This window comes from Pseudomonas sp. VEM90 (genome assembly GCF_054611535.1).
The window spans coordinates 1-56632 of sequence record NZ_JBTRAR010000027.1 but is presented as its reverse complement, the minus strand read 5'-3'; the positions used below and the strand labels follow the sequence as shown (position 1 = coordinate 56632).

Annotated in this window: 50 protein-coding genes, 7 tRNA genes and 1 pseudogene (1 of these 58 cut by a window edge); 48 read left to right on the top strand and 10 right to left on the bottom strand. The window is 62.8% G+C overall.

The features are described 5' to 3' along the window. On the bottom strand, nucleotides 1-1095 hold the start of the coding sequence (locus ACYCCG_RS22370; protein WP_209964394.1) for an acyl-CoA dehydrogenase. Its footprint begins 1353 nt before the window's first position; only the first 1095 of its 2448 coding nucleotides appear in the window; its start codon is at nucleotides 1093-1095; its stop codon lies beyond the left edge, outside the window. Between the two features lie 649 nt (nucleotides 1096-1744). Here ACYCCG_RS22370 and ACYCCG_RS22365 point away from each other — a divergent pair. From ACYCCG_RS22365 to ACYCCG_RS22355, 3 genes are all read left to right on the top strand, one after another. Beyond that, entirely contained in the window at nucleotides 1745-2368 is a 624-nt protein-coding gene (locus ACYCCG_RS22365; protein ID WP_459671794.1) for a glutathione S-transferase, read from the top strand. A 133-nt stretch (nucleotides 2369-2501) separates the two neighbouring features. Continuing rightward, complete coding sequence (locus ACYCCG_RS22360) at nucleotides 2502-3434, top strand: ABC transporter ATP-binding protein (RefSeq protein WP_176685446.1); 933 nt, start codon at nucleotides 2502-2504, stop codon at nucleotides 3432-3434. Then, on the top strand, nucleotides 3431-4210 hold the full coding sequence (locus ACYCCG_RS22355; protein ID WP_003247128.1) for an ABC transporter permease: 780 nt from the start codon (nucleotides 3431-3433) through the stop codon (nucleotides 4208-4210). The genes ACYCCG_RS22360 and ACYCCG_RS22355 overlap by 4 nt, the downstream gene beginning before the upstream one ends. A gap of 9 nt (nucleotides 4211-4219) precedes the next feature. On the opposite strand, the pseudogene ACYCCG_RS22350 reads toward ACYCCG_RS22355, so the two are convergent. After that, nucleotides 4220-4726: pseudogene (locus ACYCCG_RS22350) on the bottom strand (DUF2062 domain-containing protein); the annotation flags it as partial. 142 nt (nucleotides 4727-4868) lie between these two features. Between ACYCCG_RS22350 and ACYCCG_RS22345 the strand changes: the two are divergent. The 8 genes from ACYCCG_RS22345 to murB all read left to right on the top strand — a co-directional run bounded on the left by ACYCCG_RS22345 (nucleotide 4869) and on the right by murB (nucleotide 11779). Beyond that, on the top strand, nucleotides 4869-7085 hold the full coding sequence (locus ACYCCG_RS22345) for a DNA internalization-related competence protein ComEC/Rec2 (RefSeq protein WP_209964402.1): 2217 nt from the start codon (nucleotides 4869-4871) through the stop codon (nucleotides 7083-7085). A 155-nt stretch (nucleotides 7086-7240) separates the two neighbouring features. After that, nucleotides 7241-7876 (top strand): MotA/TolQ/ExbB proton channel family protein, encoded by a 636-nt coding sequence (locus tag ACYCCG_RS22340; RefSeq protein ID WP_176685449.1) that lies wholly within the window; start codon nucleotides 7241-7243, stop codon nucleotides 7874-7876. Beyond that, nucleotides 7873-8307, top strand: a complete 435-nt coding sequence (locus tag ACYCCG_RS22335) for an ExbD/TolR family protein (RefSeq protein WP_176685450.1) — start codon at nucleotides 7873-7875, stop codon at nucleotides 8305-8307. Before ACYCCG_RS22340 ends, ACYCCG_RS22335 begins: the two co-directional genes overlap by 4 nt. Next, nucleotides 8307-9308, top strand: coding sequence for a tetraacyldisaccharide 4'-kinase (lpxK, locus tag ACYCCG_RS22330; RefSeq protein WP_459671791.1), 1002 nt, complete (start codon nucleotides 8307-8309; stop codon nucleotides 9306-9308). Before ACYCCG_RS22335 ends, lpxK begins: the two co-directional genes overlap by 1 nt. 44 nt (nucleotides 9309-9352) lie before the next feature. Next, nucleotides 9353-9538, top strand: a complete 186-nt coding sequence (locus ACYCCG_RS22325) for a Trm112 family protein (protein WP_003247142.1) — start codon at nucleotides 9353-9355, stop codon at nucleotides 9536-9538. Then, nucleotides 9535-10299, top strand: a complete 765-nt coding sequence (kdsB, locus tag ACYCCG_RS22320; protein WP_339535555.1) for a 3-deoxy-manno-octulosonate cytidylyltransferase — start codon at nucleotides 9535-9537, stop codon at nucleotides 10297-10299. Before ACYCCG_RS22325 ends, kdsB begins: the two co-directional genes overlap by 4 nt. After that, a complete protein-coding gene (locus tag ACYCCG_RS22315) occupies nucleotides 10299-10763 on the top strand; it encodes a low molecular weight protein-tyrosine-phosphatase (RefSeq protein WP_004575950.1) in 465 nt (154 codons plus the stop codon). Before kdsB ends, ACYCCG_RS22315 begins: the two co-directional genes overlap by 1 nt. Beyond that, nucleotides 10760-11779: a UDP-N-acetylmuramate dehydrogenase gene (gene murB / locus ACYCCG_RS22310; protein WP_459671789.1), complete on the top strand. Its 1020-nt coding sequence runs from the start codon at nucleotides 10760-10762 to the stop codon at nucleotides 11777-11779. The genes ACYCCG_RS22315 and murB overlap by 4 nt, the downstream gene beginning before the upstream one ends. 268 nt (nucleotides 11780-12047) lie before the next feature. On the opposite strand, the gene rne is transcribed toward murB, so the two are convergent. Further along, the gene (rne, locus tag ACYCCG_RS22305; RefSeq protein ID WP_176685455.1) at nucleotides 12048-15320 is read right to left on the bottom strand and encodes a ribonuclease E; all 3273 of its coding nucleotides are present in this window, start codon (nucleotides 15318-15320) and stop codon (nucleotides 12048-12050) included. A 797-nt stretch (nucleotides 15321-16117) separates the two neighbouring features. Between rne and rluC the strand changes: the two genes are divergently transcribed. Genes rluC through ACYCCG_RS22290 form a run of 3 tightly spaced genes read left to right on the top strand, consistent with a single transcriptional unit; the run spans nucleotide 16118 to nucleotide 18748 of the window. Further along, nucleotides 16118-17074, top strand: coding sequence for a 23S rRNA pseudouridine(955/2504/2580) synthase RluC (gene rluC / locus ACYCCG_RS22300; protein ID WP_176685456.1), 957 nt, complete (start codon nucleotides 16118-16120; stop codon nucleotides 17072-17074). A 3-nt stretch (nucleotides 17075-17077) separates the two neighbouring features. Then, on the top strand, nucleotides 17078-17752 hold the full coding sequence (locus ACYCCG_RS22295; protein ID WP_176685457.1) for an HAD family hydrolase: 675 nt from the start codon (nucleotides 17078-17080) through the stop codon (nucleotides 17750-17752). Between the two features lie 6 nt (nucleotides 17753-17758). Then, nucleotides 17759-18748, top strand: a complete 990-nt coding sequence (locus tag ACYCCG_RS22290; protein WP_209964418.1) for a S49 family peptidase — start codon at nucleotides 17759-17761, stop codon at nucleotides 18746-18748. A 225-nt stretch (nucleotides 18749-18973) separates the two neighbouring features. On the opposite strand, the gene ACYCCG_RS22285 is transcribed toward ACYCCG_RS22290, so the two are convergent. After that, nucleotides 18974-19552, bottom strand: a complete 579-nt coding sequence (locus ACYCCG_RS22285) for a Maf family protein (RefSeq protein WP_209964421.1) — start codon at nucleotides 19550-19552, stop codon at nucleotides 18974-18976. A gap of 96 nt (nucleotides 19553-19648) precedes the next feature. Between ACYCCG_RS22285 and ACYCCG_RS22280 the strand changes: the two genes are divergently transcribed. The 16 genes from ACYCCG_RS22280 (at nucleotide 19649) to ACYCCG_RS22205 (ending at nucleotide 33111) form a co-directional block, all read left to right on the top strand. Then, on the top strand, nucleotides 19649-20176 hold the full coding sequence (locus ACYCCG_RS22280; protein WP_010952934.1) for a YceD family protein: 528 nt from the start codon (nucleotides 19649-19651) through the stop codon (nucleotides 20174-20176). 13 nt (nucleotides 20177-20189) lie between these two features. Beyond that, nucleotides 20190-20372 carry a 50S ribosomal protein L32 gene (gene rpmF / locus ACYCCG_RS22275; protein WP_003247154.1) on the top strand — a complete coding sequence of 61 codons (183 nt, stop codon included), beginning with the start codon at nucleotides 20190-20192 and terminating at the stop codon, nucleotides 20370-20372. Nucleotides 20373-20375: 3 nt separating this feature from the next. Further along, complete coding sequence (gene plsX / locus ACYCCG_RS22270) at nucleotides 20376-21386, top strand: phosphate acyltransferase PlsX (RefSeq protein ID WP_339535561.1); 1011 nt, start codon at nucleotides 20376-20378, stop codon at nucleotides 21384-21386. 127 nt (nucleotides 21387-21513) lie between these two features. After that, entirely contained in the window at nucleotides 21514-22452 is a 939-nt protein-coding gene (gene fabD / locus ACYCCG_RS22265; protein ID WP_459671786.1) for an ACP S-malonyltransferase, read from the top strand. A 15-nt stretch (nucleotides 22453-22467) separates the two neighbouring features. After that, on the top strand, nucleotides 22468-23208 hold the full coding sequence (gene fabG, locus ACYCCG_RS22260; RefSeq protein WP_003247160.1) for a 3-oxoacyl-ACP reductase FabG: 741 nt from the start codon (nucleotides 22468-22470) through the stop codon (nucleotides 23206-23208). A gap of 203 nt (nucleotides 23209-23411) precedes the next feature. Beyond that, the gene (gene acpP / locus ACYCCG_RS22255; protein WP_021784983.1) at nucleotides 23412-23648 is read left to right on the top strand and encodes an acyl carrier protein; all 237 of its coding nucleotides are present in this window, start codon (nucleotides 23412-23414) and stop codon (nucleotides 23646-23648) included. Nucleotides 23649-23835: 187 nt separating this feature from the next. Next, nucleotides 23836-25080 carry a beta-ketoacyl-ACP synthase II gene (fabF, locus tag ACYCCG_RS22250; protein WP_010952938.1) on the top strand — a complete coding sequence of 415 codons (1245 nt, stop codon included), beginning with the start codon at nucleotides 23836-23838 and terminating at the stop codon, nucleotides 25078-25080. Continuing rightward, nucleotides 25080-25895 (top strand): aminodeoxychorismate lyase, encoded by an 816-nt coding sequence (gene pabC, locus ACYCCG_RS22245; protein ID WP_209964427.1) that lies wholly within the window; start codon nucleotides 25080-25082, stop codon nucleotides 25893-25895. The genes fabF and pabC overlap by 1 nt, the downstream gene beginning before the upstream one ends. A 4-nt stretch (nucleotides 25896-25899) precedes the next feature. Next, on the top strand, nucleotides 25900-27090 hold the full coding sequence (gene mltG / locus ACYCCG_RS22240) for an endolytic transglycosylase MltG (protein WP_176685462.1): 1191 nt from the start codon (nucleotides 25900-25902) through the stop codon (nucleotides 27088-27090). Between the two features lie 9 nt (nucleotides 27091-27099). Continuing rightward, a complete protein-coding gene (gene tmk, locus ACYCCG_RS22235) occupies nucleotides 27100-27732 on the top strand; it encodes a dTMP kinase (protein ID WP_209964433.1) in 633 nt (210 codons plus the stop codon). Continuing rightward, the gene (locus tag ACYCCG_RS22230; RefSeq protein WP_209964436.1) at nucleotides 27725-28711 is read left to right on the top strand and encodes a DNA polymerase III subunit delta'; all 987 of its coding nucleotides are present in this window, start codon (nucleotides 27725-27727) and stop codon (nucleotides 28709-28711) included. Before tmk ends, ACYCCG_RS22230 begins: the two co-directional genes overlap by 8 nt. Nucleotides 28712-28741: 30 nt before the next feature. Continuing rightward, on the top strand, nucleotides 28742-29524 hold the full coding sequence (locus tag ACYCCG_RS22225) for a TatD family hydrolase (RefSeq protein WP_459671783.1): 783 nt from the start codon (nucleotides 28742-28744) through the stop codon (nucleotides 29522-29524). Nucleotides 29525-30006: 482 nt separating this feature from the next. Further along, nucleotides 30007-30642, top strand: a complete 636-nt coding sequence (locus ACYCCG_RS22220) for a TetR/AcrR family transcriptional regulator (protein WP_021784990.1) — start codon at nucleotides 30007-30009, stop codon at nucleotides 30640-30642. A gap of 257 nt (nucleotides 30643-30899) precedes the next feature. Then, entirely contained in the window at nucleotides 30900-31868 is a 969-nt protein-coding gene (locus ACYCCG_RS22215) for a GTP 3',8-cyclase MoaA (protein ID WP_339444541.1), read from the top strand. Nucleotides 31869-31934: 66 nt separating this feature from the next. Next, nucleotides 31935-32540, top strand: a complete 606-nt coding sequence (locus ACYCCG_RS22210; protein ID WP_209964440.1) for a DUF4823 domain-containing protein — start codon at nucleotides 31935-31937, stop codon at nucleotides 32538-32540. A 10-nt stretch (nucleotides 32541-32550) separates the two neighbouring features. Continuing rightward, nucleotides 32551-33111, top strand: coding sequence for a DUF1285 domain-containing protein (locus tag ACYCCG_RS22205; RefSeq protein WP_209964442.1), 561 nt, complete (start codon nucleotides 32551-32553; stop codon nucleotides 33109-33111). A gap of 345 nt (nucleotides 33112-33456) precedes the next feature. Here the strand turns inward: ACYCCG_RS22205 and ACYCCG_RS22200 are convergent. Both ACYCCG_RS22200 and ACYCCG_RS22195 read right to left on the bottom strand, forming a co-directional pair. After that, nucleotides 33457-33532 (bottom strand) — tRNA-Asn (locus ACYCCG_RS22200). A gap of 62 nt (nucleotides 33533-33594) precedes the next feature. Continuing rightward, nucleotides 33595-34791, bottom strand: coding sequence for an amino acid aminotransferase (locus tag ACYCCG_RS22195; RefSeq protein ID WP_176685752.1), 1197 nt, complete (start codon nucleotides 34789-34791; stop codon nucleotides 33595-33597). 284 nt (nucleotides 34792-35075) lie between these two features. Between ACYCCG_RS22195 and uvrB the strand changes: the two genes are divergently transcribed. Continuing rightward, nucleotides 35076-37091: an excinuclease ABC subunit UvrB gene (gene uvrB, locus ACYCCG_RS22190; RefSeq protein WP_459671779.1), complete on the top strand. Its 2016-nt coding sequence runs from the start codon at nucleotides 35076-35078 to the stop codon at nucleotides 37089-37091. 127 nt (nucleotides 37092-37218) lie between these two features. On the opposite strand, the gene ACYCCG_RS22185 is transcribed toward uvrB, so the two are convergent. Together ACYCCG_RS22185 and ACYCCG_RS22180 are read right to left on the bottom strand one after the other, a co-directional pair. Further along, nucleotides 37219-38769 (bottom strand): MDR family MFS transporter, encoded by a 1551-nt coding sequence (locus ACYCCG_RS22185; protein ID WP_218115715.1) that lies wholly within the window; start codon nucleotides 38767-38769, stop codon nucleotides 37219-37221. Further along, nucleotides 38759-39814 (bottom strand): HlyD family secretion protein, encoded by a 1056-nt coding sequence (locus ACYCCG_RS22180; protein WP_209964444.1) that lies wholly within the window; start codon nucleotides 39812-39814, stop codon nucleotides 38759-38761. The genes ACYCCG_RS22185 and ACYCCG_RS22180 overlap by 11 nt, the downstream gene beginning before the upstream one ends. 143 nt (nucleotides 39815-39957) lie before the next feature. On the opposite strand from ACYCCG_RS22180, the gene gltX reads away from it, so the two are divergent. From gltX to ACYCCG_RS22120, 12 genes are all read left to right on the top strand, one after another. Continuing rightward, a complete protein-coding gene (gene gltX / locus ACYCCG_RS22175; RefSeq protein ID WP_010952995.1) occupies nucleotides 39958-41439 on the top strand; it encodes a glutamate--tRNA ligase in 1482 nt (493 codons plus the stop codon). 280 nt (nucleotides 41440-41719) lie between these two features. Next, a tRNA-Ala gene (locus ACYCCG_RS22170) sits at nucleotides 41720-41795 on the top strand. Nucleotides 41796-41867: 72 nt separating this feature from the next. After that, a tRNA-Glu gene (locus ACYCCG_RS22165) sits at nucleotides 41868-41943 on the top strand. Nucleotides 41944-41994: 51 nt separating this feature from the next. Further along, nucleotides 41995-42070 (top strand) — tRNA-Ala (locus tag ACYCCG_RS22160). Between the two features lie 42 nt (nucleotides 42071-42112). Continuing rightward, nucleotides 42113-42188: transfer RNA gene (locus ACYCCG_RS22155), tRNA-Glu, on the top strand. 61 nt (nucleotides 42189-42249) lie between these two features. After that, a tRNA-Ala gene (locus ACYCCG_RS22150) sits at nucleotides 42250-42325 on the top strand. Between the two features lie 42 nt (nucleotides 42326-42367). Then, nucleotides 42368-42443, top strand: a tRNA-Glu gene (locus tag ACYCCG_RS22145). A 171-nt stretch (nucleotides 42444-42614) separates the two neighbouring features. Next, complete coding sequence (locus tag ACYCCG_RS22140; protein ID WP_176685749.1) at nucleotides 42615-43154, top strand: TetR/AcrR family transcriptional regulator; 540 nt, start codon at nucleotides 42615-42617, stop codon at nucleotides 43152-43154. Nucleotides 43155-43169: 15 nt separating this feature from the next. After that, on the top strand, nucleotides 43170-44051 hold the full coding sequence (locus tag ACYCCG_RS22135; RefSeq protein WP_176685748.1) for an alpha/beta fold hydrolase: 882 nt from the start codon (nucleotides 43170-43172) through the stop codon (nucleotides 44049-44051). Nucleotides 44052-44155: 104 nt separating this feature from the next. Then, a complete protein-coding gene (locus tag ACYCCG_RS22130; protein WP_003247186.1) occupies nucleotides 44156-44590 on the top strand; it encodes an acyl-CoA thioesterase in 435 nt (144 codons plus the stop codon). A 51-nt stretch (nucleotides 44591-44641) separates the two neighbouring features. After that, nucleotides 44642-45613 (top strand): tRNA dihydrouridine synthase, encoded by a 972-nt coding sequence (locus ACYCCG_RS22125; protein WP_209964446.1) that lies wholly within the window; start codon nucleotides 44642-44644, stop codon nucleotides 45611-45613. 489 nt (nucleotides 45614-46102) lie between these two features. Beyond that, nucleotides 46103-46546, top strand: a complete 444-nt coding sequence (locus ACYCCG_RS22120; protein WP_019437397.1) for an Hsp20 family protein — start codon at nucleotides 46103-46105, stop codon at nucleotides 46544-46546. An 86-nt stretch (nucleotides 46547-46632) separates the two neighbouring features. On the opposite strand, the gene ACYCCG_RS22115 is transcribed toward ACYCCG_RS22120, so the two are convergent. Together ACYCCG_RS22115 and ACYCCG_RS22110 are read right to left on the bottom strand one after the other, a co-directional pair. Next, nucleotides 46633-49929, bottom strand: coding sequence for a PAS domain S-box protein (locus tag ACYCCG_RS22115; protein WP_209964449.1), 3297 nt, complete (start codon nucleotides 49927-49929; stop codon nucleotides 46633-46635). Nucleotides 49930-49990: 61 nt separating this feature from the next. Then, a complete protein-coding gene (locus ACYCCG_RS22110; RefSeq protein WP_339444494.1) occupies nucleotides 49991-50869 on the bottom strand; it encodes a LysR family transcriptional regulator in 879 nt (292 codons plus the stop codon). 131 nt (nucleotides 50870-51000) lie between these two features. Between ACYCCG_RS22110 and leuC the strand changes: the two genes are divergently transcribed. The 5 genes from leuC to asd all read left to right on the top strand — a co-directional run bounded on the left by leuC (nucleotide 51001) and on the right by asd (nucleotide 56271). Then, the gene (gene leuC, locus ACYCCG_RS22105; protein ID WP_003247191.1) at nucleotides 51001-52434 is read left to right on the top strand and encodes a 3-isopropylmalate dehydratase large subunit; all 1434 of its coding nucleotides are present in this window, start codon (nucleotides 51001-51003) and stop codon (nucleotides 52432-52434) included. Further along, nucleotides 52431-53075 (top strand): 3-isopropylmalate dehydratase small subunit, encoded by a 645-nt coding sequence (leuD, locus tag ACYCCG_RS22100; RefSeq protein ID WP_003247192.1) that lies wholly within the window; start codon nucleotides 52431-52433, stop codon nucleotides 53073-53075. The genes leuC and leuD overlap by 4 nt, the downstream gene beginning before the upstream one ends. A gap of 118 nt (nucleotides 53076-53193) precedes the next feature. Then, entirely contained in the window at nucleotides 53194-53958 is a 765-nt protein-coding gene (locus ACYCCG_RS22095; protein ID WP_209964451.1) for a class I SAM-dependent methyltransferase, read from the top strand. A 54-nt stretch (nucleotides 53959-54012) separates the two neighbouring features. Next, nucleotides 54013-55095 carry a 3-isopropylmalate dehydrogenase gene (gene leuB, locus ACYCCG_RS22090; RefSeq protein WP_003247194.1) on the top strand — a complete coding sequence of 361 codons (1083 nt, stop codon included), beginning with the start codon at nucleotides 54013-54015 and terminating at the stop codon, nucleotides 55093-55095. A 63-nt stretch (nucleotides 55096-55158) separates the two neighbouring features. Then, the gene (asd, locus tag ACYCCG_RS22085; protein WP_021784927.1) at nucleotides 55159-56271 is read left to right on the top strand and encodes an aspartate-semialdehyde dehydrogenase; all 1113 of its coding nucleotides are present in this window, start codon (nucleotides 55159-55161) and stop codon (nucleotides 56269-56271) included. Nucleotides 56272-56632: the final 361 nt, after the last annotated feature.

The following is a 56632-nucleotide window of genomic DNA, read 5'->3' as shown; positions in this document are numbered from 1 at the left end:
GCCTTTGCCGAGCATGGCTTGGCCGCCAATGAGGAAGTCCAGCGGGACGAACACGTCCTTGCCGCTGTTGGGGCCGTTCATGAAGGCGGCGCCTAGCGGCAGGTGACGTCTGCCGATTTCCACACCCGGCGTGTCGGTGGGGATCAGCGCCAGGCTGATGCCCAGTTCTTCCTCATCGCCCAGCAGATGGTCCGGGTCGTAGGCCTTGAACGCCAGGCCCAGCAGGGTGGCGACCGGGCCGAGGGTGATGTAGCGCTTTTCCCAGTTCAGGCGCAGGCCGATCACTTCTTCGCCTTGCCACTGGCCTTTGCAGATGATCCCGGTGTCAGGCATCGCGCCAGCGTCGGAGCCAGCAAGCGGCCCGGTAAGGGCGAAGCAGGGGATGTCCTCGCCACGGGCCAGGCGCGGCAGGTAGTGGTTGCGTTGTTCGTCGGTGCCGTAGTGCAGCAGCAGTTCGGCAGGGCCGAGTGAGTTAGGCACCATCACGGTGGAGGCCAGGTCGCCGCTGCGGGTGGCCAATTTCATCGCCACTTGGGAGTGGGCGTAGGCGGAGAAGCCCTTGCCGCCGTATTCCTTGGGGATGATCAGGGCGAAAAAGCCATGCTGCTTGATATGTGCCCAGGCTTCGGGCGGCAGGTCCAGGTCCTGACCGATCTGCCAGTCGCTGACCATGGCACACAGTTCTTCGGTCGGGCCATCGATGAAGGCCTGCTCTTCTTCAGTCAGCTTCGGTGCCGGGTAGGCCAGCAAGGTGCGCCAGTCGGGGCGGCCACTGAACAGTTCGCCGTCCCACCACACGGTGCCGGCGTCGATGGCTTCGCGCTCAGTCTGCGACATGGGCGGCAGGGTACGCTGGAACCAGCGGAATACCGGGGCGGTAAACACTTTGCGCCGCCACTGCGGGAGCGCGACCAGGGCGATCTTCAGGGCCAGCACCACCCAGATCAGCGCCAGCAGCCAGCCGGGTGCACTGCTGAAAATGCCCATCAACAGCACATAGGCCGCCACGATGCCGAGAATCTGCAAGGGCGCCAGGCGCCGGTGCGTGAGGTACGCCGCGCCGATCACCAGCACCACCAACCACAACAGCAACATAATCGGTCCTCCTTGGAACCAAGGGCTTGAGCCATTCCAGACAGCTTAGACGCAATGCTGTGAACAGCATGTTCAGAACAGTGACAGGGTGTGGCGGTGGGAGTTTCAGTTCATTTGTTCGCCTGTACCGTTCCATTCCCTCCTACAACGGTATGTGGCGAGCCCCCGATCGATGTAGGGCGGGCTTGCCCGCGAATGCGATGGTGCTGCGACGCTGAATGATCTGGGATATTGGCCGGCAGGTCCGGCCCTTTCGCGGGTGAACCCGCTCCTACGACGGTATGTGGCGAGCCCCCGATCGATGTAGGAGCGGGCTTGCCCGCGAATGCGATGGTGCTGCGACGCTGAATGATCTGGGACATTGGCCGGCAGGTCCGGCCCTTTCGCGGGTGAACCCGCTCCTACGACGGTACGTGGCGACCCCCCGATCGATGTAGGGCGGGCTTGCCCGCGAATGCGATGGTGCTGCGACGCTGAATGATCTGGGATATTGGCCGGCAGGTCCGGCCCTTTCGCGGGTGAACCCGCTCCTACGACGGTACGTGGCGAGATCACCGAGCGATGTAGGGGCTTGCCCGCGAAGAGGCCCGTACAGGCGGCGAAGGTCTGGAGTAGACTGTGCCACCTCCGCACTCAAAAGGATGTTGCCATGCTGAAGATCTGGGGCCGCAAGAATTCGAGCAATGTGCGCAAGGCGCTGTGGATCGCCCACGAGCTGGGCCTGGACTTCGAATCCATCGACGCCGGCGGCGCCTTCGGCGTGGTCAACGAGCCGCAATACCGCGCCCGCAACCCCAACGGGCTGGTGCCGATGCTGGAAGACGGCGACCTGACCTTGTGGGAATCCAACACCATCGTCCGCTACCTGTGCGCGGAGTACGGCACGGAGCAGGGCTGGTATCTGGCAGACCCACGCCAGCGCGCCCTGGCCGACAAGTGGATGGACTGGACCACATCGTCCTTCGCTACCCCATTCCGGCCCCTGTTCTGGGGCCTGCTGCGCACGCCGGAAGACCAACGCGACTGGGTGGCGATCAACGCCGCGCACAAGCAGTGCGCGCAATTACTGGCCATTGCCGACGAAACCCTGGCCAATCAGCCGTACTTGTCCGGTGACCAGATCGGTATGGGCGACATCCCACTGGGTAGCTTCATCTATGCCTGGTTCGAACTGCCCATCGAGCGCCCGGACATGTACCACCTTCAAGCCTGGTATGAACGCCTTAAGCAACGCCCGGCCTACCAGGCCGCAGTGATGACCGCGCTCACTTGAACCCGCTTCGATAGTCATTATCAATAGATGTGACTGTACTTGTGCAGCCTGGCCTTGCACCATGGCTGCACTCACTGCGCCAGTGACTTTACCTGGCGTGTCCTGCACCTTTTTCTTCGGTAAGTGACCCGCTATGAGTTCCGCCCTGTCCATCCGACAGCTGACCAAGACCTACGGCAATGGCTTTCAGGCCCTCAAAGGCATCGACCTCGATGTTGCCGAAGGCGACTTCTTCGCCTTGCTCGGCCCCAACGGCGCCGGTAAATCCACCACCATCGGCATTCTCTCGACCCTGGTGAACAAGACCAGCGGCACAGTGAACGTGTTCGGTCACGACCTGGACCGCGAGCCCTCCGCGCTCAAGCGTTGCCTGGGCGTGGTGCCGCAAGAGTTCAACTTCAACCAGTTCGAAAAGACCTTCGACATCGTCGTGACCCAGGCCGGGTACTACGGCATCCCGCCCAAGCTGGCCAAGGAGCGCGCCGAGCAGTACCTGACCCAGCTGGGCCTGTGGGACAAGCGTGATGTGCAGTCGCGTTCGTTGTCCGGCGGCATGAAGCGGCGCCTGATGATTGCCCGTGCATTGATCCACGAACCGCGCCTGCTGATCCTGGACGAACCCACCGCCGGGGTGGATATCGAGCTGCGCCGCTCGATGTGGAGTTTCCTCACCGAGCTGAACCAGAAGGGCATCACCATCATCCTCACCACCCACTACCTGGAAGAGGCTGAGCAACTGTGCCGTAACATCGGCATCATCGATCATGGCACCATCGTCGAGAACACCAGCATGCGCCAGTTGCTGGGCAAGCTGCATGTCGAAACCTTCGTGCTCGACCTCAAGCAGGACCTGGTCGCGGCCCCGGTACTGCAGGGCTACCCGTGCCGGCTGCTGACCCCGCATACCCTGGAAGTGCAGGTGGAGAAGGACATCGGCATCACCGCGCTGTTCGGCCAGTTGGCGCTGCAGAACATCGAAGTGCAGAGCCTGCGCAACAAGACCAACCGACTCGAGGAGCTGTTCGTGTCCCTGGTGGAAAAAAACCTGTCGAAGGTGGCCGTATGAGTGTGGAACTGCGCACCAACTGGGTCGCCCTGAACACCATCGTCTACCGCGAAGTGCGGCGCTTCCTGCGCATCTGGCCGCAAACGTTGCTGCCGCCAGCGATCACCATGGTCCTGTACTTCGTCATCTTCGGTAACCTGATTGGCCGGCAGATCGGCGACATGGGTGGCTTCACCTACATGCAGTACATCGTCCCGGGGCTGATCATGATGTCGGTGATCACCAACTCCTACGGCAACGTGGTGTCGAGCTTTTTCGGCAGCAAGTTCCAGCGTTCGATCGAGGAACTGATGGTGTCGCCGGTATCGCCGCACACCATTCTCGTGGGCTATGTGCTGGGTGGGGTGCTGCGTGGTTTGGCGGTGGGTGTGATCGTGACCATCCTGTCGATGTTCTTCACCGACCTGCAGGTACACCACCTGGGCGTGACCGTGGTGGTTGTGCTGCTGACGGCCACCATCTTTTCGCTGCTTGGCTTCGTCAACGCAGTGTTTGCACGCAACTTCGACGACATATCGATCATCCCGACCTTCGTGCTGACGCCGCTGACCTACCTGGGCGGGGTGTTCTACTCGATCAACCTGCTCCCGCCGTTCTGGCAGACCGTGTCGTTGGCCAACCCGGTGCTGCACATGGTCAACTCGTTCCGCTACGGCATTCTAGGGGTGTCGGATATCAGCATTGGCACGGCGATCACCTTCATGCTGGTGGCCACTGCGGTGCTCTACGTTGTTTGCGTTCGCTTGCTGGTCAGCGGCCGCGGCATGCGTGCCTGAAGCCTTGCACCGGCATTGGCGACGACGCCACTGCCGGCCCACCCACGAGCGCCAATAGAGCATGGTGGTGAAGTAGCCAAGGATGCCCAGCACCACGCCGCATACCACCGAACCGAGCAGGAAGGGTTGCCACAGCGTGGCCAGCTGGTCGGTGATCCACTCGAAGGTCAGCTCGTCGGGCAGGGTGCGCGGCGGGATCTGCATCAGCCAGGCACCGGCCATGTAGGTCACGAAGAACACCGGTGGCATGGTCAGCGGGTTGGTCAGCCACACCAGGCTGATGGCGATCGGCAGGTTGCCGCGCACCGGGATTGCCAGGGCTGCGGCCAGTAGCATCTGCATGGGAACGGGAATAAGCGCCGCGAACAGGCCCACACCCATGGCCCTCGCCACCGAATGGCGGTTCAGGTGCCAGAGGTTGGGATCATGCAGCAACTTGCCGAAAAAACGTAAGGACTTGTGTTCCCGAATGCTGGTCGGGTCCGGCATGTAGCGTTTGAAAAGTCGGCGCGGCATGTAGGCTCCCGGAGCGTTGACCCTGGCAGTATGCCCTTAATCCTGCTCGGCCTCGTTTAGAGTTTGTGACAATTGTTGAGCGAGCGTTGCCGGCGATTGGGCTATGCCTCAGAAGGTGATTTGCCTTCTGGAGCTCTACCTCATGCGCACAGGGATGTTTGCGCTCGCGCTCGGGCTATTGTGCCTGGGCTTTCTTCCCGCATTGCCATCGGTCGGATGGTTGATAACCCTGGCAGCCTGCGCTGTCGGCAGCCTGTTTACCCGCGTCTGGCCGTTGGGCTGGTTTCTGCTGGGCTTGTGTTGGGCGTGCGGGTCTGCTCAGCAGGCCCTTGATGATCGTCTGGCTGCCGGCCTGGAGGGGCGCACCTTGTGGCTGGAAGGGCGGGTAGTCGGCTTGCCGGCACGCACTGCACAAGGTGTGCGTTTCGAGCTGGAAGCGCCACGCTCGCGGCGGGCCGAACTGCCTCAGCGTTTGCAACTGAGCTGGTTCGACGGCCCGCCGCTGCGGGCGGGCGAGCAGTGGCGGCTGGCCGTGACCTTGCAGCGCCCGGACGGGCTGCTGAACCCGCATGGGCCTGACCGGGAAGCGCAGTTGCTGGCGCGACGGGTGGGGGCTACGGGTACTGTCAAGGCGGGACAGTTGCTGGCGCCAGTCGCCGGTGGTTGGCGCGATGCGCTGCGTCAGCGCTTGCTGATGGTCGAAGCCAATGGCCGGCAGGCAGCGCTGGTGGCACTGGTGCTTGGCGATGGTGCGGGCCTCGCCCGGGAGGACTGGCAGACGTTGCAGGCCACCGGCACGGTGCACCTGTTGGTGATCTCTGGCCAGCACATCGGTCTGGTGGCCGGTTTGCTCTATGGCCTGGTCGCCGGACTGGCGCGTTGGGGCCTGTGGCCGGCAAGGATACCGTGGTTACCTTGGGCCTGTGGCTTGGCCATGACGGCAGCGCTGGCCTACGGCTGGTTGGCCGGCGCTGGCGTACCGGTGCAGCGGGCCTGCCTGATGCTGGCCGTGGTGCTGCTCTGGCGTCTGCGCTTTCGCCACCTTGGCGCGTTTTTTCCGTTGCTGCTTGCACTGGTCGCCGTACTTGTCTTCGAGCCGCTGGCGGCGCTGTTGCCGGGGTTCTGGCTGTCGTTCGCCGCCGTGGCCACGCTCATCTACTGCTTCAGTGCCCGGTTGGGTGGTTGGCGGCCCTGGCAGGCCTGGACGCGTGCGCAATGGGTGATCGCCATTGGCTTGCTGCCGGTGTTGCTGGCCACGGGCTTGCCGGTGAGCCTGAGTGCGCCGCTGGCCAACCTTGTGGCGGTGCCGTGGGTCAGCCTGGCAGTCTTGCCGTTGGCGTTGCTGGGCACGCTGATGCTGCCGCTGGCGGGCATTGGCGAGGCGTTGCTCTGGCTGGCAGGTGGCCTGCTGGATGTGCTGTTCCGCGGGCTGGCGCTGGTGGCGCAGCAGCGCCCGGCATGGGGGGCGCCGGCCCTGCCGTTGTGGGCCTGGTTGCTGGTGTGTCTGGGCTCTCTATTGGTTTTGCTGCCTCGTGGTGTGCCGCTGCGCGGGTTGGGAGGGGTGATGCTGCTGGCGCTGTGGGTGCCCAGGGAGTCGGTACCGATCGGCCAGGCCGAGGTCTGGCAGCTGGATGTCGGCCAGGGGCTGGCGGTGCTGTTGCGTACCCGGCATCACAGCCTGCTCTACGATGCCGGACCGGCAAGGGGGGAAAGCGACTTGGGGGAACGCGTGGTGCTGCCGACCTTGCGCAAGCTGGGGGTGGGCGGCCTGGATGTGATGGTGATCAGCCATGCGCATGCCGACCATGCGGGCGGGGCCGGGGCCATTGCGCGTGGTTTGCCGATCGAGCGGACAATCGGTGGGGAAGCGCTGGTTGATGTTCCGTTGCAGCCTTGTGCCAGTGGCGAGCAATGGGACTGGGATGGCGTGCGCTTTTCACTGTGGCGCTGGGTGGACGGGCAAAGCAGCAATGATCGTTCCTGTGTGCTGTTGGTCGAGGCGCAGGGCGAGCGCTTGCTGCTGGCGGGAGATATGGAAGCTGCTGCCGAACGGGCCTGGCTGGCGGACACTGAAGTGCCGCGTATCGACTGGCTGCAGGCGCCGCATCATGGCAGCCGCAGTTCGTCCACCGAGGCGTTCGTCCGGGCTACCGCACCGCGCGGGGTATTGATTTCGCGGGGGCGCAACAACAGCTTCGGGCACCCGCACGTGCAGGTGGTCGAGCGGTATAAGCGGCATGGGGTGGTGATGCATGATACGGCAGTGGAGGGGGCATTGCGGTTGGTGTTGGGGCGGCATGGGGAGGTTGAGGGTGTGCGCCGACAGCGGCGATTCTGGCGTGATGTAGGTGGTGGCTGATCTGGCCCTTTCGCGGGTAAACCCGCTGCCACAGGTACTGCACGGCCCAGAGGGCCGACCCGGTAGCCCGACAGCCTAATTCCCTGACCTCCGGCAGATGAGCCCTCGGCGCGCCTATGGTAGAGTGGCGGCCTTTTTCCGAAGGGGCGTTTATTGTGTGGGAATTGGTCAAGTCCGGTGGTTGGATGATGCTGCCGATCATTCTGAGCTCCATCGCTGCCATGGCTATCGTCGTCGAACGCCTGTGGACCTTGCGCGCCAGTCGCGTCACCCCGCCGCACCTGCTGGGCCAGGTGTGGATTTGGATCAAGGACAAGCAACTGACCAGTGACAAGCTCAAGGCCCTGCGTGCCGATTCGCCACTGGGTGAAATCCTCGCGGCGGGCCTGGCCAATTCGCGTCACGGTCGGGAGATCATGAAAGAGTGCATCGAGGAGGCCGCCTCGCGCGTCATCCACGAACTGGAACGCTACATCAGCACCCTCGGCACCATCGCCGCCATGGCGCCTCTGCTGGGCCTGCTGGGCACCGTGCTGGGCATGATCGACATTTTCAGCGCCTTCATGGGCTCGCAGATGACCGCCAACGCCGCCGTGCTGGCCAGTGGTATCTCCAAGGCCCTTGTCACCACTGCGGCAGGCCTGATGGTCGGTATCCCGGCGGTGTTCTTCCACCGCTTCCTGCTGCGCCGCATCGATGAACTGGTGATCGGCATGGAGCAGGAGGCGATCAAGCTGGTGGAAGTGATCCAGGGTGACCGTGAAGTGGAAGTGGCCGGAGGCAAGGCGTGAAGTTCCGGCGCAATCGCCAGCGGGAGAACGTCGACATCAACCTGGCGTCGCTGATCGACGTGGTGTTCGTCCTGCTGCTGTTCTTCGTGGTTACCACCACCTTCACCCGCGAAACGCAACTCCGCGTCGAGCTGCCCGAAGCCACCAGTGCCGAGCGGGCGCCGGCTGACCCGGGCAAACTGGTGGAAATCACCATCAGCGCCGAAGGCGTGTATTCGGTGAACAACCACCTGCTGCCCAAAAGCGACCTGGCCACCCTGAGCGAGGCCATAGAGCGCGAGTCGGGCGGTGACAACAAGTTGCCGCTGGCCATCAGCGCCGACGGCAAGACCCCGCACCAGGCTGTGGTCACCGCAATGGATGCTGCCGGCAAGCTCGGTTTCAGCCAGTTGCGCATGACCACCGTCGAGGCGGCCCAGGGCACGCCTTGATGGCATTCGCCGACCGCTTGCTCGCCGCCTGGTACGCCGGGCATCCGGCGCTGGTGCTGCTGCGTCCGCTGGAGGCCCTGTATCGCCGCGTGGTCACGCGCAAGCGGGCACGTTTTCTAAGGGGTGACAGTGCCAGCTACCGGGCTCCGGTACCGGTCATTGTGGTGGGCAACATCACCGTCGGTGGCACCGGCAAGACGCCGATGATCCTCTGGCTGATCGAACACTGTCGCCAGCAGGGGCTGAAGGTGGGCGTGGTCAGCCGCGGTTATGGTGCCAGGCCGCCGCAGCTGCCCTGGCGGGTGCAGGCCGATCAGGCGGCCGATCAGGCGGGCGACGAGCCGCTGCTGATCGTGCAACGCACCGGCGTGCCACTGATGATCGACCCCGATCGCGCCCGTGCCGTGCAGGCATTGCTGGCCAGCGAACCCCTCGACCTGATCCTGTGTGACGACGGTATGCAGCATTACCGCCTGGCCCGTGACCTGGAACTGGTGCTGATCGACGCTGCCCGCGGCCTGGGCAATGGCCGCTGCCTGCCGGCGGGGCCCTTGCGTGAGCCGGCCGACCGCTTGCGTGAGGCCGACGCGGTGCTGTTCAACGGCGCCAGCGAAGACCGCACCGATGGTTTCGGTTTCCGCCTGCAGCCGTCCGCCCTGGTCAACGTGCGCAGTGGCGAGCGCCGTGCGCTCGACCATTTCCCCGCCGGCCAGCGCCTGCATGCGGTGGCCGGAATCGGCAACCCGCAACGTTTCTTCAACACCCTGCTGGGGCTAAACTGGCAGCCGGTGCCGCATCCCTTCGCCGACCATGCGCAGTTCAGTGCCCGGAGCCTGGCTTTCAGCCCGCCACTGCCGCTGGTCATGACCGAGAAGGACGCGGTGAAATGCCGGGCCTTTGCCGCTGACGACTGGTGGTACCTGGCCGTCGAAGCGCAGCCTACGCCGGCTTTCAGCGCCTGGTTCGACAGCCAGCTGCAACGCTTGTTGCGCAAACCCTGAGCCCGTTTTCAATTTCCGGCCACCTGGCCTAAAGGAAGCCTCCAATGGACACCAAACTGCTCGATATCCTGGCCTGCCCGATCACCAAGGGCCCGCTCAAGTTGAGCGCCGACAAGACCGAGCTGATCAGCAAAGGCGCTGGCCTGGCCTACCCGATTCGCGACGGTATCCCGGTCATGCTGGAAAGCGAGGCACGCACCCTGACCGACGACGAGCGTCTTGACAAATGAGCCTGGAATTTACGGTAGTAATCCCCGCCCGGCTGCGCTCCACCCGCCTGCCAGGCAAACCGCTGCTGCTGATTGCCGGCAAACCGATGGTGCAACATGTGTGGGAGCAGGCCCGCAAGAGCGGTGCCAGCCGTGTGGTCATCGCCACCGACGACACCAGCATCCTCGAAGCCTGCCAGGCCTTCGGCGCCGAAGTGCTGATGACCCGTGCCGATCATGAATCGGGCACTGACCGCCTGGCCGAAGTGGCCGCGTACCTCGGCTTGCCGGCTGACGCCATCGTGGTCAACGTGCAGGGCGACGAACCGCTGATCCCACCGGTGATCATCGACCAGGTGGCGGCCAACCTGGCTGCGCATCCGGAAGCGGGCATCGCCACCTTGGCCGAGCCGATCCATGAGCCGGAAACCGTGTTCAACCCTAACGCGGTCAAGGTAGTGAGTGACAAGAATGGCCTGGCCCTGACGTTCAGCCGAGCGCCGCTGCCCTGGGGCCGCGATACCTTTGCCAAGGGCCGCGACGTGCTGCCGGAAGGGGTGCCATATCGCCGCCATATTGGCATGTACGCCTACCGTGTCGGCTTCCTGCACGACTTCGTCAGCTGGGGCCCATGCTGGCTTGAGCAGGCTGAAGCGCTGGAGCAACTGCGTGCCCTGTGGCACGGCGTACGCATTCACATCGAGGACGCCATCGAGGCGCCTGCCGTGGGCGTAGACACCCCGGAGGATCTGGAGCGCGTACGGCGCTTGCTGGAGTCCTGATGCGCGTCCTGTTCGTGTGCCTGGGCAACATCTGCCGCTCGCCCACTGCCGAAGGCGTGCTGCGCCATCAATTGCATGCAGCCGGGCTCGCCGACAAGGTGCAGGTGGCTTCTGCCGGCACCGGCGATTGGCATGTCGGCAAGGCGCCAGACAGCCGCACCTGCAAGGCGGCGCTGGCGCGTGGTTACGACCTGTCGCAGCAACGCGCCCAACAGGTCAAGGCATCGCACTTCGCCGAATACGACCTGGTGTTGGCCATGGATGAGCACAACCTGCGCGATCTGCGGGCCCTGCGCCCGTCCACGGCAGTGGGTGAACTCGACCTGTTCCTGCGCCGCTACGGTGCAGCCCTGGATGAAGTGCCAGACCCTTACTATGGTGGCGCCGACGGCTTCGAGCAGGTGCTGGATCTGGTGGAAGCGGCTTGCCAGGCGCTGGTACTGGAAATCAAGGGGCGTCTATGACAGTGCAGTGGCAGGAGCAGGTATCGCTCAAGCCTTACAATACCTTCGGCATCGACGTGAAGGCGCGCTATTTCAGCCAGGTGCAGGACGACCAGCAGGTGCGTCAGGCGCTGGGCCAGGCACAGCAAAGGGGCCTGCCGGTACTGGTGATCGGGGGTGGCAGCAACCTGCTGCTGACCCGCGATATCGATGCACTGGTGCTGCACATGGCCAGCCGCGGTCGGCGTGTGCTCAATGACGATGGCGAGCGTATCGTGGTCGAAGCCGAGGCCGGTGAACCATGGCACGCGTTTGTGCAGTGGGCGCTGGCGCAGGGCTATTGCGGGCTGGAGAACCTCAGTCTGATCCCCGGCACCGTCGGGGCTGCGCCGATGCAGAACGTGGGCGCATACGGGGTGGAGATCAAGGACGTATTCGCCGGGCTGACAGCCCTGGACCGTGAGACGGGCGAGCTGCGGGACTTCAGTTTGGCAGAATGTGCTTTCGCCTATCGCGACAGCCTTTTCAAGCGCAACCCCGGCCGCTGGTTGATCCTGCGTGTGCGCTTTGCCTTGACCCGCACTCTGCACGCTCATCTGGATTACGGCCCGGTGCGCCAACGCCTGTCTGAGCAGGGTGTTACCGAGCTGAGCGCGCAAGCGATCAGTGATGCAATCTGCAGCATTCGCCGCGAGAAGCTGCCAGACCCGGCAGAGCTTGGCAATGCCGGGAGCTTCTTCAAGAACCCGGTGGTAACGGCTGATCGGGTCGAGCGTATTCGTGCGCAGTATCCCGGCGTCGTGGCATACCCCCAGGCTGATGGTCAGGTGAAACTGGCGGCGGGCTGGTTGATCGAGCAGGCGGGCTGGAAGGGCCATCGTGAGGGTGATGCTGGCGTGCATCGCTTGCAGTCGCTGGTGCTGGTCAACTATGGGCAGGCGAGCGGGGCGCAGATGCATGCGCTGGCGCGGAAGATTCAGGCGGATATCTTCGAGCGGTTTGGGGTTGAGCTGGAGATGGAGCCTAATCTTTACTGATTTGCCGCCTGTGAACCTCCCGTAGAAGCGGGTTTACCCGCGAAGAGGCCGGGCCTGGTGGCCAATTTCTACCTGCCGTTCACCGTTGCTGCCACCACCGTATTCGCGGGTAAACCCGCTCCTACACGCTGATCGGTGGTGGATATACATCGGGGGTTGGACACAGGCCATTGTAGGAGCGGGTTTACCCGCGAACAGGCCAGTCAGGCAAGCCAAAAAAAGCCCCGCCAGTTCGCACTGGCGGGGCTTTTTCATTCAGCTTTGGCTATCAGCCGTGATGAGGTTTGTGCTCATCGGCGGCTTCCAGGGCTGGTTCCTGGGAGGCTGCAGCAGCTTCCTGTGCGGCTTTGGCAGCAGCCTCGGCCTCACGCTTGCGGCGACGCACTTCACGTGGGTCGTTCGGTGCGCGGCCGTTGGCCAGCATGACAGTGGCAGGTTCGACCGCTGCAGGTGCAGGCTCGGCCGCCACTTCTGGCTGGGCTTCGACAACCGGGGCAGGCTGTACAGCAACCGGAGTGACTTCGACCACGGCCGGGGCCTGTTCGATTTCACCGGCTTCCACCGTTGGGGCTTCTACTGGGGTTTCAGCGGCCACGGTTTCTGCAACCACGGCCGACTCAACAGCAGGTGCGTCTTCAGCGACAGGCTGCGGGGCAGTTTCGACCACAGGCTCGGCAGTTGCCTCGGCTGCGGCCACTGGCTCGGTGACCGGCTGCTCGACCGCTGGGGCCACGGACGCTTCTTCAGCTTTGGCGACCGCTTCGACCTGCTCGACCGGCTGGGTGGCTTCGCTGTTGTCGGTTTCTGCAACGGTAGCGACTTCGGCGGTAGCACGCTCGGCCTGCTGGTTGGCCTGGGCTTCTGCGTCGGAGCTGATGTTGCTGCTGGCGACAGCAGCCGTCACGGCAAGGCCGGCAGCCAGTTCGGCACCCAGCTCGGTGGCCTGGTGCTGTTGTGGCTGCTCTTCGCTGCCTTCTTCTTCACTGCCGTCGATCAGTTCGCCATTGGCGTTGCGCTGACGCTCACGACGGTTGCTGCGACGACGCTGGCCACGGGAGCGGCGGCGCGGGCGCTCGCCATCGGTGCCTTCCTGCTCGTCTTGCTGCAGCTCTTCGCTTGGCAGTTGCTCTTCGGCCAGCTCGGCAGCCTGTTCGGCAGCTTCTTCGACAGCGCGTGGTTGGCGCTCTTCGCGTGGTGGGCGCGGGGCGCGTTCTTCACGTGGAGCACGTTCTTCACGAGGTGCGCGCTCTTCACGTGGAGCACGTTCCTCACGAGGTGCGCGCTCTTCACGTGGGGCACGTTCCTCACGAGGTGCGCGCTCTTCGCGTGGAGCACGTTCCTCACGAGGTGCGCGCTCTTCACGTTGGGCACGTTCTTCACGAGGTGCACGCTCTTCGCGTGGAGCACGCTCTTCACGCGGCTGGCGCTCTTCGCGTTCGGCTGGTGGCGTAGCGTCCAGCGGCTCGCGCAATTCGCGAACGCGCTCTTCGCCGCGGTTGCTACGGCGGTCTTCGCGTGGCTGGCGTGGAGCACGTTCTTCGCGTGGGGCGCGTTCCTCACGCGGTGCACGCTCTTCACGTGGGGCGCGTTCCTCACGCGGTGCACGCTCTTCACGTGGGGCGCGTTCTTCGCGCGGTGCACGCTCTTCACGCGGTGCGCGCTCGGCACGCTCTTCGCGCGGCTTGCGTTCTTCGTCGCGGCGGCCGTTGCGGTTGCGGCTTTGCTGGCGGCCGTTGCGGCGTTCTTCGTTGCGCGGGCTGCGCTCGGCGGCCGGTTTTTCGGCGGCGGGAACCACTGGCGCGGCGGCAGGCTCGTCCTTGCCGGCGAACAGGCTGACCAGCGACTTCACCAGGCCTTTGAACAGGCTTGGCTCTGGAGCGCTCGGGGCAGGGGCGACCGGCGCGGCAGGCTGGGGCTCTTCAGCGGCGACCGGTACCGGTGCGTTGGCGCGGGCCGGGGCCGTTTTCACTGCGGCTTCCTGGCGTACCAGGGTGCGGGTGGCGGTTGGCTGCGGCGCTTCTTCGGCTTCGGCGGCGGCGATTTCGTAGCTGGACTGGTTGTTCAGCACTTCAGGGTTGTCGTCGCGCAGGCGCTGGACTTCGAAGTGCGGGGTTTCCAGGTGGTCGTTCGGCAGGATGATGATGCGCGCACGGGTGCGCAGCTCGATTTTGGTGATCGAGTTGCGCTTTTCGTTCAGCAGGAAAGCGGCTACCGGGATCGGCACCTGAGCGCGTACTTCGGCGGTGCGGTCCTTCAGGGCTTCTTCTTCGATCAGGCGCAGGATGGCCAGCGACAGCGACTCGACGTCACGGATGATGCCGGTGCCGGAGCAACGCGGGCAAACGATGCCGCTGCTTTCGCCCAGCGATGGGCGCAGGCGCTGACGGGACATTTCCAGCAGGCCGAAGCGCGAGATGCGGCCTACCTGCACGCGGGCGCGGTCGGCTTCCAGGCATTCACGAACGCGCTCTTCAACGGCGCGTTGGTTCTTTGCCGGGGTCATGTCGATGAAGTCGATGACGATCAGGCCGCCGATGTCACGCAGGCGCAGCTGGCGGGCGATTTCCTCGGCCGCTTCCAGGTTGGTCTGCAGGGCGGTTTCTTCGATGTCGCTGCCTTTGGTGGCGCGCGCCGAGTTGATGTCGATGGACACCAGGGCTTCGGTCGGGTCGATCACGATCGAGCCACCGGACGGCAGGTCAACCACGCGCTGGAAGGCCGTCTCGATCTGGCTTTCGATCTGGAAGCGGTTGAACAGTGGCACGCTGTCTTCGTACAGCTTGACCTTGCTGGCGTACTGCGGCATCACCTGGCGGATGAAGGTCAGTGCTTCTTCCTGGGCTTCGATGCTGTCGATCAGCACTTCGCCGATGTCCTGGCGCAGGTAGTCGCGGATGGCGCGGATGATGACGTTGCTTTCCTGATAGATCAGGAATGGCGCGGCGCGGTCCAGGGACGCTTCCTTGATGGCGGTCCACAGTTGCAGCAGGTAGTCCAGGTCCCATTGCATTTCTTCGCTGCTGCGGCCAAGGCCGGCAGTGCGCACGATCAGGCCCATGTCGCCCGGCACGGTCAGGCCGTTCAGGGCTTCGCGCAGTTCGTTGCGCTCTTCGCCTTCGATGCGGCGGGAGATGCCACCGGCACGCGGGTTGTTGGGCATCAGCACCAGATAGCGGCCGGCCAGGCTGATGAAGGTGGTGAGGGCGGCGCCTTTGTTGCCGCGCTCTTCCTTCTCGACCTGAACGATGACTTCCTGGCCTTCGCTGAGCACTTCCTTGATGTTGACCCGGCCTTCTGGGGCCTTCTTGAAGTACTCGCGGGAGATTTCTTTCAGCGGCAGGAAGCCGTGACGTTCGGAACCGAAGTCGACGAAGGCGGCTTCGAGGCTGGGTTCGATGCGGGTGATCTTGCCTTTGTAGATGTTGGCCTTTTTCTGCTCGCGCGCGCCGGACTCGATGTCCAGGTCGTAGAGACGTTGGCCGTCCACCAGGGCTACACGCAACTCTTCGGGTTGAGTCGCGTTAATCAGCATTCTTTTCATGTTGTACCGTCGGTTTCCGGGCTGCCGGAAACGGCGTTCGGCACACACGACGTCTCATGGTCGGTGCCAAGGTGCGCAAAGGGTGGCCGGGCCACCCCCGTGTCGAGCGACGTTCGGCACCAGCCGGTTGCCCAGCCTGCCGTTGTCGCGACGACGCGTCCTGTTTGCTGCGGTGCCAACAAGGCCCCGGTGGCTTCGAATAGGTATCCGAATCAACCAAGCGGGCCTTGTGCACTCAGTCAGGAGGAGGAATCAACCGTCAGCCGTGGACGCCCGGAGGGCATCTGTTCAGGACCTTATCCGCTCACCAGCCGTCAGTGGGCTGGTGGCCGGACGCGGTGCTACACGGTCCGAGGGCTGTGCATCTCCACCCTGCACGTATCCCTGATAATTCGGGTGCTGCCGCGCGCTGAATCCGCAACGGGTTGCATTTTTCGCCAGCGCTGGTTCTGCGCTGGCGCCATTCATGTCCAAGGCAGGTATTTCCGAAGCATTCGCCGGGCGATGCGTGGAAGCGACTCGCGGGCAGAGGTGCAGCGAAAAGAATCGGGTAAGCAGGTGAAACACCGCACTTGTCGTTTTTTTTCGGTCTTCTCTACACGGCGCTGGTGGCGATTCCAGGCATTTCGGTAAACTGGCGAAAACCCCGTAGGACGGCCTCGCGTCCTGGAGAATTGCGAAGGTCAGGGACCGGCAAAGAGCCTGATGCCGCTGGCCTGCCGCTTTTGGCGGCGTTCGCGACTATAGCAGCAATGATTAAGTGCTTCAATTCCATAAAAAATTGTTATGATCCCGCAATGACGACCAATACCCCTCCGACTTCCGGCGTTCAGCTGATCGAAGTCGCGCCGGAGCTTGCCGGCCAACGCATCGATAATTTCCTCATCACGGCCCTCAAGGGCGTGCCCAAGACACTGGTCTACCGCATCCTGCGCAAGGGTGAGGTGAGGGTCAACAAGGGCCGCGTCAAGCCGGAGTACAAAATCCAGGCCGGCGACATCGTGCGGGTTCCGCCCGTCCGCTTGCCGGAGCGAGACGAGCCGGCGCCGGTGGCCCAAGGCCTGCTGCAGCGCCTGGAGGCCGCCATTGTTTACGAAGACAAGGCGCTTATCGTGATGAACAAGCCGGCCGGCATCGCCGTGCATGGCGGCAGTGGCCTGAGCTTCGGGGTGATCGAGGCGCTGCGCCAGTTGCGCCCGGACGCCAAGGAGCTGGAGTTGGTGCACCGCCTGGATCGCGACACGTCTGGTCTGTTGATGATCGCCAAGAAGCGCAGCATGCTGCGCCACCTGCATGCCGCCCTGCGCGGCGATGGTGTCGACAAGCGCTACATGGCGCTGGTGCGCGGCCACTGGCCAACCTCGAAAAAGCAGGTCAACGCGCCGTTGCTCAAGAGCAACCTGCGTTCCGGTGAGCGCATGGTTGAAGTGAACGAGGAAGGCAAAGAGGCGCTGACCCTGTTTCGGGTGCTGCGCCGTTTTGGCGACTTTGCCACCATTGTCGAGGCGCGCCCGATCACCGGTCGTACCCATCAGATCCGCGTGCACGCGCTGCATGCCGGGCACATGATCGCTGGCGACAGCAAGTATGGCGACGAAGATTTCAGCCGGGAAATTCGTGAGCTGGGCGGCAAGCGCCTGTTCCTGCATGCCTATGCGTTGACCGTGCCGCTGCCGGACGGCGGTGAATTGAAGCTCGAGGCGCCTGTGGATGAGGTCTGGGCGAAAACCGTTGAACGTCTGAGTGCGTCCTGACCCATGAAAAAAGGCTATGAGCTACTGATCTTCGACTGGGACGGCACCCTGGCCGATTCCATTGGGCGTATCGTCGAGGCCATGAGTGTCGCCGCCGAGCGTGCCGGCGAGGCGCAGAGCAGCGACGCTGCGGTCAAGGGTATCATCGGTCTGGCCCTGGACGAGGCGATCCACACCCTGTACCCGCACCTGGCGCCTGCAGGGGTTGCCAGCTTCCGTCAGCACTATGCCGATGTCTACGTTGCGCTGGATCAGCAGCCTTCGCCGCTGTTCGAAGGCGTGGTCGAGTCGCTGGATGCCTTTCGTGCCGAGGGTTACCGCCTGGCGGTGGCCACCGGCAAGGCCCGTCGCGGGCTGGATCGGGTGCTCAAGGCCAATGGCTGGGAGCGGTTCTTCGATATCACCCGTGCCGCTGACGAGACCCGGGGCAAGCCGCACCCGCTGATGCTCGAGGAAATCCTCGGTCATTGTGGCGTCGAACCGACGCGTGCACTGATGGTCGGAGATTCGGCATTCGACCTGCAGATGGCCAGCAATGCCGGCATGCATTCGGTGGCGGTTGGCTATGGTGCCATGTCGCTGCAGGCGCTGGCCGAGTTTGGCCCGCAGGTATGCATCGATCACTTTTCCCAGTTGCGCGAGTGGCTGGGTGGTTCCGCAACTCCACTTCCAAGGTAGGTAAGCATGGCAGACGAATGGAAAGCCCCAGAGGCCGAGCCCGGGGAGCGCGAAGAGCGCAACAGCTGGAAGCTGCTGGAAAAGACCTTGCTGGCCAGTGTGCAGGAGCAGCGACGGTCGCGGCGCTGGGGGATCTTCTTCAAGCTGCTGACCTTCGTCTACCTGTTCGGCATTCTGGCGTTGTTCTCGCCGCTGATGGACATGGACAAGGCCGCTTCGCGCGGTGCCAGCCATACCGCGCTGGTCGAGGTGCGCGGGGTGATTGCCGATCAGGAGGCTGCCAGCGCCGATAACATCGTCAAGAGCCTGCGAGCGGCGTTCAGGGATGACAAGACCAAGGCTGTGGTGATGCGCATCAACAGTCCGGGTGGCAGCCCGGTGCAGGCGGGTTACGTGTATGACGAAATTCGTCGCCTGCGTGCCGAATATCCCGCTATCAAGCTGTATGCGGTGATCGCCGACCTGGGTGCTTCCGGTGCCTATTACATCGCCAGTGCGGCGGACGAGATCTATGCCGACAAGGCCAGTCTGGTGGGTTCCATTGGTGTGACGGCGGCCGGTTATGGCTTTGTCGGCACCATGGAAAAGCTGGGGGTCGAGCGGCGTGCCTATACATCGGGTGAGCACAAGGCGTTCCTTGATCCGTTTTCGCCGGAAAAACCAGAAGAGACCCGGTTCTGGCAGGGTGTGCTGGATACCACGCACCAACAGTTCATCGCCATGGTGAAGCAGGGGCGGGGAGAGCGCCTGAAGGATAAGGAGCACCCGGAGTTGTTCAGCGGCCTGATCTGGTCGGGTGAGCAGGCCAAGGCGCTGGGGCTGGTGGATGGCTTGGGCAGTGCCAGCTATGTGGCGCGTGAAATCGTGGGCGAAAAGGAGTTGGTGGACTTCACTGTTCAGGAGTCGCCTTTCGATCGCTTCTCCAAGCGCGTGGGGGCCAGCGTGGCTGAGCACCTGGCGATGTGGATGGGGTTCCAGGGGCCGCAGTTGCGTTGAGTCCGTCGCAGTTTGTGTTGCCTGGCAGATCGAGCGCCGCCCGCGCGGCGCATTGCGCTCAGGCTCGCTCATCGATCGGGGCGCCCGGCGGTGCGGTGGAATCGCCACGCACCGTTGTAGGAGCGGGTTTACCCGCGAATAGGCCGGACCTGCCGTCCAACATCCCCGATCGTTCACTCTCCCGGGCGGCGCTCGATCCGCCGGGCGCCCAAATCCCCGGCCAGGTTACGGAACCATCACCTCTTCCCTGGTCAGCATATCCACCAGCCGAATCAGCGGCAGCCCGATCAGGCTGGTCGCATCGCACCCATGCGTGCTCTGGAACAGGCTCACCCCCAGGCCCTCTGCCTTGAAGCTCCCTGCGCAATCCAGCGGCTGTTCTGCTGTCACGTAACGCTCTACCTGTTCCCTGCTCAATTCGCGCAGTGTCACGGTAAAAGGCACGCAATCTACCTGGCAGTGCCCGGTGGCGCTGTTCAGCAGTGCCAGCCCGGTCAGGAAGTTCACCTGTTGCCCGCTGCACTCCAGTAGTTGCTCGCAGGCGCGCTCGAATGTATGTGGCTTGCCCAGCACCTGCTCACCCAATACTGCAACCTGGTCCGAGCCGATAATCAGGTGCCCGGGATGGCTGCCTGCCAATACCTCGGCCTTTTGCCTGGCCAGCCGGCGCACCAGTTCTACGGGCGGCTCGCCATCCAGGCGTTGCTCGTCTATGTCGGGGCTTGCCCAGGTGAAGGGCAGGTGCAGGCGTGCGAGCAGTTCGCGGCGATAGGCAGAGCTGGAAGCCAGTAACAAAGGAAGCATGGTAGACTCCGGGTTCGGTTGAACCAATTCTATCACGCACGATGCCGCCTAATTTCCTTTGACAGGGGCGGGGGGCATCCCTAGAATGCTGCGCCTATGTTGAATGACCCGATTCCACCTCACGTTGACCCGCGCAAATTAGCCGATCGTGGCGTAACCCTTAACGGTTCGCTGCAACTCGCTGATTTGGAAAGACTCTGCGACCCGCTTTCCGACAATGTCGGTACGGTGCAGGCGAAGTTCGATTTTGAACGAGATGAGCAGCACGTGGTGGTTATCCACAGCGAGCTGGACGTCGAAGTCAAGATGGTTTGCCAGCGTTGTCTTGAGCTGGTCACCCTGCCGATCCACAGCGAATGTACTTACGCGGTGGTGAAGGAGGGTGCGAATACCCAGTCGTTGCCGAAAGGCTATGACGTGCTGGAACTGGGCGAAGATCCTTTGGATCTGCAGGCATTGGTCGAGGAGGAGCTTTTGCTCGCCTTGCCAATCGTGCCTGCTCATCATCCGGAAGAATGCCAGCAGCCGGCGGGCGCAGACGAGCCCGAATCGAGCAAGGACGAGGTATCGCGGTCCAACCCGTTCAGTGTTTTGGCGCAGTTAAAGCGTGACCCAAACGTTTAGGAGTTAATCAATTATGGCTGTTCAGCAGAACAAAAAATCCCGCTCTGCCCGTGACATGCGCCGTTCGCACGACGCTCTGTCGGAAAACGCGCTGTCGGTAGAGAAAACCACTGGTGAAGTTCACCTGCGTCACCACGTTTCGCCAGAAGGCGTATACCGTGGTCGTAAAGTGGTTGACAAGGGCGCTGACGAGTAATCCTTGTCCGCTCAGGTCATCGCGATCGACGCAATGGGCGGGGACTTCGGTCCCCGCAGCATTGTCCAGGCTAGCATTGCCTGCCTTTCGGCTACCCCCTCGCTCCACCTGACCCTCGTCGGTCAACCCTCCCTCCTTGAAGATTTCGTCAGTGGCCTGCCAGCTGCGGATCGCGCGCGTCTGCAGATTGTTGCCGCCAGTGAGGTAATCGGTATGGACGAGCGGCCATCCCAGGCGTTACGTGGCAAGCCGGATTCGTCGATGCGCATCGCCCTCGAACTGGTGCGCGACGGAAAAGCCCAGGCCTGCGTCAGCGCCGGCAATACCGGGGCGCTGATGGCGTTGTCGCGCTTTGTGCTCAAGACTCTGCCGGGTATCGACCGGCCGGCCATGGTGGCGGCGATCCCGACCCAAACGGGTTACTGCCAACTGCTCGATCTGGGCGCCAATGTCGACTGCAGTGCCGAAAACCTCTACCAGTTCGCCGTGATGGGCTCGGTGGCCGCTCAGGCCCTGGGTGTGCACCGGCCACGCGTGGCACTGTTGAATATCGGTACCGAGGACATCAAAGGCAATCAGCAGGTCAAGCTGGCTGCCACGCTGTTGCAGAACGCCCGCGGCCTCAACTATGTCGGTTTCGTCGAAGGGGATGGCCTGTACCGGGGTGAGGCGGACGTGGTGGTGTGCGATGGTTTTGTTGGCAACATACTGCTCAAATCCAGCGAGGGTCTGGCGACGATGATCGGTGCGCGCATCGAAAAACTGTTCAAGGGCGGTGCTTTTTCCCGCATTGCCGGGGCCGTGGCCATGCCGCTGCTCAGGCGTCTGCAGGCCGACCTGGCGCCGGCGCGGCACAATGGGGCGAGCTTCCTGGGGCTGCAGGGTATCGTCATCAAGAGTCATGGCTCTGCGGGCGTGCAGGGGTTTCAGAGTGCCATCCAGCGGGCGCTGATCGAAATTCAGGAAAACCTGCCGCAGCGGCTGCACGGCCGCCTTGAAGACTTGTTGCCTTAGGCATTTCGCCGATGAAGTGCTTAAATGTGACCGCTTGGTCTGTGTTTTCATCCAAGTTTTCAGATTCCGCGCTTGGCCTCGGGCCTGGCGCACACTATCCGACGACAAGATCATAAGGGCTTGTTCAATGTCTGCATCCCTCGCATTCGTCTTTCCCGGTCAAGGTTCCCAGTCGCTGGGCATGCTCGCCGAGCTCGGCGCCGAGAAGCCAGTGATCATCGAAACCTTCAAGGAAGCGTCCGAAGCGCTCGGCTACGACCTGTGGAAGCTGGTCCAGGACGGCCCGGAAGAGCAACTTAACCAGACCGACAAGACCCAGCCGGCGATCCTCACCGCGTCCATCGCGTTGTGGCGTCTGTGGCTGGAAGAGGGCGGTGCCAAGCCTGCCTTCGTGTCCGGTCACAGCCTGGGCGAATACAGCGCCCTGGTCGCCGCAGGCAGCATCAGCCTGAAAGATGCCGTTCGCCTGGTCGAGCGCCGCGGTCAGCTGATGCAGGAAGCCGTACCGGCCGGTCATGGCGCCATGGCTGCCATTCTCGGTCTGGACGATGCTGTGGTCGTGGAGCTCTGCGCCGAAGCCGCTGAGGACGAAGTGGTCAGTGCCGTGAACTTCAACTCGCCTGGTCAGGTGGTCATCGCCGGTAACAAGGCAGCGGTAGATCGCGCCATGGAGCTGTGCAAGGCCAAAGGCGCCAAGCGCGCCCTGCCGCTGGCGGTCAGCGTTCCGTCGCACTGTGCCCTGATGAAGCCGGCCGCCGATCGCTTTGCCGATTCGGTCAATGCCATCGAATGGAAGGCCCCGCAGATTCCGGTGGTGCAGAACGTCACTGCCGCCGTCGCCGCCGACCTCGATGCCCTCAAGCACGACCTGCTGGCACAGCTGTACCAGCCGGTACGCTGGGTCGAGTGCGTGCAGACCCTGGCCGCCAACGGTGCGGTCAACCTGGTCGAGTGTGGCCCGGGCAAGGTCCTGGCTGGCCTTAACAAGCGTTGCGCCGACGGCGTGACCACCTACAACCTCAACACCCCTGACGCCGTTGCTGCCACCCGCGCGGCACTGGCCTGATTTGGAGAAGCTTGCATGAGCCTGCAAGGTAAAGTTGCACTGGTCACCGGCGCCAGCCGTGGCATTGGCCAGGCCATCGCCCTCGAACTGGGCCGCCAGGGCGCGACCGTGATCGGCACCGCCACTTCGGCGTCCGGCGCCGAGCGCATCGCTGCCACCCTGAAAGAGCACGGCATCACCGGCACCGGCATGGAGCTGAACGTGACCAGCGCCGAATCCGTTGAAGCAGTACTGGCCGCCATTGGCGAGCAGTTCGGTGCGCCGGCCATCCTGGTCAACAACGCCGGTATCACCCGCGACAACCTCATGCTGCGCATGAAAGACGACGAGTGGTTCGATGTCATCGACACCAACCTGAACAGCCTCTACCGTCTGTCCAAGGGTGTGCTGCGTGGCATGACCAAGGCACGTTGGGGTCGTATCATCAGCATCGGCTCGGTCGTCGGTGCCATGGGTAACGCTGGTCAGGCCAACTACGCGGCTGCCAAGGCCGGCCTGGAAGGTTTCAGTCGCGCCTTGGCGCGTGAAGTGGGTTCGCGTGGCATCACCGTCAACTCGGTGACCCCGGGCTTCATCGATACCGACATGACCCGCGAGCTGCCGGAAGCTCAGCGCGAAGCCCTGCAGACCCAGATTCCGCTGGGCCGCCTTGGCCAGGCTGACGAAATTGCCAAGGTGGTTTCGTTCCTGGCTTCCGACGGCGCAGCCTACGTGACCGGCGCCACCGTGCCGGTAAACGGCGGGATGTACATGTAATACTGCAACTCAATGTGACGGGTTTCGTAAAAAAAGAGTCATACTGCGAGCCTAAAATCCGTTATAAAGCTGCAACCAGATTCCAGGCAGCGGGTGTGGTGACTAGCCTGAAGGTGCGTTTCGCTTGAAAAGCGAACGTCTTTCTATAAAATTAGCCACCGGCCAGCTGCCTGACATATATCCATTAGGAGTGAAAACTAGGTATGAGCACCATCGAAGAACGCGTCAAGAAAATCGTCGCCGAGCAACTGGGCGTCAAGGAAGAAGAAGTGACTAACTCCAAGTCCTTCGTCGATGACCTGGGTGCCGATTCGCTTGACACCGTTGAACTGGTGATGGCTCTGGAAGAGGAATTCGAGACCGAAATCCCTGACGAAGAAGCCGAGAAGATCACTACCGTTCAAGCTGCTATCGACTACGTCCTGGCCCACCAGGCCTAAGACGCTACAGTCGACGCTACTTGTCGGGGAAAACCGCACTGCCTTCGCTGGCGTGCGGTTTTTTCTTTGCGAGCGCCTCGCATTCTTCAGGCCGCTTCGTTCACCGCGCACCAAGAGTCTGTTGCCATTGCATTCCTGCGCTTGAATGCAATGGCAAGAGACTCTGTTATTAGAAAAGGAGAGTACTGTGTCGCGTAGACGCGTCGTGGTCACCGGTATGGGTATGCTGTCGCCACTGGGTACCGATGTACCGAGCACCTGGCAGGGCATTCTGGCTGGCCGCAGTGGCATTGGTCCGATCGAACACACGGACCTGTCTGCCTACTCCACCCGTTTTGGCGGCTCGGTGAAAGGCTTCGAGGTTGAGCAGTACCTGTCGGCCAAAGAGGCCCGCAAACTCGATCTGTTCATCCAGTACGGCCTGGCGGCCGGTTTCCAGGCGGTGCGTAACGCCGGCCTGGAGGTCACCGACGCCAACCGTGAGCGTATTGGCGTGGCCATGGGCTCGGGCATCGGTGGCCTGACCAACATCGAAGAAACCAGCCGCACCCTGCACGATTCGGGGCCGCGCCGCATTTCGCCGTTCTTCGTGCCGGGTTCGATCATCAACATGATCTCCGGTTTCCTGTCGATCCACCTGGGCCTGCAAGGGCCGAACTACGCCATCGCCACCGCTTGCACCACCGGCACCCATTGCATCGGCATGGCCGCGCGCAATATCGCCTACGGTGAAGCTGACGTGATGATCGCTGGTGGCGCCGAAATGGCCGCTTGTGGTCTGGGCATGGGCGGTTTTGGCGCTTCGCGCGCGTTGTCCACCCGCAACGACGAACCCAGCCGGGCCAGCCGGCCGTGGGACAAGGGTCGTGACGGCTTTGTGTTGTCCGACGGTGCCGGAGCCCTGGTGCTTGAGGAGCTGGAGCACGCCAAGGCCCGCGGTGCGACTATCTATGCAGAGCTGGTTGGCTTTGGCATGAGCGGCGACGCCTACCACATGACCTCGCCACCCGACTCTGGCGAGGGCGCTGCCCGCTGCATGGCCAACGCTTTGCGCGATGCCGGTATCCAGCCGGAAGAAGTCAGCTACATCAACGCCCACGGCACTTCTACCCCGGCGGGCGATGTGGCCGAAGTGGCGGCGATCAAGCGCGTGTTCGGCGAGCATGCCTACAAGCTGGCGGTCAGCTCGACCAAGTCGATGACCGGTCACTTGCTGGGCGCCGCGGGCGCGGTGGAGGCGATCTTCAGCGTACTGGCCATCAATAGCCAGATGGCCCCGCCGACCATCAACCTGGACGAGCCGGACGAGGGGTGTGACCTCGACTTCGTTCCCCACCAGGCGCGCAGCATGCCGATCGACGTGGTGCTGTCCAACTCGTTCGGCTTTGGCGGCACCAACGGCTCGCTGGTATTCCGCCGGTTTGCCGGCTGATGCACAGCTGGATCGACGGCCAGCCGGCGACTGCACTCAACCTGCAGAACCGCGGCCTGGCCTACGGCGATGGCCTGTTCGAAACCATCGCTGTGCGAGGCGCCCGGCCCAGCTTGCTGGACGGCCACCTCGCACGCTTGGCACTGGGCTGCCAGCGCCTGGCAATCAACGCCGACCTGGCGCTGGTACGCGACGAGTTGCTGCGCTATGCCAGCCAGTTGGGCGAGGGTGTCGTCAAACTCATTCTGACCCGTGGCGATAGCCAGCGTGGCTATGCGCCCGCTGTCGATGCCGCTCCGCGGCGGATCCTGCAAGGCAGCCCATTACCCCGCTATCCTGCCGAGCATGCCGAGCATGGCGTGCGCTTGTTCCCTTGCCAGACCCGGCTTGGGGAACAACCACTGCTGGCCGGCCTCAAACACCTCAACCGCCTGGAGCAGGTGCTGGCCCGTGCCGAATGGCAGGACAGCGGCCATGCCGAAGGCCTGATGCGTGACGCGCAGGGCAGGGTGATCGAAGGGGTATACAGCAATCTGTTTCTGGTGCGTGATGGCGTGCTGCTTACTGCCGACCTTAGCCGTTGCGGTGTGGCGGGAGTGATGCGTGCCGCACTGCTGGAACAGGCCCCGCTGCTGGGTATTGCGGTACAAGTCTGCGACCTGTCATTCGACGCGCTGGAGCAAGCAGATGAAGTATTTGTTTGCAATAGCGTTTACGGCATTTGGCCTGTGTGTGGCGTAGCCGCGTTAAACTGGTCGCCAGGCCCGCTCACTCGTAAACTGCAGGCCGTTGCCCGTACGTTACTGGAAACCTGAATTCGTGAGACGTAAATTCCTGCTGTTGCTGGAAATGGGCTTGATCCTCGCCGGCCTGGCGTTTGGCTGGTCGGCCTGGAAGGTCAACTCGGTCCTGGAGCAGCCCTTGCACGTCACGCAGGAACGCCTGCTCGATGTGCCCAATGGCACCAACCCCAACCGCATGTTCTACAGCATGCAACGAGAAGGGTTGCTCGACGATGCCGTCTGGTTGCGTTTGTACTGGCGCTTCAACATGGCCGGCACCCCCCTGCACACCGGCGAGTACCGTCTTACCCCAGGCATGACCGTCGAGCAGTTGTTCGACGCCTGGCGCCGTGCCGACGTGGTGCAGTACAACCTCACTCTGGTCGAAGGCTGGACCTTCCGCCAGGTGCGCGCGGCCGTGGCCAAGCATGAAAAGATCAAGCATACCCTTGATGGCTTGTCGGATGCCGAGGTCATGGACAAGCTCGGCCATACCGGCGTATTCCCCGAAGGCCGCTTCTTCCCCGACACGTACCGCTTCGTGCGGGGTATGAGCGATGTCGAGTTGCTGCAGCAGGCCTACATGCGCCTGGACGAAGTGCTGGCCAAGGAGTGGGCCGAGCGTTCCACAGACCTGCCGTATCGTGACCCTTACCAGGCGCTGATCATGGCCTCTCTGGTCGAAAAGGAAACCGGCATTCCGCAGGAACGCGGGCAGATCGCCGGCGTCTTCGTGCGGCGCATGCGCCTGGGTATGATGCTGCAGACCGACCCGACGGTTATCTATGGCATGGGCGAACGCTACAACGGCAAGATCACCCGCGCCGACCTGCGCGAGCCTACGCCCTACAACACCTACACCATGACCGGCCTGCCGCCGACCCCGATCGCCATGGTTGGCCGCGAGGCGATTCATGCGGCGCTGAACCCGTCCAATGGCACCAGTCTTTACTTCGTCGCCCGCGGCGACGGCAGCCATGTGTTCTCCGACGACCTCGACGGCCACAACTCGGCGGTGCGCGAATTCCAGCTCAAGCGCCGGTCGGACTACCGCTCCAGCCCCGCGCCGCAGCAAGAGGCAAAGCCAAGTGCCGATGATGCCGAGCAGGCGTCGGGCGCCGATGACGCGCAGCGCCCTGAGCCCGCTCCCGAGGAAGCGCCTGCGCAGGATGCCCCTGTCGGCGGTGCGCAAGCGGCCGAGCGGCCGATGCCTGACGAACAACATTAAGGACTGCCTGTGAGCGGCTTGTTTATTACTTTGGAAGGCCCCGAAGGTGCGGGCAAGAGCACCAACCGCGACTACCTGGCCGCGCGCCTGCGCGAGCACGGCCTGGACGTGGTGCTGACCCGTGAGCCAGGCGGCACGCCGCTGGCGGAAAAGGTGCGTGAACTGTTGCTGGCCCCGAGCGACGAAGGCATGGCGGCCGACACCGAGCTGCTGCTGGTGTTCGCCGCTCGCGCCCAACACCTGGCGCAGGTGATCCGTCCGGCGCTGGCCCGCGGGTCTGTGGTGCTGTGTGACCGTTTCACGGACGCTACCTATGCCTATCAGGGCGGCGGTCGTGGCTTGTCGGTCGAGCGTATCGCTGCCCTGGAGCAGTTCGTCCAGGGCGACCTGCGCCCGGACCTGACCCTGGTCTTCGACCTGCCGGTAGAAGTCGGCCTTGCCCGAGCCGCCGCCCGTGGCCGCCTGGACCGATTCGAACAGGAAGGGCAGGCCTTCTTCGAAGCGGTGCGCCAGGCGTACCTGCAGCGCGCCCAAGGTGCGCCACAGCGCTACAGCTTGCTCGATGCAGCACAATCCCTGGAGGCTGTGCAGCGTGACATTGATGCACTGCTGCCAGGCATTCTGGAGCGTTGCCGTGGCTGAGGCCTACCCTTGGCAGCAGGCGCTGTGGCAGCAACTGGCCGGTCGCGGCCGGCACGCCCACGCTTATCTGCTGCATGGGCCGCAGGGTATTGGTAAGCGGGCCCTGGCCGAGCGTCTGATGGCGCGCCTGTTGTGCCAACAGCCGCAGGGCCTGGACGCTTGTGGGGCGTGTAAGTCGTGCCTGTTGCTCAAGGCCGGCAGCCACCCGGACAACTTCGTCCTTGAGCCTGAGGAGGCTGACAAGCCGATCAAGGTCGACCAGGTCCGTGAACTGGTGGCCTTTGTGGTACAAACCGCGCAGCTGGGCGGGCGCAAGGTGGTGTTGATCGAGCCGGTGGAGGCGATGAATGTCAACGCCTCCAACGCCCTGCTCAAAAGCCTTGAAGAACCTTCCGGCGATACCGTGTTGTTGCTGGTTACGCACCAGCCCAGCCGCCTGTTGCCGACGATCAAGAGCCGCTGCCAGCAGGTCGTCTGTCCGCAGCCCAGCCTGGCCCAGAGCCAGGCATGGCTGGCTGGCGCGTTACCCGACTGCGACGAGGTCGAGCGCGATGAGTTGCTGACGCTGGCCGCGGGTTCGCCATTGATGGCGGTCAGCTTGCAGGCGCAGGGTGTGCGCGAGCAACGTGCGCTGGTTACTGACGGGGTGAAGAAGCTGCTCAAGCAGCAGCAATCGCCCAGCCAGCTGGCCGATGCCTGGAGCGGTGTGCCGTTGTTACTGCTGTTCGACTGGTTTTGCGATTGGTCGCACCTGATCCTGCGCTACCAGTTGACCCAGGACGAGGAAGGGTTAGGCTTGGCCGATATGCGCAAGGTCGTGCAGTACCTGGCGCAGAAGAGCCGCCAGACCAAGGTGCTGGAGGTGCAGGCATGGATCCTCGAGCAGCGCCAGAAGGTGCTGGGCAAGGCCAACCTCAACCGTGCCTTGTTGCTTGAATCGCTGCTGGCTCACTGGCTGCAACTGCCGGGTGCCCGCTGATTTTCCATTTTTCATGTGTGCCGTTATCCCATGCTCGTAGATTCCCATTGCCACCTCGACCGTCTTGACCTCAGTGCCCACCAGGGCTCCCTCGATGCTGCCCTGCAGGCGGCGCGTGAGCGTGGGGTTGGGCATTTCTTGTGCATTGGCGTCAGTGCCGAGAATGCGGGTGCAGTGAAGGCGCTGAGCGAGCAGTACGCTGACGTCGACTGCTCGGTGGGCGTGCACCCGCTGGACCTGGTCCCTGGCGAAACCCCGGCGTTGGAATGGCTGTTGCGCGAATTGGCCCACCCGCATGTGGTGGCGATTGGTGAAACCGGGCTGGATTACCACTACGAGCCGGAGGCTGCGGAGCTCCAGCAGGCCTCGTTCCGCCTGCACCTGGAGGCCTCCAGGCAGACTGGCAAGCCGGTGATCGTGCATACCCGGGCGGCGCGCGCCGATACCCTGGCGCTGCTGCGTGAGGCCAACCTGCCGCAGGCTGGCGTGCTGCACTGCTTTACCGAGGACTGGGACATGGCCAAGGCCGCGCTGGACCTGGGCTATTACATCTCGCTGTCTGGAATCGTGACCTTCCGCAATGCCGATGCGTTGCGTGAAGTGGCGCGGCAGGTGCCTGTCGATCGCTTGCTGGTGGAGACCGATTCACCCTATCTGGCGCCGATTCCCCATCGCGGCAAGCCGAACCTGCCGCAGTATGTACGGGAGGTGGCGGAGTATGTTGCTTCCCTGCGTGGGGCCAGTTATGAGCAGTTGGCGGAGCAGACTACCGCCAACTTCAAGCGGCTGTTCCCGTTGGCGCGGGTGGATTGATTCACCGGGGTTAGAGATTGCGTGAGGGTCACAAGGTGCCTGCCACAGCCCTTGCAGCGCCTATGAGATCGAGCGCCGCCCGCGCGGCGCTCGATCTCACAGGCGCTGAAACTCTTGCGGCACGCACCTGACAGCCGTCACACCATCCTCCCCACAAAAACACAAAAAAAACCCGGGTTCTGGGGGAGGAATCCGGGTTAAGACCATTAGGAGTAAAACAAAGGTACGCGGTCCCTGAGCACCTTTATCGGCGCGCCACTGGGGGGGATGCGCCGCGCCAACACTTCAAGTATTGGTCAGGTTTGGCGCAGTGCCAGTGCATAGTGGACGTTTTTTAAACAGATTTGGAATACGTCAACGTTTCATTCCTCCCGCAGCGCATGGCCGTATGCATCGTGAAACACAGACATGTGTGGATGATCCGTGCAATTTCCCGCAAGTTAGGCATAATAAACCGCTTCGATTGTCATCCAGTCCTTCCCATGCAGAAAGAACCTCGTAAGGTCCGTGAGTTTCGCCGTCGCGAACAGGAAATCCTCGATACCGCGCTCAAGCTGTTTCTCGAGCAAGGTGAAGACAGCGTCACTGTCGAGATGATCGCCGACGCCGTGGGCATCGGCAAAGGCACGATCTACAAGCACTTCAAGTCCAAGGCGGAGATCTACCTTCGCCTGATGCTCGATTACGAGCGTGACCTGAACGAGCTGTTGCACTCGGCCGACGTCGACCGTGACAAGGAAGCCCTGTCGCGCGCCTACTTCGAGTTCCGCATGCGCGACCCGCAGCGCTACCGGCTGTTCGACCGCCTTGAAGAAAAGGTGGTCAAGGGCAACCAGGTGCCGGAAATGGTCGAGCAGTTGCACAGCATCCGTGCCTCCAACTTCGACCGCCTGACCCTGCTGATCAAGGGCCGAATCAGCGAAGGCAAGCTCGAAGACGTGCCGCCGTATTTCCACTACTGCGCTGCCTGGGCGCTGGTGCACGGCGCTGTAGCGCTGTACCACTCGCCATTCTGGAGCAATGTGCTGGAGGATCAGGAAGGCTTCTTCCAGTTCCTGATGGATATTGGCGTGCGGATGGGCAACAAGCGCAAGCGCGACCCGGAACCCTCGAACTGAGCATTGCACGGAACTGCGCGGGCCCTGTGGCAGCGGGCGCGCCTGCGAACACGGGCGCAGCCGGTGCCAGCCACCGCGTTTGATTCTTCGCGGGCACGCCCGCTCCCACAAGTACTGCGTCGTGGGTTCTCTACTCGGCAGCGCAGTCTGAAGCGTTCGGCTATCGCTTGAACATTCGGCATTGTTCATTGGGGCTTGCAAAAACCTGATTTATGAGTCAGGTTTTGCCAGCCCCTTCATCCATGCCGGAGTCATTCATGATTGTCGATCGTCAAGGCAGGCGCTTTCGTAACCTGCGCGTCAGCCTGACGGCTGCCTGCAACTACGCCTGTACCTACTGCGTACCTGACGGCAAGCGGTTGGTGGCGGCGCAGGACGAGCTGTCAGCGGATGCCTTGGCCCGTGGCGTGGCCTACCTGATCGAAGCTGCCGGTATCGAGCGCCTGCGCATTACTGGCGGTGAGCCATTGGTTAGCCCGCGTCTGGATGCCTTTCTGGCTGCCGTGGCCAAACTCGACCTTGACGACATCTCGCTGACCACCAATGGCCAGTTGCTGGCGCGCAAGTTGCCGCAACTGCAGGCGGCTGGGATTCGTCGGCTGAACGTTTCCCTCGACACCCTCGACCCCCTGGCTTTCCGCCAGATTGCCCGCGGCGGCGACCTGGGCACTGTGCTGGACGGAATGGAGCAGGCCAGCGCCTTGGGCATGCGAATCAAGGTCAACATGGTGCCGATGCGCGGGAAAAACCTCGATCAGGTACTGCCGCTGCTGGATTACTGCCTCGCGCGCGGCTTCGAACTGCGCTTCATCGAACTGATGCGAATGGGCCACCTGGCCCACGATCGCAACGCCTTCCTCCAACAGTTTGTCGGCCTCGACCAACTGCTTGCGCTGATCGGCGGCCAGCATACCTACGCCCAGGTGGATGCGCCGCTGGACGCCACTGCCATGCGTTACCACATCCCCGGCAGGGGCCACTTTGGCGTTATCGCCAACGAAAGCGTGCCGTTTTGCCGTACCTGCTCGCGGCTGCGCCTGTCTTCCACGGGCTGGCTGCATGGCTGCCTGTCGTCTGGTAACCGGCACTTCGTCGGCGACCTGCTGGAAAAGCCGCGTCATCAGGCGTTGCCGGCCTTGCAGCGGTTGTTGGTCAAGGCATTGGCAGACAAACAGGACCTGGCCTTTTCCGGCGGCGTGACGGTCATGAAAGTGATCGGTGGCTGAAGCTGGCGCAAAAGCTGCATCCGCCGGCTATTCGCCGGTTTTTCGTCGCCGGCCACTGGAGGAAAGATGCGTAGCCTGGTCTTGCTGCTGGCGCTGATGGCGCTGGGCGGCTGCATGAATGTCAGTGATATGGGCGAGGGTGTCCGCTATCACATGAGCGATGCCGGTCTGCTGGACCACAGCGAAACCCGTCGCACCTTGTCGATCCGCCTGCAGCCTGATTCATTCATTTTCATTGGCCAAGGTGCGTTCGTGCCGCCGGGCAAGGGGCCGGTGCCTCGGCAGAATGCAGTGGCCCAGCAGGCCTTCAAGAGCTTTGTCGAATACTTCCCGATGGTGCGTCGCGCCCAGGGCCCGCTGGGCCTGGAAGAGGCCATTGCCCAGGCGCGCTCGGTAGGCGCTGACTACCTGCTGTACACCCGCTTCGCGCGGACCGACGATCGAATCGGCAATGGTGACGAGTGGTATGACGAGCAGGCCGTCGACCGCTTGGGCTGGGACTCTGGCGTGGTGCAGATGATGCTGATCGAAACCAATACCCGCTATCTGATCGACACTGCGCGTATCAAGAGCCGTGGCGGTTTGTTGACGTTCCACGACAACACCCCGGAGGATTTGCTTGGCGCGCCGATGCGCGAGTACGCTCGTAGTCTCCTGGGCATGAGTGAATGAGGCAAGCGTGATGAGTGACTCCGGCAAGGCCAATGACCTTCTGGCGCAGATCCCCAAGGCCAAGGGGCTGCCGCCGGTGCACCTGTGGAACCCGGATTTCTGTGGTGACATCGACATGCGCATCGCCCGTGATGGCACCTGGTACTACCTGGGCACGCCGATCGGGCGCAAGCCGATGGTGCGGCTGTTCTCGACCATCATTCGCCGCGATGGCGATGACTATTTCCTGATCACCCCGGTAGAGAAGGTCGGCATTCGTGTCGATGATGCGCCGTTCGTGGCCGTGCTGCTGGAAGTGCAGGGGGAAGGCGAACAGCAGGTGCTGCGCTTTACCAGCAATGTCGAGGACCAGGTCGAGGCCGGGCCGGATAACCCCCTGCGGGTGGTGATCGACCCGGTGACGCAGGAGCCATCACCGTATGTGCTGATGCGCAGCAACCTGGAGGCGCTGATACATCGCAATGTGTTTTACCAACTGGTGGAGCTGGCGGTGCCGCGTGTGATCGATGGTGAGGAATGGCTTGGGGTGTGGAGCCGGGGGGTGTTTTACCCGATCGGGCGCAGTGATTGAGGCCTCTGTTGGCGATGCCGGCTTCTTCGCGGGTAAACCCGGTCCTGCACACGCATCGGTGATTCGGCACCGGCCGTTGGCGCCGGGTCACCCGTAAATGGGCCGGGCCTGCGGGCTAATCTCCAGCGTCCTTTCACCGTTGCGGCCGCCACCGTATTCGCGGGTAAACCCGCTCCTACACACGTATCGGTGATTCGGCGCAGGCCGTTGTAGGAGCGGGTTCACCCGCGAAAGGGCCGGGCCTGCTGGCCAATCTCCGCCCGCCGTTCACCGTTGCTGGCCAATAATTTCAGCGCAACGAAAAAGCCCCCGGTTGCTTGCGCATCCGGGGGCTTCTTCAATGTCTGGCTCCGCGACCTGGACTCGAACCAGGGACCCAATGATTAACAGTCATTTGCTCTACCGACTGAGCTATCGCGGAATCTGCGCGTATCTTACTGATTGCCTGGGAGAAGTCAACCCACCCCCAGGCAAAACAATGAGTTACAGCACTTCCACGATAGCTTTGGTCACCACGTGGATGTTGCTCTGGTTCAGCGCGGCCACCGCGATACGGCCGGTGTCCAGGGCATAGATGCCGAAATCGTTCTTCAGGCGGGCGACCTGTTCAACGGTCAGGCCCGAGTAGGAGAACATGCCGACCTGGCGGCCAACGAAGCTGAAGTCGCGGTTGGCACCGTATTCGGCCAGCAGCGATACCATCTGCTTGCGCATGCCGTGGATACGCTCGCGCATTTCGGCCAGTTCGGTTTCCCACATCTGGCGCAGCTCTGCGCTGTTCAGCACGGTGGCAACAATGGTTGCGCCGTGGGTTGGCGGGTTGGAGTAGGTGGTGCGGATCACGCGCTTGACCTGCGACAGCACGCGGGTGCTCTCGTCCTTGGAGGCGGTGACGATCGACAGTGCGCCGACGCGCTCGCCGTACAGCGAGAACGATTTGGAGAACGAGCTGGAAACAAAGAACTCCAGGCCCGACTCGGCGAACAGGCGCACGGCGAAGGCGTCTTCGGCGATACCGTCACCAAAGCCTTGGTAGGCCATGTCGAGGAACGGCACGTGGCCCTTGGCCTTGACCACTTCCAGGACGTTCTTCCAGTCGTCCAGGTTCAGGTCGACACCCGTCGGGTTGTGGCAGCAGGCGTGCAGCACCACGATCGAGCCGGACGGCAGGGCGTTGAGGTCTTCGAGCATGCCAGCGCGGTTGACGTCGTTGGTCGGCGCATCGTAGTAGCGGTAGTTCTGCACCGGGAAGCCGGCCGATTCGAACAGCGCACGGTGGTTTTCCCAGCTCGGGTCGCTGATGGCAACCACGGCGTTTGGCGAGAGGCGCTTGAGGAAGTCGGCGCCGATCTTCAGCGCGCCAGTACCACCGACGGCCTGCACGGTGACCACGCGGCCAGCGGCCAGCAGTGGCGACTCGGCGCCGAACAGCAGCTTCTGCACAGCCTGGTCGTAGGTGGCGATGCCGTCGATCGGCAGGTAGCCGCGCGAAGCGTGCTGGGCGGCACGCTGGGTTTCGGCTTCGATCACGGCGCGCAGCAGCGGAATGCGGCCTTCCTCATTGCAATACACGCCTACGCCCAGGTTGACCTTGTCGGTACGTGGGTCGGCGTTGAATGCTTCGTTGAGGCCCAGAATAGGGTCGCGGGGTGCCAGCTCGACAGCGGAAAACAGGCTCATTGTTACCTTGGCTCTGATTGGAGTGTGATAGGGCGTACACGCTCCAGCCGAATGCACTGAAGCGGTGCACAAACGGGGAGTCAGTATAGTGATACCGACCGGTCACCGCGACACTCTGGCGCAGCTTTTAGGGCTATTTGCGCAAATATTTTTCGACCATTGGTCCAATTGCCGTGTCCACCGTTGCACACGCCCACTCCTGTGCCTTGAAAGCGCCCCCGAACGGGCGCATTTGGGTATAGACTACTGGCTAAATTTACAGCTGCTGCACCGCGAGGTCCTTCATGTCCGAGTTCCAGCTCGTCACACGTTTCCAGCCGGCCGGCGACCAGCCCGAGGCTATCCGCCGGTTGGTCGAAGGCATCGAGGCGGGGTTGTCGCACCAGACGCTGCTCGGGGTGACTGGCTCGGGCAAGACCTTCAGTATTGCCAACGTCATCCAGCAGGTGCAGCGCCCGACGCTGGTGCTGGCGCCCAACAAGACGCTGGCCGCGCAGTTGTACGGGGAGTTCAAGGCGTTCTTCCCCAATAACGCGGTGGAGTACTTCGTTTCCTATTACGACTACTACCAGCCAGAAGCCTACGTGCCGTCGTCAGACACCTTCATCGAGAAGGACGCCTCGATCAACGACCACATCGAGCAGATGCGCTTGTCGGCGACCAAGGCGCTGCTGGAGCGGCGTGACGCGATCATCGTGACCACTGTGTCGTGCATCTACGGCCTGGGCAGCCCCGAGACCTACCTGAAAATGGTCCTGCACGTGGACCGTGGCGACAAGCTCGACCAGCGCGCGCTGCTGCGCCGCCTGGCCGACCTGCAGTACACCCGCAACGAAATGGACTTTGCCCGTGCCACTTTCCGGGTACGCGGCGACGTGATCGACATCTTCCCGGCCGAATCGGATCTGGAAGCCATCCGTATCGAACTGTTCGACGATGAAGTGGAGAACATCGCCGCTTTCGATCCGTTGACCGGTGAGGTTTTCCGCAAGCTGCCACGTTTCACTTTCTACCCCAAGAGCCACTACGTCACCCCGCGGGAAACCCTGCTGGAAGCAGTGGAGGGCATCAAGGACGAACTGAAAGAGCGTCTGGAATACCTGCACAAGGCCAACAAGCTGGTCGAAGCGCAGCGCCTGGAGCAACGCACCCGCTTCGATCTGGAGATGATCCTCGAACTGGGCTACTGCAACGGCATCGAAAACTACTCGCGTTACCTGTCCGGGCGCCCGGCCGGGGCGCCGCCGCCCACCCTTTACGATTACCTGCCGCCCGATGCGCTGCTGGTGATCGACGAATCCCACGTCAGCGTTCCGCAGGTCGGTGCCATGTACAAGGGCGACCGTTCACGCAAGGAGACCCTGGTCGAGTACGGCTTCCGCATGCCTTCAGCGCTGGACAACCGGCCGATGCGTTTCGACGAGTGGGAGGATGTCAGCCCGCAGACCATTTTCGTTTCGGCCACCCCGGGCCCCTACGAGGCTGAGCATGCCGGGCGCGTGGTGGAGCAGGTGGTGCGCCCGACCGGGCTGGTCGACCCGCAGGTAGAGGTGCGCCCGGCGTTGACCCAGGTCGACGACCTGCTGTCCGAGATCCGCAAGCGTGTCGCGGCAGGCGAGCGAGTGCTGGCGACCACGTTGACCAAACGCATGGCCGAGGACCTCAGCGATTACCTGGCCGACCACGACGTGCGGGTACGCTACCTGCACTCGGACATCGATACGGTGGAGCGGGTGGAAATTATCCGCGACCTGCGCCTGGGCACCTTCGACGTGCTGGTGGGCATCAACCTGCTGCGCGAGGGCCTGGACATGCCCGAGGTGTCGCTGGTGGCCATCCTCGATGCGGACAAGGAAGGTTTTCTGCGTTCCGAGCGCTCCCTGATCCAGACCATTGGCCGCGCGGCACGTAACCTCAATGGCCGGGCCATTCTGTACGCCGATAACGTAACAGGCTCCATGCAGCGAGCCATCGACGAAACCGAGCGCCGCCGCGAGAAGCAGATCGCCTTCAACGAAGCCAACGGCATCGTGCCCAAGGGCGTGGTCAAGGACATCGCCGACATCATGGAGGGTGCCACCGTGCCCGGTGCGCGCAGCAAGAAGCGCAAGGGCATGGCCAAGGCGGCGGAGGAGAGCGCCCGTTACGAGGCCGAACTGCGTACGCCGGGCGAGATCACCAAGCGCATCAAGCAGCTGGAAGAGAAAATGATGCAGTTCGCCCGCGACCTGGAGTTCGAAGCTGCGGCGCAGTTGCGTGACGAGATTGCGCAGCTGCGGGAGCGGTTGATTAGCAGCTGAAGCCGGGCGCGGGCCCTGTGGGAGCGGGCGTGCCCGCGAAGAATTCAACGCGGTGGCTGGCACCGGCTGCGCCGGTGTTCGCGGGCATGCCCGCTCCCACAGGGACCGCATCTAATCTGTAATAGCCTCAATGGGCTTCCCCAGCCTTCAACCCCTCCGGCAACTTGCGGGTCAGCAACACCGCCACCATGCTCACCGCCAACCCGATTCCGACAAAGTGGAAGGCATCGTTGTACGCCATGATCATGGCCTGTTGGTGGGTAATCTCGCTAAGTTTGCCCAGCGCTGCATTGTCACTGCCCAACCGTTCCGCCAATTGCGCCAGCCGCTCAGCCACCTGCGGGTTGCTCGGCACCACCGATTCGCGCAGGTAGTCGAAATACACCTTGGTCCGCGCATCCAGCAGGGTGGCCAGCAAGGCAATACCAATCGCGCCACCGAGGTTACGCAGAATATTGAACAGGCTCGACGCGGACCCGGCATCCTGTTGTTGGATATACGCGGTGGCAATCAGCGAGATGGTCACCATGATCATCGGCTGGCCCAGGGCGCGGATGATCTGGATATGGTTGAACTGCGGCCCGGCAAAGTCCGGGTTGAGCACCCCCGAACCGAAACTGGCAGCGCCGAACAAGCAAAACCCCAGCGCGCATAGTACCTTGGGCGATATCACCTTCATCAGTTGCGGCACCAGCGGGATCAGGAACAGCTGCGGAATCCCCATCCACATGATCACCTCGCCAATCTGCAAGGCGTTGTAACCCTGTACCTGCGCCAGGTACAGCGGTAGCAGATAGATCGACCCGTACAGGCCCACGCCCATGCCCAGGCTGGCGATGCTCGACAGGCCAAAGTTGCGGTTGCCGAGGATCCGCAGGTTGATCAGTGGGTGTGGCTTGGAAAACTGCAGGATGACGAAGGTGATCAGGCTGACCAGGGCAACGCTGCCCAGGCCGACGATCAGGTGCGACTCCAGCCAGTCCTTGCGATGGCCTTCCTCGAGAAACACCTGCAGGCAGCCCAACCCAAGGCCGAGGGTGACGATCCCGGCGTAATCGGTACTTTTCAGCAGCTCCCAGTGCGCCTCCTTCTTCTCAAGCCCGTATAACAAGCCGGCGATCATTAGCAGGCCCGGCGGGATATTGATGTAGAAGATGTACTCCCAGCCCCAGTTCTCGGTCAGCCAGCCGCCCAGGGTGGGGCCGATGGAGGGGGCAAAAGTGGCGGTCATGGCGAACATCGCCATGCCTTTGGCGCGGTGATGCTCGGGCAGCTTGATCAGGGTCAGGGTAAAGGCCAGCGGGATCAGTGCGCCGCCGGTGAAGCCCTGCAAGGCACGGAACAGGATCATGCTCTCCAGGTTCCAGGCCATCGAGCATAGCAGCGACGACAGCAGGAAGCCGCCGGATACCCACACTGCCAGGCGCCGCGCCGACAGCAGCTGCACCAACCAGGCTGTTAGCGGGATCATGATGATTTCCGCTACCAGGTAAGAGGTGGAAATCCATGAGCCTTCTTCCAGGGTCGCCGACAGGGCGCCCTGGATGTCCTTCAACGAGGAGTTGGTGATCTGGATGTCCAGCACTGCCATGAAGGCGCCGAGCATCACGCTCATCACTGCGATCCAGTCGCGCCGGGTTGGCTCCGCCGTGGGGCGGAGCAGTTGGTCACCGGCCATTGTGGCTTTCGTCTTCGCTGCGCAGGTCGACAGTGGCGGTCACCGACATGCCGGGGCGAATACGCCCATGCAACGGGTTGTCGGCGCGGAACGTGAGTTTTACCGGGATGCGCTGCACAACTTTGGTGAAGTTACCGGTGGCGTTGTCCGGTGGCAGCAGGCTGAACTGCGCACCGGATGCGGCGAACAGGCTGTCCACCCGGCCTTCGATCGGTGTGTCTGGGTAGCTGTCGAACAGCAGCTCTGCGCGCTGGCCGGGGTGCATGCGGCCGATCTGGGTTTCCTTGAAGTTGGCCTGCACCCAGATGTCTTCATCCGGCACGATCGACAGCAGGTAGGCACCGGCCTGCACCACCTGGCCATTGCGCGCATTACGCTGGCCGATGGTGCCGCTGATCGGCGCATGGATTTCGCAGCGGGTCAGGTTCAGTTCGGCCTGGGCCAGGTCGGTGCGGGCATTGGCGATTTGCGCATCGAGGCGCTTGAGCTCGGCGTTCAGGGCGGTGACCTGCTGGCGCTGGCTTTGCAGGTCGGCGCGGGCCTTGTCGACCTGGGAGCCGGCGACATGGCTGTCCGCCGACAGGGTAGTGACCCGCTCTTCGGAGACAAAACCCGGTTTGCGCAGCTTCTCCGCGCGGCTCAGGTCCAGCCGCGAGCGGTCGAACGTGGCCTGGGTGGCCGCCAACTGGGCCTGGCCGGCGGCAATCAGGCTGCCTTGTTGGGTGAGGCGGCTTTGCGCTTGCGCATACTCGGCTTCGCGGGTGGCCAGGGCGGCACGGGCGCGTTCGACCGCCAGCTCGAAGTCGGCGGCTTCCAGGCGCACCAGCAAGCTACCCTTGCTGACGTGCTGGTTGTCCTCGACCGGCACTGTTTCGATACGTGCGCCGAGCTGGCTGGAGATACGGGTGATCTCGCCCTGCACGTAGGCGTTGTCGGTGCTTTCGTAGAAGCGGCCCTTGAAGTACCAGTGGGCCAGGAAGGCAAGGGCAATGATGGCCACCAGGGTGAAGAAGATCGTCAGGCGGCGTTTGAGTTGGGCAGGCATGGGGACTATCGTTCCAGAAATGTAAACAAATTTAACAGCGGCGCCGGGCCTGTCGACAAGTGACGTTCGCGCCATTGCTGGAGCCCGGTGCCCGCCTCCTGCTAACATCCCGCCTTTGTTTCATCTTTCGTTCGAGACTCTCCATGACCACCGTACGCACGCGTATTGCGCCATCGCCTACCGGCGACCCCCATGTCGGCACTGCCTACATCGCCCTGTTCAACTACTGCTTTGCCAAGCAGCACGGCGGTGAGTTCATCCTGCGCATCGAAGACACCGATCAGCTGCGCTCCACGCGCGAGTCGGAGCAACAGATCTTCGACGCTCTGCGCTGGCTTGGCATCGAATGGAACGAAGGCCCGGATGTCGGCGGCCCGCATGGCCCTTACCGGCAGAGCGAGCGTGGCGAAATCTACGCCAAGTACGCCAAGGAACTGGTAGACGCCGGCCACGCCTTCTACTGCTTCTGCACCGCCGAAGAGCTGGAGCAGATGCGTGCCGAGCAGCAGGCCCGCGGCGAAACCCCGCGTTACGATGGCCGTGCGTTGCTGATGAGCGCCGAAGAAGTGCAGCGCCGCCTGGACGCTGGCGAGCCGCACGTGATCCGCATGAAGGTGCCGAGCGAAGGCATCTGCGTGGTACCGGACATGCTGCGCGGCGATGTCGAGATCCCGTGGGACCGCATGGACATGCAGGTACTGATGAAGAACGACGGCCTGCCGACGTACTTCCTGGCCAACGTGGTCGACGACCACCTGATGGGCATCACCCACGTGCTGCGTGGTGAAGAGTGGCTGCCATCGGCGCCCAAGCTGATCAAGCTGTACGAGTACTTCGGCTGGGAGCAGCCCAAGCTGTGCTACATGCCGCTGCTGCGCAACCCGGACAAATCCAAACTGTCCAAGCGCAAGAACCCGACCTCGGTCACCTTCTACGAGCGCATGGGCTTCATGCCTGAAGCGATGCTCAACTATCTTGGCCGCATGGGCTGGTCGATGCCTGACGAGCGCGAGAAGTTCTCGCTGGCCGAAATGGTCGAGCACTTCGACCTGTCGCGTATCTCGCTGGGCGGCCCGATCTTTGACATCGAGAAGCTGTCCTGGCTCAACGGCCAGTGGCTGCGCGAGCTGCCGGTAGAGGAATTCGCCGCACGCCTGCAGAAATGGGCGTTCAACAGCGACTACATGATGAAGATTGCCCCGCACGTGCAGGGCCGGGTAGAAACCTTCAGCCAGGTTGCCCCGTTGGGCGGGTTCTTCTTCGAAGGCGCGCTCAAGCTGGACGCCAAGCTGTTCGAAAGCAAGAAACTGTCGGCCGACCAGGTGCGTCAGGTGATCCAGCTGATCCTGTGGAAGCTTGAAAGCCTGCGCCAGTGGGAAAAAGAGCGCATCACCGGTTGCATCCAGGCCGTGGTCGAGGCGCTGGAGCTGAAGCTGCGTGACGCCATGCCGCTGATGTTCGCCGCCATCACCGGCCAGGCCAGCTCGGTTTCGGTGCTGGACGCCATGGAAATCCTCGGTCCTGACCTGACCCGCTACCGCCTGCGCCAGGCCCTGGACCTGCTGGGTGGTGTGTCGAAGAAAGAAAACAAAGAGTGGGAGAAGCTGTTGGCTTCCATCGCCTGATTCAGCTTTGCACCTAACCTGTGGGAGCGGGCGTGCCCGCGAATGCAATGGTAAATTCAATACCGCATTTGCGGGCACGCCCGCTCCCACAGGCCAACTAAGCCCCAAAAAACCGGGGCAGGGCGGTAAGTGATTGTTATCTGTGAAAAAATTTTTGAACATTTTTGAAAATTAGTTTGACAGCCCTGCAATCCGATCTTAATATGCGCCCCGTCCACAGCGATGAACGAAAACGAAACGCCAGGCACCCAGCCAGCGGTTCAGTTCAAAGCGACATTGTGGGGCTATAGCTCAGCTGGGAGAGCGCCTGCATGGCATGCAGGAGGTCAGCGGTTCGATCCCGCTTAGCTCCACCAAATTCCGCTTAGCAGCCAAGGCTGATAAGCAAGACCGGGTCCAGCAACCGGGTCTTGAAGGTAAGAAGGTTCGTCCCCTTCGTCTAGTGGCCTAGGACACCGCCCTTTCACGGCGGTAACAGGGGTTCGAGTCCCCTAGGGGACGCCAGTTTTACACAAGCGATGTTGGTATGTCGCTGGGCCGCGAGGCTAGAAATCCGGGGCTATAGCTCAGCTGGGAGAGCGCCTGCATGGCATGCAGGAGGTCAGCGGTTCGATCCCGCTTAGCTCCACCAATTTTGCCGCGGTTCGCGTTAGCGGATCGGCACGAAGGTTACGTCCCCTTCGTCTAGTGGCCTAGGACACCGCCCTTTCACGGCGGTAACAGGGGTTCGAGTCCCCTAGGGGACGCCACTTTTCCTGCGTTTTGCAGGGCTTAAAAAGGCTCGTCGATTATTGATGAGCCTTTTGTTTCGGGGCTATAGCTCAGCTGGGAGAGCGCCTGCATGGCATGCAGGAGGTCAGCGGTTCGATCCCGCTTAGCTCCACCATTTCTGCCAGGGTTCACACGAGTGGATCTTCGCGAAGGTTACGTCCCCTTCGTCTAGTGGCCTAGGACACCGCCCTTTCACGGCGGTAACAGGGGTTCGAGTCCCCTAGGGGACGCCACGTTTACCCGCGTTTTGCGGGACTTTAAAGGCTCATTCGCTTATTGAATGGGCCTTTTGTTTTTTCCTTCCCCAATAATTTTCCCTCCGACAAGCGGTCGCAGATTCTGCTTGCCAAAAAATATGATGAGAATAATATTTCGATCATCATATTTTGTTTGGTGCGTGCCCGATGAGCGACAAGAAGAGCAGAACCCGCGAACGCATTCTGGAGGCTGCGCGCACTGCGCTGATCCAGCACGGCCCGGCCGAGCCCAGCGTCAGCCAGGTGATGGGTGCGGCAGGCCTGACCGTCGGCGGCTTCTACGCACACTTCGACAGCAAGGACGAGCTGATGCTCGAGGCGTTCCGCCAGTTGTTGGGTGAGCGCCGAGCCTTGCTCGCCCAGATCGACCCCAGTCTCGATGGCGCCGGGCGGCGAGCGCTGGCTGGCGCCTTCTACCTCTCGCGCAAGCACCGGGACTGCGAAGTGCATGCTTGCCCGCTGCCTAACGCGTTGGGCGAAATGCAGCGCCTGCCGGAGGTCTTCCGCGAGGTGCTGGCCGAGCACATCGAGTTGATGACTGCCGCGATGGTTGACCGCCCTGAGGATGCCGACAAAGCGCTGGCCGACCTGGCCCTGATGGTTGGGGGGCTGGCGCTGGCCCGGGCCTTGGGGACCAGTGACCTGTCTGACCGTATTCTGCGCGCCGCCAAATCGGCGGTGCTTTAAACCTGGAGCATGGCGATGACCACCCTGAGCTGGATTCGCGGTGTCAATGGCACCTTGGGCCGCCTGGCCCCCGAGCATGTCGCGGGCAAGATGCGCCGAGCCTTCATGACTCCGCGCAACCTGCCGCCGCGGGATTGGGAACTGCCTGTGCTGGCCAGCGCCGAGCGCATTACGCTGCGCTTCGGTCTGTCTGCCTTGCGCTGGGGTCAAGGGCCGACCGTGCTGCTGATGCACGGTTGGGAGGGGCGCCCGACGCAGTTTGCCGCCTTGATCGAGACCTTGGTTCAGGCGGGGCATACGGTGGTGTCGCTGGAAGGGCCTGGGCATGGTCGTTCGCCTGGCGAGCAAGCGAATGTGGTGCTGTTTGCCCGGGCGCTGCTTGAGGCTGCGGCTGAGTTGCCGCCCTTGCGTGCAGTCATTGGCCATTCCATGGGTGGGGCGAGCGTGCTGCTGGCTTTGCAGATGGGGCTGCGTACAGAGGCGGCTGTCAGCATTGCAGCGCCGGCGCGGTTGCTCGGTGTGTTGCGTGGTTTTGCCCATCGCCTGGGGCTGCCAGCCCGGGCACGGGCAGCGTTCATTCGCCAGATCGAGCGCGATGTGGGCATGCAGATTGCGCGGCTGGATGTCACGGGTTACCAGCTGGAGCTGCCGGGGCTGGTGGTGCATGCTGCCGATGATGCTCTCGTGTCCGCAGATGAGGCACATGTCATCCACAAGGCCTGGTTCGACAGCCGGCTGATGCTGCTGGAAGAGGGTGGTCACCAGCGAGTGCTGGCCGACCCGCGGCTGAGTGAAGCCGTGCTCGAATTGCTGGCTCGGGCTGAGGCGGTCAGTGTCGGCGCGGCTTCAGCGGCGAATATCGGTATCGCCGCCGGGGCCATCCACCGCGGTGTCTGATTCGCGGGCAAGCCCGCCCCTATAACGACCGCCTCAGGCTCACAGGGGCTGGACATTGCCCCGCAGATCGCTGCTAAATCGCCTTTTGCGCCAAGGAAGCGAAAATGAGCTGGGACCTGGCAACACCCTTCGTCATCGACCTGCGCGTCGGCAGCGAGGACATCGACGGCCTTGGCCACGCCAACAATGCGGTCTACGTGACCTGGCTTGAGCGTTGCGCCTGGCGCCATTCCCAGCGCCTGGGGCTGGACCTGGCCGAATACCGGCGCCTTGACCGGGCGATGGCCGTGGTGCGCCACGAAATCGACTACCTGGCCGCTGCCTATGAGGACGACGAGCTGCAACTGGCCACCTGGATCATTGACTGGGACCAGCGCCTGCGCATGACCCGGCGTTTTCAGCTCAAGCGCCCGCGCGATGGTGTGACACTGCTGCGCGCGCAAACCACCTTTGCCTGCATCGAGCTGTCCAGCGGCAAGCCCAGGCGCATGCCGGCGGAATTCGTCGAGGGTTACGGTCCGGCGCTGATCGGTGCCTGAGTCGCCGGCAATTTTTGTTAAACTGCCGGCTTTTTCCGCTGAGACCCCGACATGCAAATTGCCCTGGCCCCCATGGAGGGGCTGGTCGACAACATCCTGCGCGACGTATTGACCCGCGTGGGCGGTATCGACTGGTGCGTCACCGAGTTCATTCGCGTGTGCGACCGTCTGTTGCCGGCGTCCTCGTTCCACAAGCTGGCGCCTGAACTGCGCCAGGGCGCGCGCACCGCTTCCGGTGTGCCCATGCGTGTGCAATTGCTGGGTTCGGACCCGGTATGCCTGGCGGAAAACGCCGCACTGGCTTGCGAGCTTGGGGCGCCGGTGATCGACTTGAACTTCGGTTGCCCGGCAAAGACAGTGAACAAGTCGCGAGGTGGTGCGGTACTGCTCAAAGAGCCAGAGTTGCTGCACGCCATTGTGCGTGAGGTGCGGCGTGCAGTACCGGCGAATATCCCGGTGACCTCGAAGATGCGCCTGGGCTTTGACAGCCCCGACGGGGCGCTGGAGTGCGCCACGGCGCTGGCCGAGGGCGGTTCGGCACACCTGGTGGTGCACGCGCGGACCAAGGTTGAGGGCTACAAGCCGCCAGCGCACTGGGAGTGGGTGGCGCGGGTACAGGATGTGGTCAAGGTGCCGGTGTTCGCCAATGGCGAGATCTGGACGGTTGATGACTGGCGGCGTTGCCGCGAGGTCAGTGGCGCTGAAGACATCATGCTCGGGCGTGGGCTGGTATCGCGCCCGGACCTGGGCCTGCAGATTGCGGCGGCGCGGGACGGGCGCGACTATCAGCCGATGAGCTGGCAGGACTTGTTGCCTCTGTTGCGTGAGTTCTGGCGTCAGGCTCAGGCCAAATTGTCGCCGCGTTATGCGCCGGGGCGGATGAAGCAGTGGCTGGCGATGCTGACTCGCAGTTACCCTGAAGCGGTGGTGTTGTTTGCCGAGTTGCGCCGGGAAGATGACTGCGCGCGGATCAGCCGGTTGCTGGGGGTAGAGGCTCAAGCCCTGGAGGCTTGCGTCGCCTGAGCAGGCCTCTGGTACTGCACCTGTAGGAGCGGGTTTACCCGCGAAGAGGCCGGCCCTGCTGGCCAATTTCCACCCGCCGTTCACCGATGCCGCCGCTACCGTATTCGCGGGTAAACCCGCTCCTACGCCGGATCGGTGGTGGACACAGGTCGGTGATTGGGCGCAGGTCCTCGTAGGAGCGGGTTTACCCGCGAAGAGGCCGGCCCTGCTAGCCAATTTCCACCCGCCGTTCACCGTTGCCGCCGCTACCGTATTCGCGGGTAAACCCGCTCCTACGCCGGATCGGTGGTGGACACAGGTCGGTGGCGGGGCACAGGCCGTGGTAGGAGCGGGTTCACCCGCGAAGAGGCCATCAAACCCCGTGCAAAAAAATCTAATTTTTTCTATTTACCCCTTGAAAGCATTTCCCTCGGCCATATCTTTTGAGTACGCGATGCCGAAGTCGGGTCGCGTAATGACCTACTTGCTGAATCTCAGGAGTTTATGACCATGACTACTGCTTTCTCTCTTGCTCCACTGTTCCGCCATTCCGTTGGTTTCGACCGTTTCAACGACCTGTTCGAATCCGCGGCACGTAACGAGGCCGGTAGCAGCTACCCGCCCTATAACGTGGAAAAGCATGGCGATGACCACTACCGCATCGTGGTTGCTGCAGCCGGTTTCCAGGAAGAGGACCTCGACCTGCAGGTCGAAAAAGGTGTCCTGACCGTGACCGGTGGCAAGCGCGACAACAGCGCCGCTGAAGTGACCTACCTGCACCAGGGTATCGCACAGCGCGCCTTCAAGCTGTCGTTCCGCCTGGCTGATCACATCGAAGTGAAGGCCGCCGGCCTGGCCAATGGCCTGCTCAGCATCGACCTGCTGCGCATCGTGCCAGAAGAAGCCAAGGCCAAGCGCATTCCGATCAATGGCGAAAAACCAGCGCTGAACTGATCGCACTGCAATGAAAAAGGGCACCTCCAGAGGTGCCCTTTTTCGTGCTTCTCGCGCCGTTCCGTAGGTGCGCGAGAGCCATGCCATCAGTAATCTGCCGGCGCCTCCAGCAACATCTGCCGAAACTCCGGCAACGGCAATGGCCGGCTGTGCAGATAACCCTGGTACAGATGGCACCCCAGTCGCTCGAGAAACGCCAGCTGTTCGGTCAGCTCTACCCCTTCGGCAATCACCGCCAGGTCCAGACTGCGCGCCATGGCGACAATGGCGCGGACAATCTCTGCGTCGTTGGGGTCGACAGGGGCGTCGCGTACGAAGCTCTGGTCGATTTTCAGCGCATCCACCGGCAGGCGCTTCAGGTAAGTCAGCGAGGAATAGCCGGTGCCGAAGTCATCCATGGCAAAACTCACCCCGTAGCCTTTCAGCTCGCGCATCTTGCTGATGGTGTCTTCCAGGTTCTGGATGACGATGCCTTCGGTGATTTCCAGCGTCAGCATCTGCCGCGGCAGGCGATAATCGTCCAGGCTGCGCAGCACCCGCCCGACAAAGTCGTTCTGGCGGAATTGTCGCGGGCTTATGTTCACACACAGGCTGAAATCATCAGCGTCGATCAGCCCGTCGGTGAGCATGCGGGCGCAGGCGTCGCAGGCCTCGTCGAGAATCCAGCTGCCGACTTCAAGGATCAGGCCGCTTTCTTCCAGTACCTGGATGAACTGCGAGGGCGGTTGCTGACCCAGTTGCGGGTGGTGCCAGCGCAGCAGTACTTCGGCGCCGACGATGCGGTTGTCGCGGGCATCCACTTGCGGCTGGAAGTGCAGCGCCAGTTCGCCACGGGCCAAGGCCAGGCGCAGGTCGTTTTCCATGCGCAGGCGCTCGCTGGCGGCCTTCTGCATGGTGGTGTGGAACAGCTGGGTGGTGTTGCGACCGGAGTCCTTGGCCCGGTACAGGGCGATATCGGCACGCTTGAGCAGGTCAGCCGGTGTGGTGCCGTGGTCGGGGATCAGCGCCACGCCGATGCTGGGCGTCACTTGCAGGCGCTGGCCATCCAGTGACATGGGCTCGGCCAGCAGTTCGCGCAGGGTGTCGGCCAGCTCGCGCACTTTCTCTTCCACGTGTTCGCGGCTCCCTTCCAGGCCGCTGAGCAGTACCACGAACTCGTCGCCCCCCAGGCGCGCTACGGTGTCCTCCAGACGCACGCTGGCCTCCAGACGGGCGGTGATGATCTTCAGCACGGTGTCGCCCACCGGGTGGCCCAGCGAGTCGTTGATGTGCTTGAAGTGGTCAAGGTCGAGGAACAGCAGGGCGCCACGCAGGTTATGGCGCTTGAGCAGGGCGATCTGCTGGCTCAGGCGGTCCATCAGCAAGGCGCGGTTGGGCAGGTTGGTCAGCGGGTCGTGATAGGCCAGGTGGCGTATCTGCGCCTGAGCGTTCTTCAACTGGCTGACGTCGCGGGCAGTCAGCAGCAGGCAGTCCACTTCGTTGAGGGTGATCGGTTCCACCGAAACCTCCACCGTGAGGATATCGCCACGCTTGTTTCGCCCGAGCATCTCGCGGTGGTGTACCCGGCCGCGCTCGCGCAATTCGGCCAGCAGCGCGCTGCGCTGCTTGTCGTCGGCCCAGATGCCGATCTCATACACCGTGTGGCCGATCACGTCGGCAGTGCTGTAGCCGGTCAGGCGGCAGAAGCCGTCGTTGACTTCCAGGTAGCGGCCGCTGTGGCGTTCGGTAATGGTGATGGCGTCGGGGCTGGAGTGGAAGGCCTTGGCGAACTTCTCCTCGCTGGACTTCAGCGCTGCTTCGGCGCGTTGTTGCTGGGTGATGTCGCGCAGGGTGGTAACGCTGCACGGCTGGTCGTCGACGGTGATCAGGCGGCTGGAAATCACGCAGGTCAGTGGGGTGCCATTGCGGTGGTTGAGTATCACTGCGACGTTGCTTAACGCCTGTTCGCGGATCACCTGCTCGATACGTTGCGCGCGCTCAACGGACTCGGCCCACAGGCCGATCTCCTCTGCGGTACGCCCAAGCACCTGCTCGCTGCTCCAGCCGAAGGTCTGGGTGAACGCCGGATTGATCTCGATGAACTGGCCGGTGTCCTGACGGGTGACGCAGATCGGGTCGGGACTGACCTGGAACAGGCTGGCAAACTTCTCTTCCGAGGCGCTCAGGCGCTGCTCGCGTTCCACCTGGTCGGTGATGTCGAGCAAGGTGCCAGCCATGCGCAAGGGGATGCCCTGGTCGTCGCGGTATAGCCGCGCGCGGCTTTCGATGTAGCGTGAAGCGCCGTTTTCCAACTGTACCCGGTAGGTGATCTGATAGTTGCCGGCAGGCCCTTCGCGCAGGCTACGGTAGGCCTGACGCATCGAGTTGCGCTCTTGCTCCGGCACGCCCTCGAAGAATGCATCGAACGATTCATGAAAGGGGATGGGCGGCAAGCCATGCAGCTGCGCGGCGCGGGCCGAACCGTAGAGCATTCCGCTTGGAATGTGCCAGTCCCAAGTGCCCAGTTGTGCCGAATCCAGGGCCAGGTCCAGGCGCTCCTGGCTGTCCTTCAGGGCCTGCTCGGCGCGCTTGCGTTCGGTGGTGTCGACGAATGTACTGATCAGGAAGGTCACGCCTTCCAGTTCGATGCCCTGGGTGCACAGAATGCCGTCATGCACCTTGCCGCTGGATGCGCGGAATTGCACCTCCATCGTCAGCGGGCCGCCGTTGGCGCGGGTCGACTCGATTATCTGGTGGCGCTGTTCGGGGTTGACCCACAGGCCCAGTTCCAGGCTGGTCTTGCCGATCACCTGGCTGCCGGGCCAGCCGAACATGTCTTCGAAGTGCTGGTTGACCTCGAAGATCATGCCATCGTGGCGGCGGGTCAGCAAAATGGCGTTGGGGCTCAGGTGGAACAGTGTGGCAAAGCGCTTTTCCGAATTGATCAGCGCCGTTTCTCGCTCGCGCTGGCGGGTTATCTCGCGGATCACACCGATCATCTGCGGCCGGCCGTGCAGGTCATGGGTCAGGCTGCCGTTGATCTCCAGCCAGTGCAGGCTGCCATCCGGCCAGCGGATACGGTGGCGCATGGCCTGTTCCACTGGCTCGCCGTTGACCACCGCCTGGAACACCTGGCGCGTACGGGCGCGGTCTTCCTGGGGCAGCAGGTCGAGGTAATCGATGTCGGCAGGCAGTGGCTGCTGTGGGTCGAAACCGAACAGGGCCTGGGTGCCCCGCGACCAACTGACCCTGCCGCTTTCGATATCCCATAGCCAGGCGCCCAGGCGCGCACCGTTGAGCGCTGCCAGCAGCTGCGGGGCGTTCTGCCAGGCCTGCTCGGATTCCTGTGGATCAGCTGCAGGTATTCGCGGCAGGCGCAAAAAGCGGTTTGCTGATTTGGGCATTGGTACCAGACCTGTGGCGTATGGCGTGTCCTTGGAATCGGAATGGCTGGCTGACAACCGGTCAGGTGGGCCCTGAGTGGCTGTCGAGCAGGGCCATGAATGCCCTGGCCGCATTCGATAGCGTACGCTCCGTGTGCAGAATGTAGCCTAGCTGGCGCGACAGCTGTATGCCGGGCAAAGCGATGGGTGCAACCTGCTCGTCGAGCATGGTGCGTGGCAGTACGCTCCAGGCCAGGCCGATCGACACCATCATCTTGATGGTTTCCAGGTAGTTGGTGCTCATGGCGATGTTCGGCATCAGCCCCTGGCTTTCGAACAGGCGCTGGACAATATGGTGGGTAAAGGTATTGCCGCCGGGGAATACCGCCGGGTGGCGGGCGACGTCAGCCAGGCTGACCGCCTGGTTGCTGGCCAGCGGGTGCTCGGGGGCGGCGACGAAGTCCAGGGCGTCGTCCCACACCGGCACAGCCTTGACCAAGTGGTGTGGCTCGGGCGCCAGGGTGATAACGGCGATTTCGGCGCGGCCATGCAAAATCTCGTCGTAGGCCTGTTCCGAATCCATGAACTGAATATCCAGCGCCACTGCCGGGTACTGGCGGGTGAAGACCCGTAACAACGGGGGCAGGCGGTGCAGGCCGATGTGATGGCTGGTGGCCAGGGTCAGGCGACCGCTCACGGCCCCGGTCAGATTGGTCAGCGCCCGTCGGGTATCATCAAGGACGTTGAGGATCTGGTAGGCCCGCGGCAGCAGGGCACGTCCGGCTTCGGTCAGGGTCACCTCGCGCCCCAGGCGGTCGAACAGGCGCACGTCCAGTTGCTGCTCCAGGCCGGCGATACGTTTGCTGATGGCCGGTTGAGTCAGGAACAGGCGTTCGGCTGCGCCGGAAAAGCTGCCGGTTTCAGCAATGGCGATGAAGGCACTGAGGTTGGCCAGGTCCATGGTGGTGTATTCCTTTGGGTTATCCAAAGCATAAAAATTATGAATTTGAGTTATTCAATCTAACCCCATAGCATCGTCCGTACAAGCCAAGGGGTCTTTGGCATAGAAAGACGCTGATGAGGAACAGTCTGATGGCTGGCAAAACGCTCTACGACAAACTCTGGGAAGCCCATGAGGTCAAGCGCCGTGATGACGGCTCGTCCTTGATCTACATCGATCGCCACATCATCCACGAAGTGACGTCGCCCCAGGCCTTCGAAGGCCTGCGCCTGGCCAACCGCAAACCGTGGCGTATCGACGCCAACATTGCCACGCCGGACCACAACGTGCCGACCACGCCAGAGCGCAAGGGCGGTATCGAGGCGATCGTCGACCAGGTGTCGCGCCTGCAGGTGCAGACCCTCGACGAGAACTGTGACGAATACGGCATCGTCGAATTCAAGATGAACGACGAGCGCCAGGGCATCGTCCACGTCATCAGCCCGGAGCAGGGCGCCACCTTGCCGGGCATGACCGTGGTCTGCGGTGACTCGCACACCTCCACCCACGGCGCCTTCGGTGCCTTGGCCCACGGCATCGGCACCTCCGAGGTCGAGCACGTGCTCGCCACCCAGTGCCTGGTCGCCAAGAAGATGAAGAACATGCTGGTGCGCGTGGAAGGCCAATTGCCGGCCGGCGTTACCGCCAAGGACATCGTGCTGGCCGTGATCGGCAAGATCGGCACCGCCGGTGGCAACGGTCACGCCATGGAGTTCGCTGGCAGTGCCATTCGCGAATTGTCGATGGAAGGCCGCATGACCATCTGCAACATGTCCATCGAAGCCGGTGCCCGCGTGGGCCTGGTGGCGACCGATGCCACCACCGTTGCCTACGTCGAAGGCCGTCCGTACGCGCCGAAGGGCGAGCAGTGGAAGCAAGCGGTCGAATCGTGGAAAGACCTGGTGTCGGATGACGACGCCGTATTCGACACCGTGGTGGAACTGGATGCCAGCCAGATCAAGCCACAAGTCAGCTGGGGCACTTCGCCCGAAATGGTTCTGGCTGTCGACCAGCGTGTGCCAGACCCGGCTGCCGAAGCCGACCTGGTCAAGCGTGGTTCGATCGAGCGTGCCTTGAAGTACATGGGGCTGACCGCCAACCAGGCGATCACCGATATCAAGCTTGACCGTGTGTTCATCGGCTCGTGCACCAACTCGCGAATCGAGGACCTGCGCGCAGCGGCGGAAATCGCCAAGGGCCGCAAGGTGGCTGCCAGTGTCAAGCAAGCCATCGTCGTACCGGGCTCGGGGCTGGTCAAGGCTCAGGCCGAGCGTGAAGGCCTGGACAAGATCTTCCTCGAAGCCGGTTTCGAATGGCGTGAACCAGGCTGCTCGATGTGCCTGGCGATGAACCCGGACCGCCTGGAAAGCGGCGAGCACTGCGCGTCCACCTCCAACCGCAACTTCGAAGGCCGTCAGGGCGCCGGTGGTCGTACCCATCTGGTCAGTCCGGCCATGGCCGCCGCTGCTGCTGTAGCTGGCCACTTCATCGATGTCCGCGAGTTGATCCAAGGGAGCGCAGCATGAAAGCCTTTACCCAGCACACTGGCCTCGTCGCACCGTTGGACCGTGCCAACGTCGACACCGACCAGATCATCCCCAAGCAGTTCTTGAAGTCGATCAAGCGCACCGGCTTTGGCCCGAATCTGTTCGACGAGTGGCGTTACCTGGATGTGGGGCAGCCCTACCAGGACAATAGCAAGCGCCCGGTCAATGAGGAGTTCGTGCTCAACCACGCGCGCTACCAGGGTGCCAGCGTGTTACTGGCGCGGGAGAACTTTGGTTGCGGCTCCAGCCGTGAGCATGCCCCTTGGGCGCTGGACGAGTACGGCTTCCGCAGCATCATTGCGCCGAGCTTTGCCGACATTTTCTTCAATAACAGCTTCAAGAACGGCTTGCTGCCGATCATTCTGAGCGATGAGGAAGTTGACGAGCTGTTCAAACAGGTCGAAGCCAACCCGGGCTACCAGCTGACCATCGACCTGCAGGCGCAGGCGGTGACCCGCCCGGATGGCAAGGTGCTGCACTTCGAGATCGATGCGTTCCGCAAGCACTGCCTGCTCAACGGTCTGGACGATATCGGCCTGACCCTGCAGGACAGCGACGCGATCAAGGCCTTCGAAGCCAAGCACCGTGCCAGCCAGCCTTGGCTGTTCCGTGATGCCTGAAGTTCGTAGGTGAAAGTGCCGGCCTCTTCGCTCCTACAGAGGGTTACGCGGTCGTTGTAGGAGCGGGTTTACCCGCGAAGAGGCCGGCACAGGCAACAAAAATCTAAAGGAACGAGACATGACCAGCACCCAGCACACCGATGTGGTCCAACGCCAGTTCGGCGAACAGGCCAGCGCCTACCTCAGCAGCGCCGTGCACGCCCAAGGCAGTGAATTCGCCCTGCTGCAGGCCGAGCTGGCAGGGCAGGCCCATGCCCGCGTGCTGGACCTGGGCTGCGGTGCCGGTCATGTCAGCTTCCACGTCGCCCCGCTGGTTAACGAAGTGGTCGCCTACGACCTCTCTCAATCCATGCTCGACGTGGTCGCCAGCGCCGCCGCCGAACGCGGCTTGGGCAATATCATTACCGAACGCGGCGCTGCCGAACGCCTGCCGTTCGCCGATGCTTCGTTCGACTTCGTCTTCAGCCGTTATTCGGCCCACCACTGGAGCGACCTGGGCCTGGCCCTGCGCGAAGTGCGCAGGGTGCTCAAGCCCGGTGGTGTGGCGGCGTTCATCGACGTGATGTCGCCGGGCAGCCCGCTGCTCGACACTTACCTGCAAACGGTCGAAGTGCTGCGCGACACCAGCCATGTGCGCGACTACTCCGTCGCCGAGTGGCAACGCCAGGTCAGCGAGGCCGGCCTGCGCGTGCGCAGCCACACCCGCCAGTCGCTGCGCCTGGAGTGGAGCACCTGGGTTGAGCGCATGCGCACCCCCGAGCCGATGCGCGTGGCCATCCGCCAGTTGCAGCAAGCCATGGGCGAAGAAGTACGGCAGTATTACCAGATCGAGTCCGACGGCTCGTTCAGCACCGATGTGCTGGTGTTGTGGGCCGAGCGTTAAGCACTTTTCGGTGGGGCCCGCTTGGCCACACCGCGTGAATGGATAGAGGAAAGCATGAGCAAGCAGATTCTGATTCTCCCAGGTGACGGTATCGGCCCGGAAATCATGGCCGAAGCGGTCAAGGTACTGGAACTGGCCAACGACAAGTTCCAGCTCGGCTTCAGCCTGGCGCACGACGTGATTGGCGGTGCCGCCATCGACAAACACGGTGTGCCGCTGGCCGACGAAACCCTGGAGCGTGCGCGCAAGGCCGATGCGGTGCTGCTGGGGGCTGTGGGCGGGCCGAAGTGGGACAAGATCGAGCGAGACATCCGCCCGGAACGAGGCCTGCTGAAGATCCGCTCGCAACTGGGCCTGTTCGCCAACCTGCGCCCGGCCATCCTTTACCCGCAACTGGCCGATGCCTCGTCGCTGAAGCCGGAAATCGTGTCGGGCCTGGACATTCTCATCGTCCGTGAGCTGACCGGCGGCATCTACTTCGGCGCCCCGCGCGGCCAGCGCGAGCTGGAAGGCGGCGAACGCCAGGCCTACGACACTCTGCCGTACAGCGAAAGCGAAGTGCGCCGTATTGCCCGTGTCGGCTTCGACATGGCCCGCGTGCGCGGCAAGAAACTGTGCTCGGTGGACAAGGCCAACGTTCTGGCCTCCAGCCAGCTGTGGCGTGAAGTGGTCGAGGACGTGGCCAAGGACTACCCGGACGTGGAACTGAGCCACATGTACGTCGACAACGCTGCCATGCAGTTGGTGCGTGCACCCAAGCAGTTCGACGTGATGGTGACCGACAACATGTTCGGTGACATTCTGTCGGATGAAGCTTCCATGTTGACCGGTTCTATCGGCATGCTGCCTTCGGCGTCCCTGGATGCCGACAACAAGGGCATGTACGAGCCGTGCCACGGCTCGGCACCGGACATCGCAGGCCTTGGCATCGCCAACCCATTGGCGACCATCCTGTCGGTGTCGATGATGTTGCGTTACAGCTTCAATCAGTCGGCTGCCGCCGAGGCGATCGAGAAGGCCGTGAGCCTGGTTCTGGACCAGGGTCTGCGCACCGGCGACATCTTCTCGGAAGGCTGCCGCAAAGTTGGTACGCAGGAAATGGGCGACGCAGTAGTCGCAGCGCTGCGGAATCTGTAATCTCTCTGGCCCGCCCCCCAAAATTCCCGGTGGCGGCCCACTTTTAGCAAAGGTGTAGTTGCGATGAAACGTGTAGGTCTGATCGGTTGGCGCGGTATGGTCGGTTCCGTGCTCATGCAGCGGATGCTGGAGGAGCAGGATTTCGACCTTATCGAGCCGGTGTTCTTCACTACCTCCAATGTTGGTGGCCAGGGTCCGAACGTGGGCAAGGATACAGCGCCCCTCAAGGACGCTTATTCGATTGAAGAACTCAAGACCCTCGACGTTATCCTGACCTGCCAGGGCGGCGACTACACCAACGAGGTCTTCCCCAAGCTGCGTGAAGCCGGCTGGCAGGGTTACTGGATCGACGCCGCTTCGTCCCTGCGTATGCAGGATGACGCGGTGATCATCCTTGATCCGGTCAACCGCAAGGTCATCGACCAGCAGCTGGACGCCGGTACCAAGAACTACATCGGTGGCAACTGCACCGTCAGCCTGATGCTGATGGGCCTGGGTGGCCTGTTCGAGGCCGGTCTGGTCGAGTGGATGAGCGCCATGACCTACCAGGCGGCTTCGGGTGCCGGCGCGCAGAACATGCGCGAGCTGATCAAGCAGATGGGTGCTACCCACGCCGCAGTGGCCGATGACCTGGCCAACCCGGCCAGCGCCATCCTCGATATCGACCGCAAGGTTGCCGAGACCATGCGCAGCGAAGCGTTCCCGACCGAGAACTTCGGTGTGCCGCTGGCGGGCAGCCTGATCCCGTGGATCGACAAGGAACTGCCGAACGGTCAGAGCCGCGAAGAGTGGAAGGCCCAGGCCGAAACCAACAAGATCCTTGGCCGCTTCAAGAGCCCGATCCCGGTAGACGGCATCTGCGTGCGCATCGGCGCCATGCGCTGCCACAGCCAGGCGCTGACCATCAAGCTGAACAAGGACGTGCCGATCGCCGACATCGAAGGCATGATCAGCCAGCACAACCCTTGGGTGAAGCTGGTGCCGAACCAGCGTGAAATCAGCATGCAGGAGCTGAGCCCGACCAAGGTCACCGGCACCCTGAACATCCCGGTTGGCCGCCTGCGCAAGCTGAACATGGGTTCGCAGTACCTGGGCGCGTTCACCGTGGGTGACCAGCTGCTGTGGGGCGCCGCCGAACCGCTGCGCCGCATGTTGCGGATTCTGCTGGAGCGTTGATCGTTCAGGCTTCACCTGAAAAATACCGCACTGGTGACAGTGCGGTATTTTTTTATGCCTGAAAGTATGCATTTGGGTCGCAGGCCTAAGCGCCGGATATGTCATGCCCCTGTTTAATGGCGAAGTGCCTGCTCTGACAGAGCCGTTGCCGTTGCCGTTGCTTTTGCTTCTAAGTGCGCGGTAGTTCAGGCGACGCAGATTGCGACTTCAGGAGGCCGAGCGCAGGGCTTGCGGAGGGAGGTGACGGGCATGGATGCCCGTCAAGCGCTGGGCCCCAGGATGGGGCCTACAGCGCGGTCCTCCCGGGAGCAAGCCCGGAGCGAGGGGACCCCGGAGCGCAGCGCAGGGGCCGGATGATGGG

Coding starts and splice junctions, on each gene's coding strand:
- ACYCCG_RS22365 (WP_459671794.1), top strand. CDS start 1,745: ATGCTGAAGATCTGGGGCCGCAAGAATTCGAGCAATGTGCGCAAGGCG.
- ACYCCG_RS22360 (WP_176685446.1), top strand. CDS start 2,502: ATGAGTTCCGCCCTGTCCATCCGACAGCTGACCAAGACCTACGGCAAT.
- ACYCCG_RS22355 (WP_003247128.1), top strand. CDS start 3,431: ATGAGTGTGGAACTGCGCACCAACTGGGTCGCCCTGAACACCATCGTC.
- ACYCCG_RS22345 (WP_209964402.1), top strand. CDS start 4,869: ATGCGCACAGGGATGTTTGCGCTCGCGCTCGGGCTATTGTGCCTGGGC.
- lpxK (WP_459671791.1), top strand. CDS start 8,307: ATGGCATTCGCCGACCGCTTGCTCGCCGCCTGGTACGCCGGGCATCCG.
- ACYCCG_RS22325 (WP_003247142.1), top strand. CDS start 9,353: ATGGACACCAAACTGCTCGATATCCTGGCCTGCCCGATCACCAAGGGC.
- kdsB (WP_339535555.1), top strand. CDS start 9,535: ATGAGCCTGGAATTTACGGTAGTAATCCCCGCCCGGCTGCGCTCCACC.
- ACYCCG_RS22315 (WP_004575950.1), top strand. CDS start 10,299: ATGCGCGTCCTGTTCGTGTGCCTGGGCAACATCTGCCGCTCGCCCACT.
- murB (WP_459671789.1), top strand. CDS start 10,760: ATGACAGTGCAGTGGCAGGAGCAGGTATCGCTCAAGCCTTACAATACC.
- rne (WP_176685455.1), bottom strand. CDS start 15,320: ATGAAAAGAATGCTGATTAACGCGACTCAACCCGAAGAGTTGCGTGTA.
- rluC (WP_176685456.1), top strand. CDS start 16,118: ATGACGACCAATACCCCTCCGACTTCCGGCGTTCAGCTGATCGAAGTC.
- ACYCCG_RS22295 (WP_176685457.1), top strand. CDS start 17,078: ATGAAAAAAGGCTATGAGCTACTGATCTTCGACTGGGACGGCACCCTG.
- ACYCCG_RS22290 (WP_209964418.1), top strand. CDS start 17,759: ATGGCAGACGAATGGAAAGCCCCAGAGGCCGAGCCCGGGGAGCGCGAA.
- ACYCCG_RS22285 (WP_209964421.1), bottom strand. CDS start 19,552: ATGCTTCCTTTGTTACTGGCTTCCAGCTCTGCCTATCGCCGCGAACTG.
- ACYCCG_RS22280 (WP_010952934.1), top strand. CDS start 19,649: ATGTTGAATGACCCGATTCCACCTCACGTTGACCCGCGCAAATTAGCC.
- rpmF (WP_003247154.1), top strand. CDS start 20,190: ATGGCTGTTCAGCAGAACAAAAAATCCCGCTCTGCCCGTGACATGCGC.
- fabD (WP_459671786.1), top strand. CDS start 21,514: ATGTCTGCATCCCTCGCATTCGTCTTTCCCGGTCAAGGTTCCCAGTCG.
- fabG (WP_003247160.1), top strand. CDS start 22,468: ATGAGCCTGCAAGGTAAAGTTGCACTGGTCACCGGCGCCAGCCGTGGC.
- acpP (WP_021784983.1), top strand. CDS start 23,412: ATGAGCACCATCGAAGAACGCGTCAAGAAAATCGTCGCCGAGCAACTG.
- pabC (WP_209964427.1), top strand. CDS start 25,080: ATGCACAGCTGGATCGACGGCCAGCCGGCGACTGCACTCAACCTGCAG.
- ACYCCG_RS22225 (WP_459671783.1), top strand. CDS start 28,742: ATGCTCGTAGATTCCCATTGCCACCTCGACCGTCTTGACCTCAGTGCC.
- ACYCCG_RS22220 (WP_021784990.1), top strand. CDS start 30,007: ATGCAGAAAGAACCTCGTAAGGTCCGTGAGTTTCGCCGTCGCGAACAG.
- ACYCCG_RS22215 (WP_339444541.1), top strand. CDS start 30,900: ATGATTGTCGATCGTCAAGGCAGGCGCTTTCGTAACCTGCGCGTCAGC.
- ACYCCG_RS22210 (WP_209964440.1), top strand. CDS start 31,935: ATGCGTAGCCTGGTCTTGCTGCTGGCGCTGATGGCGCTGGGCGGCTGC.
- ACYCCG_RS22205 (WP_209964442.1), top strand. CDS start 32,551: ATGAGTGACTCCGGCAAGGCCAATGACCTTCTGGCGCAGATCCCCAAG.
- ACYCCG_RS22195 (WP_176685752.1), bottom strand. CDS start 34,791: ATGAGCCTGTTTTCCGCTGTCGAGCTGGCACCCCGCGACCCTATTCTG.
- uvrB (WP_459671779.1), top strand. CDS start 35,076: ATGTCCGAGTTCCAGCTCGTCACACGTTTCCAGCCGGCCGGCGACCAG.
- ACYCCG_RS22185 (WP_218115715.1), bottom strand. CDS start 38,769: ATGGCCGGTGACCAACTGCTCCGCCCCACGGCGGAGCCAACCCGGCGC.
- ACYCCG_RS22180 (WP_209964444.1), bottom strand. CDS start 39,814: ATGCCTGCCCAACTCAAACGCCGCCTGACGATCTTCTTCACCCTGGTG.
- gltX (WP_010952995.1), top strand. CDS start 39,958: ATGACCACCGTACGCACGCGTATTGCGCCATCGCCTACCGGCGACCCC.
- ACYCCG_RS22140 (WP_176685749.1), top strand. CDS start 42,615: ATGAGCGACAAGAAGAGCAGAACCCGCGAACGCATTCTGGAGGCTGCG.
- ACYCCG_RS22135 (WP_176685748.1), top strand. CDS start 43,170: ATGACCACCCTGAGCTGGATTCGCGGTGTCAATGGCACCTTGGGCCGC.
- ACYCCG_RS22130 (WP_003247186.1), top strand. CDS start 44,156: ATGAGCTGGGACCTGGCAACACCCTTCGTCATCGACCTGCGCGTCGGC.
- ACYCCG_RS22125 (WP_209964446.1), top strand. CDS start 44,642: ATGCAAATTGCCCTGGCCCCCATGGAGGGGCTGGTCGACAACATCCTG.
- ACYCCG_RS22120 (WP_019437397.1), top strand. CDS start 46,103: ATGACTACTGCTTTCTCTCTTGCTCCACTGTTCCGCCATTCCGTTGGT.
- ACYCCG_RS22115 (WP_209964449.1), bottom strand. CDS start 49,929: ATGCCCAAATCAGCAAACCGCTTTTTGCGCCTGCCGCGAATACCTGCA.
- ACYCCG_RS22110 (WP_339444494.1), bottom strand. CDS start 50,869: ATGGACCTGGCCAACCTCAGTGCCTTCATCGCCATTGCTGAAACCGGC.
- leuC (WP_003247191.1), top strand. CDS start 51,001: ATGGCTGGCAAAACGCTCTACGACAAACTCTGGGAAGCCCATGAGGTC.
- leuD (WP_003247192.1), top strand. CDS start 52,431: ATGAAAGCCTTTACCCAGCACACTGGCCTCGTCGCACCGTTGGACCGT.
- ACYCCG_RS22095 (WP_209964451.1), top strand. CDS start 53,194: ATGACCAGCACCCAGCACACCGATGTGGTCCAACGCCAGTTCGGCGAA.
- leuB (WP_003247194.1), top strand. CDS start 54,013: ATGAGCAAGCAGATTCTGATTCTCCCAGGTGACGGTATCGGCCCGGAA.
- asd (WP_021784927.1), top strand. CDS start 55,159: ATGAAACGTGTAGGTCTGATCGGTTGGCGCGGTATGGTCGGTTCCGTG.